Below are 56,003 nucleotides of genomic sequence, written 5' to 3'. Positions count from 1 at the left end.
ACGGCGCTCGAGCGCCGCGCGGAACGCCTCCGCCGCGGCGGCCACGGACACCGGCTCCTCCGGGGTGCCGAGGACCGGGTCGGTCGCGCCGGCGTCCTCGGGGTCGCCGCCGCGGATGCTCAGCACGCCCGCGATCGTGGCCTCGTGCCGCTCGCCCGCCACGGTCGCGTAGGCGTCCGTCACGAACGGGGCGAGCCGTCGGGTCAGGTGGTCGCGCGCCGCGACGATCTCGGAGCCGAACGCGACGAGCCGGTCGTCCCAGACGTCGAGCGTCGCGAGCGAGCCGGCGCGGGCACCGCTGGCCCGGGCCGACTTCAGCAGGGTGTTGCGCTGCCGGAGCGTCCGGTCGTAGTCGGCGAGCACGCCCTGCATCCGCGGGGCGATCTGGCCGAGGAGCTCGTCGAGCATGCGGCGGCGTCCGGACGGTTCGCCGCGGACGAGTGCCAGGTCCTCGGGCGCGAAGAGCACGCTCGTGCAGTACCGCGGGAGTTCCCGGGGCTTGATCGCGGCGCGGTTGACCTGCGCGCGGTTCGAGCCCGTCCGGTTGATCTGGACCTCGGCGAGGATGCTGCGGTCCTCGTGCGCCAGGCGCGCGCGGACGATCGCCGCGTCGCAGCCCTGGCGGACGAGGGCGGCGTCCGTCGGCACGCGGTGCGACCCGAGGGTGGAGAGGTAGCCGATGGCCTCGACCAGGTTGGTCTTGCCCTGCCCGTTCCGTCCGACGAACAGGTTCGGCCCGCGTGCGAGGTCGACCTCCGCCTCCCGGTAGTTCCGGAAGTCGGTGAGTTGCAGGTGGTCGACGTGCACGCGGGCCGAGACGAGCTCAGGTGGTTACCTGAGCTACGCCTTCTTGACGGCGTGGCCGCCGAACTGGTTGCGGAGCGCCGCGACGGCCTTCATCGTCGGGGACTGGCTGCCCTGACGCGAGACGAAGCGGGCGAACATGGCCGCGGAGAGCGCGGGCATCGGCACCGCGAGCTCGATCGCCTCTTCGAGGGTCCAACGGCCCTCGCCCGAGTCGTCCACGTAGCCCTCGAGCTCGTCGAGCTTCGGGTCCTCGTTGATGGCGAGCACGAGCAGGTCGAGCAGCCAGGAGCGCACGACGGTGCCGCGCTGCCAACCGGCGAAGACCGCGGGGACGTCGTGGACGATGTCCTTGGCCTCGAGGAGCTCGTAGCCCTCGCCGTACGCCTGCATGATGGCGTACTCGATGCCGTTGTGGACCATCTTCGCGTAGTGACCCGCGCCGACGCCGCCGGCGTGCGAGAAGCCCTCCTCGCGGGGACCCTCGGGACGCAGCGCGTCGAAGACCGGCATGGCGAACGCGACGTCCTCGGGGGCGCCGCCCACCATGAGGCCGTAGCCGTTGTCCTTGCCCCAGACGCCACCGGAGACGCCGGCGTCCATGTAGCGGATGCCCTTGGCGTCGAGCTGCTTCGCGTGCACCTCGTCGTCGAGCCACTTCGAGTTGCCACCGTCGATGACGAGGTCGCCCTCGCCGAGGACCTCGGCGAGGTCGGTGATCACGTCGTGGGTGATCTTGCCGTGCGGGACCATGACCCACACGAGCTTCTTGCCCTCGGGCAGTGCGGCGGCGAGGGCGCCGAGGTCGGCGACGTCCGACACCGCGGGGTTCGCGTCGTAGCCGGTGACCTCGATGCCTGCGTTGCGGAGACGGGCACGCATGTTGTTGCCCATGCGACCGAGGCCGACAAGACCGATGTGCATGATTTCCTCTTCTGTTCGTCGTCGCGCTGATGCTCGTCGCGAGTCAGCGCAGTGGTACGGCTGCCGCTATCGCAGCAGGAGATTGGGCTGCAGCAGGTACCGGTACCCGTCCGTCGCCGGAGCCTCCTGCGAGGTCTGGCCGGTGATGAGCACCGGGCCCGGCTTGTTGGGGTTCTCCGTCTTGGTGAAGGAGATCCTGACGAACTCGGAGTGCACCGCGTTCAGCCCGTCCAGGAGGAAGGCGGGCTTCAGCGAGACCACCGTCTCCTCCCCGGTCAGCAACGCACTGATCGACTCTGACGCCTGCGCTTGTTCGGAACCGATCGCCTCGAGCGTGAGCCCGTCGACCGAGAAGGAGAACCGGAGCGCCGCTTCGCGCTCCAGGACGAGGGAGACCCGTCGGACGGCCTCGACCAGCTCCGCGGTGTTGATCACCGCGTGGTCGTCGACCGTCTCCGGGAAGAGCCGGCGGACCGGCGGGTAGTTGCCCTTGATGAGCAGCGAGGTGACCGTCTTGTCGTCGGCGTGGAACGCGATGAGCTCGCGGTCCGAGGTGCCGCTGATCGAGACCGACACGGTCGAGGCGGAACCGAACGTGCGGCCGACCTCCTGCAGGGTGCGAGCCGGGACGAGGGCGTGCAGCGGGTCCGAGCCGACGCGGCCGGAGTCCCACGCGATGGTCCGGACGGCGACGCGGTAGCGGTCCGTCGCGATCAGGGACAGGTCGTTGTCGCCGACCTCGAGCTGCACGCCGGTGATGACGGGGGTGACGTCGTCACGGCTGGCGGCGACCGCGACCTGGGACACGGCCTCCGAGAACGAGTCCCCGGGGATGACGCCCGTCTGCTCGCCGACCTCGGGCAGCGTCGGGTACTCCTCGACGGGCATCGACAGCAGCGTGAAGTGCGCCGAACCGCAGGTGACCGAGATCCGGGACTCCTCGGTCGTGAAGGTGACCGGGGCGTTCGGCAGGCGGCTCGCGATGTCGTTCAGCAGCCGACCGGAGACCAGGACCGTGCCGGAGTCCTCGATGTGCGCCGTGATCGACGTCTGCGCCGAGACCTCGTAGTCGAACGACGACAGCGTGAGCCGGTCGCCCTCGGCGTGGATCAGGACACCGGACAGGATCGGGAGGGTCGTGCGCTGTGGGAGGAGCTTCACCGCGAAGGAGACGGCTTCGGAGAAGACGTCCCGGTTGACCTCGAACTTCACAGCTGGGACCCCTGTCGATCGGTGCGGACTGTCCGGCCGCCCCATTGTGGCACAGCGGAGCAGGGCCCGGATTTCTTGTCATCCCGCCGTCCACAAGGTTGGCCCGCGGAACTTCATCGTTAACCAGGATCAATGGTGTTAACGCCTGTGCACAGTGTGGATAACTCTGTGCATCCCGCTTCTCCACAGGGAACTACACACGTGTGAGTTGTGAGTGGCGTGTTGACGGCTTCGGGATGAAGAAAAGTCATCTATCCGCTTCCATCCCCAGTCTCCACAGGTGGGGGCAGGACTGTGAACAACGGGACCGCGTGTCCTCCACAGTTATCCACAGGCTTTCCACACTGGGGGAAACTCGGCGCATGGAACCGTCTCAGATGGTGGATGCGCGCCGCAGCGGGCCGATCGAGGTGGTCGCGGCGTTGCCGCACGGACGTCGACGCGATGGTGACGGAACGACGGACGGGAGGCGCGGTGCCGTCCGGCCCCGCGCCTCCCGTCCGTCGGGTGGTCCCGCTCGCGTCAGGTGGTCCCGCTCGCGTCAGCGGTAGCGGCGGTCCTGCTTGATGCGGCTCGTCAGCTCGGTGACCTGGTTGTAGATCGACCGGCGCTCCTTCATGAGCTCGGTGATCTTCTTGTTCGCGTACATCACGGTGGTGTGGTCGCGGTTGCCGAAGAGCTGGCCGATCTTCGGCAGCGACAGGCTCGTGAGCTCACGGCAGAGGTACATCGCGATCTGCCGTGCTGTCGCGATCGCCTGGGACCGCGAGGACCCGTACAGGTCGTCGACGGAGAGCTTGAAGTACTCCGCGGTGTGGTTGATGATGTCCGTCGGCGCGACCACGTTGTCGTCGTCGAGCGTGATGAGGTCCTTGAGGACGGTCTGCACCAGGGCCATGTCGACGGCCGTGCGGTTCAGGCTCGCGAAGGCCGTCACGCGGATGAGCGTGCCCTCGAGCTCCCGGATGTTGCTCGACACCTTCGACGCCATGAACTCGAGGATGTCGTCCGGCACCTGCAGGTGGTCGGACTGCGCCTTCTTGCGGAGGATCGCGATGCGCGTCTCGAGCTCCGGCGCCTGCACGTCGGTGATCAGACCCCACTCGAAGCGCGAGCGCATCCGGTCCTCGAACCCGGTGAGGTGCTTCGGCGCGACGTCCGACGTGATGACGACCTGCTTGTTGTGGTCGTGCAGCGTGTTGAACGTGTGGAAGAAGGCCTCCTGCGTGGAGTCCTTCCCCTGGAGGAACTGGATGTCGTCGATCAGCAGGATGTCGATGTCGCGGTACCGCTGCTGGAACTGGTTCGAGCGGTTGTTCGCGATCGAGTTGATGAAGTCGTTCGTGAACTCCTCGCTCGACACGTACCGCACCCGGATCCCCGGGTAGAGGCTCTCGGCGTAGTGGCCGATCGCGTGCAGCAGGTGGGTCTTGCCGAGACCGGAGTCGCCGTAGATGAAGAGCGGGTTGTACGCCTTGGCCGGTGCCTCGGCCACCGCGACCGCCGCGGCGTGGGCGAACCGGTTGGACGAGCCGATGACGAAGTTGTCGAAGTTGTACTTCGGGTTGAGCCGGGACTCCGGGCGACCGCTGGTGCCCGGTGCGTCGATCTGGCTCGGGACGAACGGCGCCTCGATGTACTGCCGGGGCGCGGCGCTCTGCTCGACGGGCTGCTGCACCGGTTCGGCGTACTCCGGCAGGTGGCTCGGCACGACCGGGTCGACGCGGGGCTCGGAGGCCATGTCCGGGTTGACCGTGATCGCGAAGTTCGCGACCGAGTCGTCACCGACGCGGGAGACGGCCTCGGTGATCGGGATGCGGATGCGCTGCTCGAGCATCCCGCGGGTCAGGTCGTTCGGGACCTCGAGGTAGAGGGTGCCGGCGAGGACGCCCTTCGGTTCGACCAGGTTGAGGAAGCCGTGCAGCTGCGGGGTGATGCGGTCGTCCTCGGAGAGGAGGCCCAGGACGGAGGACCAGAGGTCCTCGACGGGGTCGGCCGGCATCGTCATGTCGCGCTCGTCTCCTGGTCTGCTGTCGGTGGTCGGTTGCTGTCGGACGGCCCCGGACGTGGTCGTGCCCGGCGAACGGGCGGTCGTGTCCGGGCGGCACCGTCGTCGGTCCTGTTCACGGTCGCCCCGGGCGGTGATCCACAGGGTTGTCCACAGTCCTGTCCACGTCGACCTGGTCGCGGGCGGGGAGGTGACTCCCCCGTCGCTCCGCGGAACGGGCCGATCGATCACACCACTGTAAAGGGTCGGAGCGTGTCGTACCGAACGCACGTTTTCCCCAATGTGGATGATGATCGTGCGCAGGCCGATGGCGGAGCACCGGCCCGGCACCGTTTGACCTCCACGCCGCTGTCACGTACCGTTAACCAGTTGACTGCGGCCATTCGGTCGCGCCCATCGTGCTGTTCGGCCTCGTCGAGCGGCTGTAGACATACGTGACGGTTCGCGCCGGGCCCATCCTCGCGCGCAGCCGTGTGGAGATCATCATGAGCAAGCGCACCTTCCAGCCGAACAACCGTCGTCGCGCCAAGAAGCACGGCTTCCGCGCCCGCATGCGCACCCGTGCCGGCCGCGCGATCCTCGCCGCGCGCCGCAGCAAGGGCCGCACCGAGCTCAGCGCCTGATCGCGCTGCGCCGGTCCGCACTGCACCCCGCTCCGCTGGACGCGTCCACGGTGTCCGGGCCTGCGCGGTACGGATCCGGGCAGCGTTCGGTCCGGTCCCGGATCGGGACCCGGTAGCGATCGTGTTGGCACGCGCCAACCGCATCGTCCGCGGTGACGACTACCGGTCCGTCGTGCGTCGTGGTCGCAGGAGCGCCACGGCGCACGTCGTCGTATCCGTGGTCCGTCGCTCCGCCGGCGCCGAGGTCCCGCCCGACGGCCCCACGCGCTTCGGCTTCATCGTCGCGAAGACCGTGGGCAACGCCGTCACGCGCAACAGCGTGCGACGACGGCTCAAGGCGATCGCGCACGGCCTGCTGACCGAGGTCCCCACCGGCCACGACGTGGTGATCAGGGCCTTGCCAGCCGCAGCGCAGGCCACATGGCCTACCCTGCTCGGAGACGTCTCGCGCTCCCTCGCGCGCGGGCTCGAGAAGGCAGCATGAACCGCACCCTGTGGACCCGGCTGGCCTGGGTCGTCGCGTTGCTCCCGCGCAACGTGTGCGTGGTCGTGCTGCGCGCCTACCGTGCGGTGGTCTCGCCGCTGTACGGGAACGTCTGCCGCTACCACCCGTCGTGCTCCCGGTACGCGCTCGAGGCCATCCAGCAGTACGGCGTCGTCCGCGGCTCGGCGATGGGCGCCTGGCGGATCGCACGCTGCAACCCGTGGGCAGCCGGCGGGATCGACGACGTGCGCGAGCGCGACCGTCCCTTCCGGCTGAGCCGCTTCGGGTTCGTGCTCCCCCCGTCCTCGTCGTCCCCACAGCCGTCCGGCGATGCCCGTCGCCCGGTCCTGCTCCCCCAGCGCACTCGAAAGGCGTGACCGTCCTCATGGACTTCATCGGAACGATCCTCTGGCCACTGAAGTGGGTGGTCTCGGCGATCCTCGTGGCCTTCCACTGGATCTTCGAGTCGATCGGCATGGACCCGTCCGCCGGCCTGACCTGGGTGCTGTCGATCATCTTCCTGACCTTCGTGGTCCGCGCCGCGCTGATCCCGATCTTCGTGCGCCAGATCAAGTCGCAGCGCCGGATGCTCGAGGTCGCGCCGCAGCTCAAGAAGATCCAGGACAAGTACAAGGGCAAGAAGGACCAGTTCTCGCGTGAGGCCATGAGCCGCGAGACCATGGCGCTCTACAAGGAGACCGGGACGAACCCGCTGAGCTCCTGCCTGCCGCTGCTCATCCAGATGCCGATCTTCTTCTCGTTGTACTCGGTGCTGCACGAGGCGCAGATCAACAAGACCGGCATCGGTCTGCTCACGAACACCCTGGCCCAGGACTTCGGCAACGCCGCCCTGTTCGGAGCGCCCCTGCACGAGACCTTCACGAACGCCTCCGGGTGGGAGGTCCGCATCATCGCGGGCTTCATGATCGTGGTCATGACGGCGTCGCAGTTCGTCACCCAGCTGCAGCTCGTCGCGAAGAACATGTCGCCGGAGACCAAGGCGTCGCCGATGTACCGGCAGCAGAAGATGATGCTGTACATCCTCCCGCTCGTCTTCGTGATCTCGGGCCTGAGCTTCCCCCTCGGCGTCATGTTCTACTGGCTCGCCTCCAACATCTGGACCATGGCGCAGCAGTACTTCGTCATCCGCAGCATGCCGACGCCGGGTTCCGAGGCCGCCCTCGCCCGCGAGGCCCGCCTCGCCAAGAAGGCACAGCGACGCGGCACCCCGGTGCTCGCCGAGGCCGGCGCGGGTGTCGGCGCCGTCGAGGTCGAGCCCGTCCGTGTGACCACGCAGCGGCAGCAGCCGGTGGGCAAGAACCGCGCCAAGAAGAACGGGAAGAAGTAAGTGACCGAGCAGGACACCGCCGCCGCCGAGACGACCGAGACGGCCACGACCGGCACGGGCGCGACCGAGGAGGCCACGAGCGTCGAGGACGACACTCGTGACGAAGCCGACATCGCGGCCGACTACATCGAGGAACTGCTCGACATCTGCGACCTCGACGGCGACATCGAGATCGAGGAGCGCGCCGGTCGCGTCTACCTCTCGGTGACCGACGAGGGCGGCGCCCTGCGTGTGCTGTCGAAGCCGGACACGGTGTCGGCGCTGCAGGAGCTCACGCGCATCGCCGTGCAGGCGGAGACCGGCGAGTTCAGCCGCCTCATCCTGGACGTCGGTGGGTCGCGGGACGCCCGTGCGACCGAGCTCCAGCGGCTCGTCGACACCGCCGTCGAGCGCATCGAGGCCGGCTCGGCGACGGCAGCCCTCCCTCCGATGTCGTCGTACGAGCGCAAGCTCGTCCACGACCTGGTCGCCGAGAAGGGCTTCCACTCGGAGTCCGAGGGCGAGGGACGAGACCGCCACACGGTCGTCACGCGATGACGGACGACGCTGCGCCGGTCCTCGAGCAGGAGCCGGCGGCCGCGGTCACGCTCTTCGGCGACCGGATCGAGCTGGCCCGGTCCTTCACGGGTGAGCTCGCGCGCCGTGGCGAGGAGCTCGGGCTGATCGGACCGCTCGAGCTGCCGCGCCTGTGGACGCGACACATCCTCAACTCTGCCCTGCTGGCGCCGCTGCTCCAGGCGAACGGCCGCGTGGCGGACGTCGGCTCCGGCGCGGGCCTGCCCGGCCTGGTGCTGGCGATCGCACGACCGGACGTGTCCTTCATGCTCATCGAGCCGATGGAGCGACGCTGCGACTGGCTGAACGCCGAGGCTGGTCGCCTGGGGCTCGACAACGTCACGGTGCTCCGGGGCCGGGCGGAGGACGTCGCCGACTCCGTCGTCGTCGACCAGGTCACGGCGCGGGCAGTCAGCGCGCTCTCGAAGCTCATCCCGCTCACGGTGCCGCTGGTGCGGTCCGGCGGGCAGCTCATCCTGATGAAGGGCGCCCGGGTCGACGACGAGATCGAGAAGGCCCGCAAGGTCATCCTGCGGAAGCGACTCGCCGACGTCGAGGTCCTCGAGCTCGGGGACGGAGTGGTCGACGAGACCACCCGCGTCTTCCGGGCTACAGTTGACTGACGCTGCTGCTCGGCCCGGTTCGACGGGTTGCGAGGATGCCGATGTTCCACGTGGAACACCGAACCGGGGAAGAGGCCTTCGTTGAGTTCATCGACCAACTACGACTCGTCGACGCCCCTCGCACGCGAGGTCGCGGACCTGAACCGCAGGCGTAGGGCGATCGCCACGCAGCAGTTCCCGCTCCCCGATGCGACGCGTATCTTCACGGTCTCGAACCAGAAGGGCGGGGTCGGCAAGACCACCACCACGGTGAACCTGGCGGCAGCGCTGGCGCACGGTGGGGCTCGGGTGCTCGTCATCGACCTCGACCCGCAGGGCAACGCGTCGACGGCGCTCGGCGTCGATCACCAGGCCGAGGTCGCGAGCATCTACGACGTGATCGTCGACGAGGCACCGATCGCCGACACCGTGCAGCGCTCCCCCGAGTCGGAGACGCTGTGGTGTGTGCCCGCGACGATCCACCTGGCGGGCGCGGAGATCGAACTCGTCTCCCTCGTGGCGCGTGAACAGCGGCTCCGGACCGCACTCGACCAGTACCTCTCCTCGCTCGAGGAGCCGTACCACTACGTCTTCATCGACTGCCCGCCGTCGCTCGGCCTCCTGACGATCAACGCCTTCGTTGCCGCGCAGGAGGTGCTCATCCCGATCCAGACCGAGTACTACGCACTCGAGGGCCTCAGCCAGCTGCTCCGGAACATCGAGCTCATCGAGCGGCACCTCAACCCGAACCTGCGGGTCTCGACGATCCTCCTGACGATGTTCGACGGTCGGACCAACCTGTCGAACCAGGTCGCCGCGGACGTGCGTGAGCACTTCGGCGACCAGGTACTGGGCGCCGTCATCCCCCGATCAGTTCGGGTGAGCGAAGCGCCGAGCTACGGCCAGAGCGTCGTGTCGTACGACGTCAACTCGTCCGGGTCGTTGTCCTACCTGGAAGCAGCAGCCGAGATCGCAGCACGAGGAGCGAAGCACTGATGGCACCGAAGCGAACCGGACTCGGCCGAGGGATCGGCGCACTGATCCCGACGGTGTCGGACCAGCAGGACCGGCCCGTCGACGTCTTCTTCCCGACGGGTGGCTCGCCGGCATCGGCGCCGACTTCGGGCGGCACCGCCGAGGACCTCGTCGCCGTCCCGGGCGCTCGACTGGCGAACCTCAACCCGCTCGACGTCGTGCCGAATGCACAGCAGCCCCGGAAGGAGTTCCGCGAGGAGGAGCTCCAGGAGCTCGTGCACTCGATCCGCGAGATCGGTGTGCTACAGCCCATCGTCGTTCGCCCGATCCCCGGAGCCGGGGGTACCGAGCCGCAGTACGAGCTGATCATGGGTGAGCGACGGCTGCGTGCGACGAAGGAGCTCGGGCTCGCCACGATCCCGGCGATCGTCAAGGAGACGCCGGACGACGCGATGCTCCGGGACGCGCTGCTCGAGAACCTGCACCGCGCACAGCTCAACGCGCTCGAAGAGGCGTCGGCGTACCAGCAGCTTCTCGCGGACTTCGGGATCACGCAGGAGCAGCTCGCGCAGCGGATCGGTCGGTCACGCCCGCAGATCACCAACACCATCCGTCTCCTCCGCCTGCCCTCCCCCGTGCAGCGCCGCGTCGCCGCAGGCGTCCTGTCGGCTGGACACGCACGGGCGATCCTCGCGGCACCGGACGCCGAGGCGATGGAGTACCTCGCGGAGAAGATCGTCAACGAGGACCTGTCGGTCCGCGCTGCCGAGGCCATCGCGCAGCAGCTCGCCATGAAGGCGCCCGTGAAGGCCAAGCCGGAGCCGTCGAAGCGCCAGGCCCATTTCAACGACCTGGCGGAGCGGATCGGCGATCGGCTGAACACGCGCGTGAAGATCGCGGTCGGGGCTCGCAAGAGCTCGGTGACGATCGACTTCGCCAACGGTGACGACCTCGACCGCATCCTCGGGGAGTTGGGCATCCGTGACGTCACGGAGTGATCCGTCAGCGGCGCTGTACGCCCCGCTGCCGCCGTTTGATGCACCGGGCGTCCTCCGGGTCGCCTGCTGCCCGTAACGGCCCGCAGCGGGCCGACCAGCGACCGGCGATCAGACCCAGGCGGTGCGAGCAGGAGATGTCTGCTCATGTGCGTGGCGTCGCAACGAATGTTCCACGTGGAACCACCCAGGACCACGGCGGGCGGTGGAAGGCCTCGGGCTGCTCGGTGGAGAGCAGTTCCGCGGCCCTCCGGAGGTGGCGCTGTGGTGTCCCCTCGCCCTGGACCCGGTCGACCGCTAGCGTGGGAGCCACCGACGACGGAGGAGGGGCCGTGAGGGAACAGCATCGAGATCGACCGTGGGGCGACGACGCGTTCGAGTATCCGCGGCGCCGCGGTCTGGTCGCGACCGCCTGGAGCATCCTGGTGCGATCGGTGACGACGGTGCTCGCCGGCATCGACGGCCGTGCGCACCCACGGCAGCTTCCGCTCGATCCGCCGCAGGATCGGACCGACCACCGGCCGTGATGCAGCAGTGCTGCGACGTGCTCAGCCTTGCGTGTCGGTCCGGCGGAGCTGGCGCATCTTGATGCTGCCGACGACGGCGAACACGGGCTTGAGCAGAGTCATCTCGAGGAAGCGGTAGTCGTCCGCGAGCACCAGCCGGGTTCCGAGATCCGGGTCCTGGCGTCGGAGGTACATCCGGGCCTTCTCCGCGTGCAGACCGTTCGAGCAGATGCTGATCGCGTCGAGGTCGCCGACGAGTGCGCGAGCCGACGCGATGTTCTCCCACGTCGTCGTGCTCTCGCGTTCCAGGAGGATTCGGCTCCGCCAGCTACCCTCGCGCAACGCCTGGGCAAGGAGGTCAGCCTCGGGTGTTGCGCCGCGCACCGCTCCCCTGCCGGCCGCGACCGGGACCGCGAGATCGTCCTCGACGAGCCGTGCGGCGGTACGAGCGCCGACACGAGCCCCGAGGCGGTGAGCCGGGTGCGCGTGAGGAGCACGGTCCGCGAACCCGAGCGCCAGGACGGTGCGCCGCGCTCGATGCGGTGATCGCGATCAGGACGGTGCGCGCGATCGACGTTCCACGTGGAACATCGATCCGGGACACGATCAGCCGCGGTGGTCGCGGATGGCCTGCTCGGCCAGCTCGGCGTAGGTCCACCCGAGGTCGAAGCCGGAGGCACTGAGTGCCTGTGGGACGAGGGACGTCTCCGTCAGCCCCGGCAACACGTTCGCCTCGAGGAACCACGGGGTGCCCGCCCCGTCGATGATGAGGTCCACGCGGGACAGGTGACGCAGCCCGAGTGCGGCGTGCGCGGTCCTCGCCGCGTCCGCGGCGGCCTGGGCGAACTCGGGCGCCAGACGTGCGGGCGTGAAGAAGGTCGTCTCCCCCGCGTTGTACCGCGCCTCGAAGCCGTAGGGGCCGTTCTTCGGGACGATCTCGACGGCCGAGAGCGCCACGGGGCCGTCACCCGTGTCGATGATCCCCACCGCGACCTCGGTGCCCCGGATGAGCTGCTCGACGACCACGTCGTCGCAGTAGGTGTAGGCCGTGACCATCGCGCGCGGGAGGTCGTGCGGGTCCTCGACGAGTGTGACCCCCTGGGCGCTGCCGCCGCGAGCGGGCTTCACGGCGAGCGGGACCGGGTGCTCGACGGCGATGGCCTCGAGGACGCCGACCGCGCCGAGCTCCCGGAAGACGTCGTGCGACAGCGTGACGGACCGTGGCGTCCGCACGCCGGTACGAGCGACGAGCGCCGACGAGGTGGGCTTGTCCCAGGCGAGACGGGCCGAGGTCGAACGCGAGCCGACGAACGGGATGTCGAGTGCCTCCAGGATGCCCCGCAACGCGCCGTCCTCGCCCGAGGCGCCGTGCAGCGCCGGCCACACGACGTCGGGCCGGTCGTCGCGGAGTGCGGGCAGGAGCCCGGCGTCGGCGTCGCGCAGGTCGACCTTCCAGCCGTACCCCGTCAGCGAATCCGCGACGCGACGCCCGGACCGGAGGGAGACGTCCCGCTCGTGCGAGATCCCTCCCGCGACGACGACGACGTGACGACGGGTGAGCTCGGCCATGCGAGGGTCCTCCGGGTGGTACTACGACGGAAAGTGCTGGTCAGGAGACGTTCGGCGGCGGTGCGACGACCGAGGTGCGCGACTCGCGGACGTTCGATCGGGTGGCGTGGCCGAACGTCTCGAGCAGTTCGAGCTCGTCGTTGACCACGGTCGCGAGGCGCTTCACGCCGAGACGGATCTGTTCGGGCGTCGGGTAGCAGAACGACAGGCGGATGTTGCCGCCCCCGCGTCCGTCGGCGTAGAACGCGGTCCCGGGCGTGTAGGCGACGAGTTCCTTCACCGCGCGCGGCAGCATGCCCTTCGAGTCGAGGGCCTCGGGCAGGGTGAGCCAGACGAAGAACCCGCCGTTCGGCTTCGTCCACGACAGGTCGGGCAGGAACTCCCCCAGGGCGGACAGCATGGCGTCCCGGCGCTCCGCGTAGAGGCCGCGGAAGGTGTCGACCTGGCCCTTCCAGTCGGCGGCGTCCAGGTAGGCGTTCACGACGTACTGGCCGAAGGAGTTCGGGGCGAGGACGGCCGACTCGTTGGCGAGCACGAGCTTCTCGCGGATGGCGTGCGGCGCGAGGGCCCAGCCGACGCGGAAGCCCGGTGCGAGGGTCTTCGAGAATGACCCGAGGTACACGACGCCCTCGTCGTCGATGGACCGGATGGCCTGCGGAGCGGGCTCGTCGAACCAGAGGAGCCCGTACGGGTTGTCCTCGAGCACGAGGATGCCGTTCGAGCGGCAGATGTCGAGCACCTCGATCCGACGCTCCCGGCTCATCGTGACGCCGGCCGGGTTGTGGAAGTTCGGGATCGTGTACAGGAACTTGATCCGCTTGCCCTGGGTCCGGAGGTTCGCGATGGCCTCGCGGAGCGCCTCGGGCACGAGGCCGTGCTCGTCGGTCGTGACGTGCACCGTCTCCGCCTGGTACGACCGGAAGACCCCGATGGCACCGACGTACGAGGGCGACTCGGCCAGGACGACGTCGCCCGGATCGATGAAGAGGCGCGTGACGAGGTCGAGCGCGTGCTGCGACCCCGTGGTGACGACGACGTCCTCGGCGCTGGCGCGGATGCCCTCGAGGCTCATCACGTCGACGATGTGCTCGCGGAGGGACCGCAGGCCCTGTCCCCCGCCGTACTGCAGCGCCATCGCGGCGTCCTCGGCCATCACGCGGTCGATCGACCCGGTGACGAGCTCACGCGGCAGCGCGGAGACGTAGGGCATGCCGCCGGCGAGCGACACCACCTCGGGCCGCGAGGCGACGGCGAACAGGGCTCGGACCTCGGAGGCGCTCAGCCCGGCGGTGCGCTGGGCGTAGGAGTCGTACCAGGGGTCGAGACTGTTGCCGTTCGTCATCGTGAACTCCGTTCAGTGGGACATTCCCGCCACACTACGACATCCGTTGCCGGATCCGCGGTGGGAGGCGGGGGCCGATCCTGAAGCTGTGGCCCTGCCACGCGCAGCCCGCGCCCGGGAACTCCGCGCAGGCCGCACCCGGGCACCACAGGCGAACGACGTCCCGGAACGGCCGACGGCCCCGCTCTCCGGGGAGAACGGGGCCGTCCGGCGGTACTGGGGTGGACTACGCCAGGAACTCGGCGAGGTCGGCCTCGAGCGCCGGCTTCGGCTTCGCACCGATGACGGTCTTGACGACCTCGCCGCCCTTGAACACCTTCATCGCCGGGATCGACGTGATCTGGTAGTTCATGGCCGACTGCGGGTTGTCGTCGACGTTGAGCTTGACGATCTCGATCTTGTCGGCGTGCTCCGCGGCGATCTGGTCGAGGATCGGCGAGACGGCGCGACACGGGCCGCACCACTCGGCCCAGAAGTCGACGAGGATGGTCTTGTCGGACTTGAGGACCTCGTCCGAGAAGGTGGCGTCGGTGACGGCCTTTGCGTTGGACATGTGTGCTCCTTCGAGAAGTTCGGTGGGTACAACGGCGGCGCCGCTGCGGTATTCCGAGGGGGTCAGACCCGTGCGGCCTCGACATCGATCGTCGCGGGCGACTCCGGGGTGACGCCCTCGGCCTGGTCGGTCAGGGCGTCGTCGAGCTCCGCGAGGTACTTCTCGGCGTCGAGCGCCGCGACGGTACCGGAACCCGCGGCCGTGATGGCCTGGCGGTAGGTCGGGTCGATGACGTCACCGGCGGCGAACACGCCCGGCAGGTTCGTCTTCGAGGAGCGACCCTGGACCGCGATCGTGCCCTCGGGCGCGATGTCGATCTGGCCGTGGATCAGGTGCGTGCGCGGGTCGTTGCCGATCGCGATGAAGAGGCCGTCGAGCGCCAGCTCGGACTCCTCGCCGGTGACCGTGTCCTTGAGCGTCACGCCGGTGACCGCGGAGTCACCCTGGATGGCGGTGACCTCCTTGTTCCACGCGAACTCGATCTTCGGGTCGTTCGTCGCGCGGTCCTGCATGATCTTCGACGCCCGCAGGGAGTCCTTGCGGTGGATGACCGTCACCTTGTCCGCGAAGCGGGTGAGGAACGTGGCCTCCTCCATCGCGGAGTCACCGCCGCCGACGACGGCGATGTTCTTCTGGCGGAAGAAGAAGCCGTCGCACGTGGCGCACCAGCTCACCCCGTGGCCGGAGAGCCGCTCCTCGTCGGCGAGGCCGAGGTGACGGTACGCCGAGCCCGTGGCGTAGATGACCGCGAGGGCCTCGTACGTCTCACCGGAGCCGACGGTGACCTTCTTGACGTCACCGGTCAGGTCGACCGAGACGGCGTCGTCGTACAGGACCTCGGCACCGAACTTCTCGGCCTGTTCCTGCATCTTGATCATGAGGTCCGGGCCCTGGATCCCCTCGGGGAAGCCCGGGAAGTTCTCGACCTCGGTCGTCTTGGTGAGCTCGCCGCCGGTCTCGACGCTCGAGGCGACGATGAGGGGCTTGAGCTCCGCGCGCGCGGCGTAGATGCCGGCGGTGAACCCGGCGGGACCGGAACCGATGATGATGAGCTGGCGCATGCCTGGTGCCCTTCCGTTGCGTACTGACCGGGTCAACCCATGGTAGCGGCGGGACATTCCGCCGATCCGGTGTGCGCGCAGGCGGTGGTCAGCGACCGAGACGCTTGCGGAGCATGGACACCGCGCCGGAGACCTCGCCGTTGCGGGCGACGACGAGTGCGCCGAAGTACACGCCCGCCATGACGGCACCCGCGAGCACGATCGTGACGAAGGCCCCGGTGCGGTCGGACATCGCGAACCCGTCCGCCGAGAAGGCGCCGAGCGCGGTCACGACGCCGGCACCGGCGACACCGGCGACGAGCGCGGCCACGACGAACTGCAGGTGCGAGCGGGTGACGACCGGACCCTCGATGCCGTCCAGGCGACGACGGACCAGGACGAGCGCGACGATCGTCTGGGCCGTGCCGGCGAGGGTGGTGCACGCGGCGATCGACACACCGACGACGGACTGCGGGAAGGTGGCGACGGCCAGCGCGCCGACGACGAACAGCACCGACTGCACGCACTGCATGAGGAACGGGGTCCGGTGGTCGTGCATCGCCCAGAACACCCGCTGGATGATGAAGAGCATGCTGAACAGCACGAGTCCGGGCATGTAGGCGAGGAGCACCGCGCCGATGGAGAGTGCCTGGTCGAAGGTGCCGGCGAACATCCGTCCGAACGGCACGGACACGACGATCAGCGCCACGGACGCGAACACCGTGAAGAGCCCGACGATCCGGAGCGAGAGCGACAGGTTGCGGCGGACGGCGTCCAGGTCCCCGCGCTCGGCGTCGTGGCTCATCCGCGTGAAGTACGCCGTCGCGATCGACACCGCGAAGATCGAGTGCGGCAGCATGAACAGGAGCCAGGCGTTCTGCAGCACCGCGTTGCCCGCGGCACCGGTGCCGAGCGAGGCGACGCGCGACTGCACGATCCCGGCCAGCTGCGTCACGAGGATCATCGCGAAGAGCCACCCTGCCGCCGTGCCGGTCGCCTTCAGGCCGACGCCGCGCCAGCGGAAGTCCGGCCGGAACGACAGGCCGGCGCGCTTCCAGAAGAACGGCAGGAACGCGGCCTGTGCCAGCACCCCGAGCGAGGCGCTGCCCGCCAGCACGGCGATCTTCAGCGGGGTCCAGGCACCCACCGAGGAGTTCAGTTCCTGGCCGCCGAACATGGCGATGAACACGACGAGACCGGCGATCGCGATGACGTTGTTCAGCAGCGGTGCCCACGTGAAGGGGCCGAAGACCTGCTTCGCGTTGAGGACCTCGCCGAGGAGCGAGTACAGCGCGTAGAAGAGGATCTGCGGCAGGCACCAGAAGGCGAACGCCACCGCGAGGTCCGTCTGGGCCGGCGTGAAGCCCTTGCCGTCGCCGCTGGCCTGCTGGCTGTACAGCCAGACGAGGAACGGCGCGACGAGCGTGGCGACGACCGCGATGACCACGAAGACGGTGGCGCCGAGCGTCACGATCTTGTTGACGTAGGCCGTCCCGCCGTCGCGGCTCTGCTGCATCGACCGGACGATCTGCGGGATGAGCACCGCGGAGAGCAGGCCGCCGGCGATGAGCGCGTAGATGTTGTTCGGCAGCTGGTTCGCGAGTGCGAAGGCGTCGGCACCCGGCGAGTGGGCCTGGCCGATCGCGAACGCGAGGACGAACGTCTTGCCGAAGCCGAGGACGCGCGACAGCATCGTGCCCGCCGCGAGCATCGCACTCGCCCGTCCGAGGTTCCGCTCGGCCGCGGGCTCCGCGTCGACGGCGGGCTGCTGCTGCGTGCTGATGGTCGGCTCCTCGGGTCCACGGTCGGGATCGACGACGGGTTCGTCGCGCGCTCCGGCCTGGAGGCGCGGCGCACCCCCGTCGTGCACGGTCGCGTCCGCAGGACGCGGACCCGCCTGCTGCGGTGCGGCTCGTGTGGGAGCCGTCACGGTGGTGGTACCGGCCGCAGCGGCGGCGGGAGCCGCCTGCGCGACGGTGGGCGTGCCTCCCGTCCGGCGGGGCGCACCGGGGGCGTCGGGCTGGACCTCGAGCGGCCGGTTCGGGTCGTCGTCGTCCTCGTCGTCGAGCTCGCCGTTGCGGCGGCGGATGCGCTTCCGGACGCTGCGGAAGATGCCGAAGCCGAACAGGGCGACGAGGCCGATCGCCGCGACGGCGGTGATGACGGTCTCCCACTGCGCCTGCACGTTGAGCACGACGGTGGACGGCTCCGAGATCGTGACGCCGGTCGGCGTCGTCAGCGACATCGTCAGCGTGACCTTGCCGTTGGCGACCGACCGGACCGGGACCGTCGTGCGGGTGGACGACTGCGGCTGGAGCTCGACCACGATGTCGTTGCGGACGATGCGCAGGGCGGAACTCGACGGCTGCACCGTGAGGCGCACCGTGACCGGGTACTCGGACCGGTTCCGGATCGACACCGGCAGCGAGGAGCGGTCCCCGAGCAGCGTCAGGGAGCTCGAGTCCGGGATGCTCACCTCGTTCGTGGTGCGCGTCCAGTCCCGGGCCTGTGCGTCCACGGCCGTCGAGAGCGCGTCCGGTTCCGCCCGCCAGGCCTCGGAGGCGAGGGCGAGCAGGTCCAGGCGTGCGGGTGCGGTGACCTCGAGCGGGTCGTCGACGGCGGACGCGAAGCCGGTCAGGTCGCGCTCGGCGTCGACGAGGCGACGGAGCTGCGCGAGACGCTGCTCGCCGTCGTCGGCCGGGGCGAGGGTGAGCGAGCCCGCGGTCGCCTTCGCCGCCGTCGACAGGTCGGCCGGCGCGACCCACGGCGTCCCCTCGATCGCGTCGAGCGCCTGGCCCAGCCGCGCGGAGTCGTTCGGCCAGTCGCGCCCGAGGGTCAGCAGGACGGGGCTCGTGGCGGAGCCGGCCCGTGCGGCGGTCGCCATGGTGGCGGTGAGCTCCGCCATCGCCGTGTCCCAGCGCTGCTGGTCGGTGGCCCCGGCTGCGTCACGCAGCAGGGCGGACATGCCCTGGTCGGAGACGAGCACGCGCTGGTCGCCGATGCGCTCCGACGCGGCGACGGTCGTGTCCGGACCGGCGGAGGTGTTGCCGCTCGAGACGATCGTGGTCGCCGCGCCGGCCTTCGCCAGGGCGGGCAGGTCGTCAGTGGCGACGGTGCCCTCGACCGGCCAGGAGACGTCGTCGAGCGACCAGGGGAAGTCGAGCAGCTCCCTGGTGGTGGGGAGGGTCGGTGCCGGGTCGGTGCCGGTGCTGCCGGCGGTGGCGTCGTCGGACGGGGCGGGCGCGTCGGACGGCGACGCCGTGTCGCCCGGGACGGCGGAGGCCGTGGGATCCGTCGGGGTCGGCGTCGGGGTGCTCGCGCCGGGGAAGTGGTCCTCGTCGACCTGCTGGTCGAGGGAGATGACGCCCGGGATGCCGTCCGCGCCCGCCTGCCGGAGCCCGGTGACGTCGGCGTCGGCCCACGGCAGCGCGAAGGTCTCGTTGCGGAGCCCCTCGAGCCGGTCGAGCCAGGCCGTCGCCGTCGACGGGGCGTCCTGCCCGAGGAGTCGGATCGACGCGATGATCCGCGGGTCGACCGCCACCGCGACGTTGTGGTCCTCCGCTGCGTCGAGCTGCTGCTGGAGCGTGCCGTCGACGGACGTCGCGGCGGCCAGGGCGTTCGCCCCGATGACCCCGTCGGGGGTGGCGGGGAGCGTGACGGGCATCGCGACCGAGACGCCGAGCGGGGCCTGCTGGAAGTCCGGGTACCAGGTGACGGCGGACCGCGCGACGGCGGTGGTGTCGCCCGCGGTGTACTCGGCGGCGATGCGTCGGGCCCCGAAGGACGAGTACCCGCCGAGTGCGACGTTGCCGGGCACGATGGTCACCGTCTGCGTCACCGTCCGGTGCGCCGGGACCGCCGCGACGTCCACCGTGTCCATCGGAGCGCCGAGGTAACCGGACGTGCTGGTGTCGTCGAGCCAGTCGGCGAGGACGTCGCGCGTGCTCTCGGACCGGAAGATGTCGAGCTCGGCCCGCCCGGCGGGGACGTCCCGGTCCGTGTCGTTCGTGACGGTGAGGGTGAGCTCGAGGTCCTCGTCGCGACGGACGATCCCGCGGTCCGCCGGCGCGATCGAGACGGTGGTCCGACCCTGGTCGGCGGCCGTCGGCTCGGCCGTGCGGGTGGTCGTGCCGGAGGCCGCGGTGTGCGTCGTCGAGGTCCCCGCCGCCAGCACGACGTCGGTGGCCGCGGGCGTGCTGACGAGACCGATGGCGACGAGGGCCGTCGCCGCGGCGGCGAGCGTGGAGCGGAGGATCTGCATACGAGGGAGGCCCGAGGGTCGGTTCCGGCCGAGCACGAGTGTACGAGGGGCAGACGGGGACGATCCCGTGGGCGCTCGGTCCGTGCAGAACTCGTGGACGGTCTTCTGGGAGGATGAGGTCCGTCATGCAGTCCGTTGCCCAGGCCGTCGAACGACTCGACGCACTCGCCGCCACCGAGCCCGTCGCCCTCCTCGCTCGGTCCTTCGCCGACGCCGGACACGAGCTGGCCCTGGTCGGTGGACCGGTGCGCGACGCCTTCCTCGGCCGCCCGGTGACCGACCTCGACTTCACCACGGACGCCACCCCCGAGCAGACGCTCGCGATCGTCGAGCCGATCGCGAGCGCGACCTGGGACGTCGGTCGGCAGTTCGGCACGATCGCCGCACGCATCCGCGGCGAGCAGGTCGAGATCACGACCTACCGCAGCGACGTCTACGACGGCGAGACGCGCAAGCCCGAGGTCGCGTTCGGCGACACCATCGAGGACGACCTGCTCCGACGGGACTTCACGGTGAACGCGATGGCGCTCCGACTCCCCCAGCGCGAGCTCGTCGACGTGCACGGCGGCGTCGAGGACCTGCTGGCGCAGCGCCTGCACACGCCCCAGGCCGCACCGGTGTCGTTCCGCGACGACCCGCTGCGGATGATGCGGGCCGCGCGCTTCACCGCACAGCTCGGCTTCACGGTGTCCGACGAGGTCCGGGACGCCATGACCGCGCTCGCCGACTCGATCGACATCGTCTCCGCCGAGCGCGTGCGGGACGAGCTGGTCAAGCTGCTGGACACGTCGGACCCGGTCCCCGGGATCCGGCTCCTCGTCGACACCGGCCTGGCCGAGCGGTTCCTGCCGGAGCTGCCGGCGATGCGGCTCGAGATCGACGAGCACCACCACCACAAGGACGTCTACGAGCACTCGCTCACCGTGCTCGAGCAGGCCATCGGGTACGAGGCCGAGCGGCACCCGGGCGAGGCGCCCGACACGGTGCTGCGGCTCGCGGCGCTCCTGCACGACATCGGCAAGCCGGCCACCCGGAAGCTCGAGCCCGGCGGAGCGGTGAGCTTCCACCACCACGACCTGGTCGGGTCGAAGCTCGCGAAGAAGCGACTCCGGGCGCTGCGCTTCGACAACGACACCATCGCCGCGGTCGCCCGCCTGATCGAGCTGCACCTGCGGTTCTTCGGCTACACCGAGGGCGCCTGGACCGACTCGGCCGTGCGCCGGTACGTGCGGGACGCGGGTCCCCTGCTCGAACGGCTCCACGAGCTCACCCGCTCCGACGTGACCACCCGGAACCGGCGGAAGGCCGACCGGCTGGGCTTCGCGTACGACGACCTCGAGGCGCGCATCACGACCCTGGCCGACCAGGAGGAGCTCGACGCGATCCGGCCGGACCTGACGGGCGACGACATCATGCGGATCCTCGACATCTCGCCGGGACGCGCCGTGGGCGAGGCGTACCGCTACCTGCTCGAGGTCCGGATGGACGAGGGCCCCCTCGGTGCGGACGAGGCCGAGGCGCGCCTGCGCGCCTGGTGGGCCGAACGCGACGCGACCGCCTGACAGGCCGCGACCGCCCGCGACCGCCGGATCGGACACGACCGCCTGGCGGGCCGGAGCCGCTCTGCACAGCCGGTGGCGCGCCTCCAGGCCGTGAGCTAGGCTAGTGGGGTTGTTCACGCGCTCCTGCGTGTCCGGACACATGCATCAACCCTCCTGCTCCGGGAACCGCCCGGAGCCGCCGAGACCAAAGGAGGTGGGTTCCGCATGCACCAGTACGAACTGATGGCGATCCTCGACCCCGAGATCGACGAGCGCACCGTCGCTCCCAGCCTGGACAAGTTCCTCGCGGTCATCCGCAACGACGGTGGCACCGTCGACAACGTGGACGTCTGGGGCCGTCGTCGCCTGGCCTACGAGATCGCGAAGAAGTCCGAGGGCATCTACGCCGTCGTCGACTTCACCTCGAGCCCCGAGGCCGCCAAGGAGCTCGACCGTCAGCTCGGTCTCTCCGAGGCCGTGCTCCGCACGAAGGTCCTCCGCGCAGAGGAGGCGATCGCCCAGGTCGCCGCCCAGAAGCAGCGCGACGAGGCCCGTGCGGCCCGCAAGGCCGCCAACGCGACCGCGACCGCCGAGTAGCTCATGGCCGGCGAAACCGTCATCACGGTGGTGGGCAACCTCACCGCGGACCCCGAGCTGCGCTACACGCAGAACGGGCTCGCGGTGGCGAACTTCACCATCGCATCCACCCCTCGCACGTTCGACCGTCAGGCGAACGAGTGGAAGGACGGCGATGCGCTGTTCCTCCGGGCGAGCGTGTGGCGCGAGTTCGCCGAGCACGTGGCGGGCTCGCTGACGAAGGGCATGCGCGTCATGGCGCAGGGCCGTCTGCGTCAGCGCTCCTACCAGGACCGTGAGGGCCAGCAGCGCACGAGCATCGAGCTCGAGGTCGACGAGATCGGCCCGTCGCTCCGCTACGCGACCGCACAGGTCACCCGTGCCGCGGGTGGCTCCGGTGGCGGTCGTGGCCAGGTCGGTGGCGGCAACGCCTCCGGTGGCCAGGGCGCGGGCGGCGGCGGCTGGAACGGCAACAACAACGGCGGCGGTCAGTCGGACGCACCGTGGTCGCCCCAGGGCGGCCAGCAGGGTGGCAACGCACAGTCGAACGACGTGTGGAGCCAGCCCGGTGGCTCGTACGACGACGAGACCCCGTTCTGATCCTCAGCGGTCTGACGGACACACAACTTCTTCTTCTCTAAGGAATCACAATGGCTGGAAAGAGCACCGGCGACCGCCGGAAGCCTCGCGGCAAGGGCGGCAAGAACGCCGCTCCCGCGAAGTCGATCAAGGTCGGCGTCATCGACTACAAGGACGTCGCGACCCTGCGCAAGTTCATCTCGGAGCGTGGCAAGATCCGCGCCCGTCGCATCACCGGCGTCTCCGTCCAGGAGCAGCGCCTCATCGCCCGTGCCGTGAAGAACGCCCGTGAGATGGCGCTCCTCCCCTACGCCGGCTCCGGCCGCTGATCGGAGGACTTCCCATGTCGAAGCTCATCCTCACCCACGAGGTCTCCGGCCTCGGTTCCGCCGGTGACGTCGTCGACGTCAAGAACGGCTACGCCCGCAACTACCTCATCCCCCAGGGCTTCGCCGTCGCGTGGTCCAAGGGCGGCGAGAAGCAGGTCGAGTCGATCCGTGCGGCCCGTGCCGCTCGCGAGCTTGCCACCATCGAAGAGGCCCAGGACCTCAAGATGAAGCTCGAGAACGCGACCATCAAGCTGACCGTCAAGGCCGGCAAGGACGGTCGTCTGTTCGGGTCCGTCCGTCCGGGCGACGTCGCCGACGCCGTCCAGGCGCAGGGCGTCGGCTCGCTCGACAAGCGCAAGGTCGAGGTCCCCGCGACCATCAAGACCGTCGGTGACCACGAGGCCACCGTCCGCCTGCGCGAGGACATCACCGCCGTGATCTCCCTCCAGGTCGTCGCCGCCAAGTAGGGCAGCGCCACCACCGTCGAAGGGCGGGTCTCCTCCGGGAGGCCCGCCCTTCGTCGTGCCCGCGGGTCGCGTCCGTCGGACGGCCGGGTGTGCACGTCGATTTCATCGCCGACGCGTACTGCGGAACTCCAGGTGAACAACCCTCGAACACCCCCGTTCGGGGGCATCCTCGCCGGTACCGTCGTCTCGGCTTCCGGTTCCGGAGGCGAACGACATCGAGACCAGGAGCACGACATGCCCAACTTGAACGTCACCTACGGCGAGATGCAGGACGCCGCGACCCGCCTCGTGAACGGTGAGCAGGACATCACCTCGAAGCTCCGTGAGCTGAAGGCCCTCGTCGACTCGCTGATCAGCGGCGGCTACGTCACGGACCAGTCGTCCGTCGCGTTCGGCAGCTCCTACCAGGAGTTCAACGACGGTGCGACGAAGACCATCGAGGGTCTCGAGGGCATGTCGATGTACCTCAACAAGGCGGCCGAGGCGCTGCAGCAGACCGACCAGGAACTCGCGAACGCCATCAAGTAGCGCGGGACACCGGGCGGTCGGTCCCCGACCGCTCCGGACGACGGGCGGCCCCCTCGCGGGCCGCCCGTCCCACCTTCCACCGGACCACCGGACGGGCAGCGATCGGGAGCACCCATGGCAGACCTCATCATCACCAAGGCCGTCCTCGAGGACTCGGCCACCAAGTTGCAGCACATCTCGGACGAGCTCGAGCACCAGAAGTCGGACGACCGCGCCCTGACCGAGGTCTACGGGCAGCACGACGTGCAGAAGGCGATGCACGACTTCTCCGGCGACTGGAAGATCCACCGCAACAAGATGAAGGGCGCCGTGAAGGACCTGCACGACAAGATGCAGAAGTCCGTCGAGCACTGGTCGGCCCTCGAGCAGGACCTGTACGACAAGCTCACGACCGAGTCGCACCCGACCGACGGGGCGGCCGCCTGATGCCCGCCCGCGGAGGGAACTGGGCGCTCGTCGGCGAGGCCTCGGACCCGATCGTCGCCGACACGCAGGTCGTGCACGAGCTCGTCGACTACTACCGGTCGATCGCGGACGAGATCCGGAGCGAGGCCGACGTGCTGAAGCGCATCGGCGAGGGCGACCAGTCGCAGTTCAAGGGCGAGTCCGCCGACGCGGTCCGGAAGAAGAGCGGCGAGGTCGCGTCCTCGCTGCAGAAGATGTCCGGCCGCTACGACGCCGTCCGAGACGCCCTGACCGGGTACCTGCCGTCGCTCGAGACCGCACTCGACGAGTCGGCGGCGGCGCTGCGCGAGGCGGAGGACGCATCGGCAGCGGGATCGCGCGCCGCGAGCATGGCGGACCCGTCGCAGGGTCGGGCGCAGGACGCCCCGCCGTTGACCGCCGATGAGCAGGGGGCCGTCGACGCGAAGCACCGCGCGACGGACGACGCCCGCGCGGGAGCCGACGCCGCGACCGCGAAGCTCCGACGGGCCGTCGACACCCTGAACGGTGCCGGGCGCCAGGCGGCGTCGACCATCCGTGCGGCCTGGGACGACGGCCTGCACGACACCCTCGGCGACAAGATCAAGGCGTTCTTCTCGAAGCTGCTGAAGATCCTCGTCAAGATCTTCACGTACATCGGCATCGCTCTCGCGGCGCTCGCGATCCTCATCCCCGGGGTCGGGATCCTGACCTTCATGGCGGCCGTCGCGGCGTCGGTGACCCTCGTCGCGAACATCACGCTCGCGGCGATGGGCGAGGGCTCGTGGCTCGACGTCATCACCTCGGCGGTGGGGCTCGTGCTGGTCGGGGTCGGCGGGGCCCTGACGAAGGCGGTGTCGACGCTCAAGACGGCCGGCCTGGCGAAGGGCACGGTCGGCCTGCAGAAGGACACCCTGTCCAAGCTCCAGGGGCTGCAGCGTGCTCGCGACCTGAAGATCGACGAGGCGCTCGGCGCGAAGGACTTCTCCGCCTTCAAGAACGCGCGCGAGAGCCTGGCGACGATCAAGAAGGACATCACGGCGGCCGAGGGCAGGCTCGACCTGGCCAGGACGAAGAACGTGGTCGACGGCTTCAAGGAAAAGCCGAACTGGTGGCACCCGGGCAAGGCCCTGTGGAACGAGGACAAGGCGAAGATCGCCGACGTCTTCGGCAAGGGCGGCAAGGGCTGGCAGTGGGAACGGCTGCTCAGCGTCGACCGGCAGATCGAGATGACGAAGATGCAGAAGGAGATGTGGTCGAAGTACGGCGTCGCGATCGCCGCGTCGCCGACGTGGCACTCCTGGGCGTCCGGCGGGCGCGTCATTGCCAGCTGGGCGAACACCTTCGCCTACGGGCAGGGCATCAAGCCGACCGGGTGGGGCACGGACCAGGAGCGCGTGCCGGGCTACAAGGACGCGACGGGAGCGCTCACCACGCCGTGAGCGCCGTGTGCGTCCGGGAACCGGTCCGTCTTCCGGGGGACACCGGGCCGGTTCCCGCACCACGACACGCCGATACCCGTCGGTCTCCCCGGCGCAGTGTCATGTGAATACCGCTCGGCATCGGCCGCACTGCGCCGCCGATGTTCTGGAATGTGCACATCAGTGTGCAGACCTCTGACTGGACCGCGTCGAGAAATGTACCCCCCGAGATCGTTCCGCTCTGGAATAACGTTCCGGGTGTCCCTCGACCGGGGGGCGCGACGAACGACAGGAGCAGGCCATGCCCAACTTGAACGTGACCTACGGCGAGATGCAGGACGCCGCGACCCGACTCGTGAACGGTGAGCAGGACATCACCTCGAAGCTGCGTGAGCTGAAGGCCCTGGTGGACTCGCTCATCTCCGGTGGCTACGTGACCGACCAGTCGTCGGTGGCGTTCGGGAGCTCGTACCAGGAGTTCAACGACGGTGCGACGAAGACCATCGAGGGGCTCGAGGGCATGTCGATGTACCTGAACAAGGCGGCCGAGGCGCTGCAGCAGACCGACCAGGAACTCGCGAACGCCATCAAGTAGCGCGTCCTGCGCCCCGGTCGACGCTCCCGTCAGCGACGTCGACCGGGGCGTTCCCGTTCCCGATCCCCGTCTCCCCCGGAGGTACCCGTGCCTGACCTCGTGATCAGCCAGGAGCTCAGCGACAGCGCTGCGAAGGTGCACGCCATCAACGACGAGCTCGAACACCAGAAGTCCGACGACGGCCAGTACCACGGCGTCTTCGGCGAGTCCCACCTGCAGGACGCCTTCTCGGACTTCAGCGGCGACTGGAAGCTCCACCGCGAGAAGATCCGCAAGAACGTCGACAAGCTCGACAAGAACCTGCAGAACTCGATCGAGACCTGGACCGACCTGCAGCAGCAGCTGAAGGACGGCCTGCAGTCGCACGAGGAGACGGCCTGATGGCGGGCCGCGCAGGCGACTGGGCCGCGCTCGACGAGGCCGGCGACCCGATCACGACGCAGCCCGCGAAGGTGCTCGAGCTCGCGGCCTTCTACCGCGACATGGCGGAGCAGATGGAGACCACGGCCGCCACGCTCGACAAGGTCGGCAGCGGCGACGAGGGCGTCGGCAAGGGCGAGTCCGTCGACGGCATCCGCAAGCGGGCGAAGGACGTGTCGGGCTCCCTGAAGCAGATGACCGGACGCTACCGGGCCGCCGGCGAGGCGCTGCAGGGGTTCGCGAACGCGGTCGGTGACGAGGCCGACCGGTCGGCGGGCACCGTGATGGGCACCTCGTGGCAGGCACTGCAGGACGCGATCGCCGCGAAGGGCGACCTCGGTTCGGCGCAGGGGCTGGCCGACCCGGTCGCCGCGGCGGAGCAGGCCGGCACGGAGCCGACCCCCGAGGACACCTCGGACAGCCAGAAGCGCGCCGAGCGGATCTCCGGTGCCGAGGGTGCGGTCGCGGCGGCGAAGCGGAAGCTGCAGGACGCCCGCGACCAGCTGACCTCGGCGGGTCAGCGGGCCGCGAGCACCATGCGCGGTGCCTGGGGTGACGGGCTGCACGACTCCGGTTGGTACAAGTTCATCCACATGCTCATCAAGATCCTGACGATCATCGGGATCGTCCTGGCGGTGTTCGCGTTCCTCATCCCGGGCCTCGGCATCGGGGCGATCCTCGGGGCGATCTCCGCGGGGATGACCCTGATCGCGCAGGCGGCCACGTTCGCCATGGGCGAGGGCAACGTCTTCGACCTCGTGATGGCCGTCGTCGGCGTCCTGACGCTCGGGCTCGGGACCGCGATCACGAAGGTCACCTCGACCGCGGTGAGCAACGGGATCAAGGCCACCAAGGGTGCGATGACCTCGAAGTTCGCCGGGGCGAGCAAGAAGGCGCACGAGGCCGTCGGCGTCCGGAAGGACCAGCTGCAGGCGCTGAAGCGGGACCGCGCGAGCCTCGACCGGCGGCTGCACCAGCCGATGTCGTCGGCGCAGACGCAGACGATCACGAAGCAGCTCGACGGGCTGCAGGCACAGATCAGCAAGGCGACGAGGGCACTCGAACGGGCCCGAGGTCGTCGTGACGCCGTCGACGTGGAGTGGATCGGGACCGAGGCGTCGTTCGCGGCGAAGTTCGCCGACAACCCGAACTGGTGGAACGTCACGAAGATCCACAAGGTGATCGCCAACGACGCGAAGCTCGTGAAGAAGCAGTTCTGGACCGAGGTCGGTACCCGTGGTGGTCTCAAGGACTGGGGCGAGCGTTTGGGTGGTGTCGACTTCCAGTTCACCCGCGACCGCTTGCATGACTTCGAGAAGCTGAACCGGCTCCGGTCGGGTGTCACCGCGGCGCCGTGGTACCACGCCGGCGCGAACGGCTTCATGAGCGCCTGGGGCAAGGGCAACGCGATCGCCGGCCTGGTGATCGGTCCGATCGGCATCGGTGCGGACCAGTCCCGCCCGTGGTCGGACTGGGTGGCCGAGCACAAGCACCCGGTCACCGACCTGCCGACCGTGCCCGCCGCGCAGCGCTGAACCGACCGGAGGACCACCATGACGACCGCCACCGTCTCGTCGAGCATCACCACCGACGGCGCCACCTGGCTCCTCGTCCCGCACCCGGACGAGGCCGACCCGGCCTGGCGGGCCGAGACGCTCGACCTCTTCGACGCCGTGGCACGGCTGGACCGCGAGGACGGACGGCCGTCCGGCGCGGAGCTCGACGGGCCGGGTGCCCTCGCGACGCTGCTGGAGCACCGTGCGGCGCTCGGCCCGGGGCAGCGCCTGGTCGCCTCGCTCGTGGTGCCCGGCAACTGGCCGCTGCCGGTCGTCGTGACCGTCGGACCGTCCGAGGGCGGCACCGCCGAGCTCCTCGACCTGGCCGGGGCGACCGGCGGCCTGCCGGTCGAGCCCCCGTCGGTGGACGAGCTGCCGGAGCACGTCGGCGGCGAGGGGCCCGTCGTGATCCGCTACGACCTCGACGACGCCGGGGCGATCTGGTCCACGGTCACCGCCGTGCGTCGCGCGGACGGGGTCGACACCCACGTGCGGTGGCGGACGACCGACCTGGCGCTCGTCCCGGTGTTCGCACCGGTCGTCGTCGAACTCCTGGCAGCCGTCGAGAACGAGGTGCACGCATGACCGGACCCACCGCATCGTTCCTGGTCGTCGTCCCGCCGGGGTGGGCACGCCTGCCCGCCGGCGAGGACCAGCGCGCCGAGCTCGGCGAGACCGTCCGGGCCGTGATCGCCCGCGCCCTGCCGGACGACCTGCCGCGCGACCGGGCCGAGCCGCTCCGGCAGGAGATGCGCAAGCGCCTGACGTCCGCGGTCGTCGAGGCCGGCGACAGCGGCGCGACCGCCGTCTACATGCCGGTCCAGCCGGTCGACGGGTACACCCCGCCGGTGTCGATCATCGAGTCCGAGGTCGACGACGAGAGCGAGGAGGCGCCCGAGCAGGTCATCGCCCAGCTGCTCGCCGACGCCCTGCCGACCCGGCGCGACCCCGACGACACGGGCCTGCGCGAGGTCGACGGCGGGATCGCGGCCCGCACCGAGCAGACCGTCCGCCGCGCCGACGTCGCGACCGAGATGCCCGGCATCGGTGACGACCTGCCCGTCGTCGACGACCGCCAGGTGACCTACACGATCCCGGTCCCCCACCGTCCCGGACGCTGGGTGCTCATGTCCTTCTCGGCGATCAGCCGGACGGACCCGGAGGACCCGGAGGCAGCCGACCGGCTCACCGACGCCCTGGTGATGCTGTTCGACGCCGTGATGACCACCTTCCGCTGGACGGACGTCCCCGGTGCCGAGCCGACCCCGCTCGAGCGCCGGATCACCGAGATCGCCGAGGCGCGCGCATGACCTGGTCCTTCCTGACGCCGGAGTCGCACCTGCTGGTGACCATGTCGGTCGTGGTGCTCCTCGCCACCCTGGCCCTCGTGGTCCCGACGATCGTCGCGCTCCGCCGCCGGACCTCGACGGACGCCCTGGCCTGGGCCGACCAGGTGCGTCGCGACCCCGCGGCCGCGTGGGCGGTCGACCGGGTCCTGCGCGCGGTGGACGCATCGTGCGCCGCCGCGAACGTGCTGTTCCCGGGCGCGGTGCGCATCACGATCGGGACCACCGTCCGCATCGACGTCGCCTCGCCGACGATCGCCCCGCCCGCGCCGTGGACGGCGACGCCCGACGGGCGCACGTGGTCCGCCCCGACGTGGGCGCTCCAGGCGGTGCCGCTCGCGGGCGGCGCGCCGGTCGAGTTCGCGACGGTCGTGTCGTTCGGCACGGACCGGGACGACACCGTGCTGGTCGACCTGCGCCGCGTGGGTGGGATCCTCGCCCTCCGTGGTGAACCGGCCGCCCGCGAGGCCCTGCTGGTCCGCCTGGTCGAGCAGCTGCAGACCGCCCCCTGGGCGGTCGGCACCACCGTGCTCGGCGTCGGAACGGGCACCCGGACGGGCACGGCGGTGTCGGTGCGCGATGCGATCGCGGCGGTCACGGCGGACGCGACCCCGGGCCTCCTGGTCGTGTCGCGGGTGCCCTCCGGCGAGGACGGCCGGGAACTCGCCCGACTGCTCGAACGGCCGGGCGGCCGGTGGGCCTGCATCGCGGTGGCCCCGCACCCGCTCGCCCGCTGGACGATCGAGGCGCGACGCGACGGCACGCACGTCTCCGACGTCCTCGGCACGCTGCAGTGGGCCGGCCTCGGCCGGTCGGTCCCGGTCGACCCGGCCGCGGGAGCCGACACGACGCAGCGCGACGACGTGCCGGCGGAGGCCTGATGCGGGTCGTCGTCACCGTCGTCGACGACGGCACGGGTGACACCTCGGACGTCCTCGTCGACGCCGCGGGGCGGACGCCCATGCGGAGCGTGGTCGACGCGCTCGTCCGCCGGACCGGCGGTGCGCCGATGCCCGCCGACGCGCCGGACGGGGACGTCCCGTTCGAGCGCAGCGGACTGGTCGACGGCGCGGTCCTGCACGTGGGCGGCGCGGTGCGCCCGGAGCCCGAGCACGGTGTCGTGCACCTGCTCGTGGTGGGCGGGGTCGACGCCGGCCGCGTGCGCCGGCTGTCGCCGGGCACGGTCCGGATCGCGCTGGCCGACGACGGTGCGGCCGCGGTCGGAGCCGACGCCGACGGACGACCCGGCCTGGAGGCACGCACCGCGTTCGACGGGTCGGTGACGGTCCGCCTCGCCCCGGCCGAGGACGACGGTGCGCGCCCGGCGGACGAGCCGGTGCCGGCGCTCGAGGACGAGCCCGTCACCGACGCGTGGACCGCCTGGCCGCCCGGGGCCCTGGTGCGGTTCGGCGACACGGTGCTCAGCGTGCGCCCGGTCGAGGTGGTCGACCGGATGCTGCTCCGGCCGCCGGACTCCGGGCAGCTCGACTTCAACCGGCCGCCACGGCTGCTCCCGCCGTTCCTGAAGACGGACTTCCGGATCCCGAAGCCGCCGGTCGCCCCGCAGCGCTCGGCCATCCCGTGGATCATGGTGTTCGTGCCGGCGATGTTCGGCATCGTGATGGCGACGGTCTTCCACTCGCCGTTCTACCTGCTCTTCGCGGCGATGACGCCGATGATGGTCATCGGCCAGACCATCAGCTCGCGGCGCACCGGCAAGAAGAGCCACCGCAAGCAGCTCGCCGAGCACCGGGAACGGGTCGCGGCGCTCGAGGCGGCGATCGAGCAGGCCGTGCTCGACGAGCGGGACCAGCGGCGGACCTCGTCGCTCGACGCCGCGTCGCTGCGGGTCGTCGCGACGACCCCCGGGCGGCGGCTGTGGGAGCGTCGGCCCTCGGACGGCGACCACCTGCACGTGCGGATCGGCACCGGCGACCTGCCGTCGAGCGTGACGGTCGTCGACGACCGCGACCTGGACGGACTGGCGCACGAACCGCGCACGACCCGCGGGGTGCCCGTCACGGTGCCCCTCGCGGAGATCGGTGTGCTCGGCATCGCCGGGGCCGGGGAGTCCCCGCGGGAGCTCGGGCGGTGGGTGCTCGGGCAGCTCGCGGTGACGCAGAGCCCGCGCGAGGTGCAGTTCGTCGTGCTCACGGCGCAGCAGCACGTGCCGGCGTGGGCGTGGACGCTCTGGCTCCCACACCTCCGGCCGACCGGTGGGCAGGAGGCGCTCGCGCTCATCGGAGCCGACGGCGAGACGATCGGTCGCCGCCTGGCCGAGCTGACCCAGGTGCTCGCCGAACGTCGGGCCGAGCGACAGAAGAACGGCTTGAACCGGTCGCGGTTCTCCCCCGAGATCGTCGTCGTGCTCGACGGCGCACGTCGGCTCCGCGCGATGCCCGGCGTGGTCGGGCTGCTCCGCGACGGGCCCGCGTGCGGCATCCGCCTCGTGTGCATCGACGAGGAGGAGTGGCAGCTCCCGGAGGAGTGCGTCGCGACCGTGGCGCACCGGAGCCCGACGCAGCTCGTGCTCCGTCGGCAGCTCGCCGCCCCGGTCGAGCTCGTGCTCGCGGACCGTGTCGGGGACGACTGGTTCGACGACGTGGCGCGCGGGACCTCGCCGCTGCGCGACACCAGCGGGTCGGACGGCGACGGGCTGGTGCCCGACGCAGCGCGGCTGCTCGACGTCGTGGACCTGCCGCAGCCGGACGGCGCGACCGTCGCCGAGCGGTGGGCCGGGTCCGGCACGAGCACGGCCGCGGTCGTGGGCGTCGGCATCGACGGCGCGTTCGAGCTCGACCTGGTGAAGGACGGTCCGCACGGGCTCGTCGCCGGCACCACGGGCTCGGGCAAGTCCGAGTTCCTGCAGACCCTCGTGGCGTCGCTCGCGCTCCGGAACCGACCGGACCGGATGACGTTCGTTCTCGTCGACTACAAGGGCGGTGCGGCCTTCAGCGTCGCGTCGGACCTGCCGCACACCGTCGGGCTCGTCACCGACCTCGACCAGCACCTGGTCGAGCGGGCGCTGCGGTCGCTCCGCGCGGAGCTCACCCGCCGCGAGCACATCCTGGCGGCGTCCGGCGCGAAGGACATCGAGGACCACGAGGCGCACCTCGCCCGTGGCGGTGCCGGCGAGCAGATGCCGCGGCTCGTGCTCGTCATCGACGAGTTCGCGGCGATGGTCACCGAGCTGCCGGACTTCGTCACGGGCCTCATCGGCATCGCCCAGCGGGGCCGGTCGCTCGGCGTGCACCTGATCCTGGCGACCCAGCGGCCCGGCGGCGTCGTCGGCCCGGACATCCGCGCGAACACGAACCTGCGCGTCGCGCTGCGCATGACCGACTCGGGCGAGAGCACCGACGTCATCGACGTCGCGGACGCCGCGCGCATCCCGAAGAGCGTGCCGGGGCGTGCGTACGCGCGCCTGGGGCACTCGTCGGTCGTGCCGTTCCAGTCGGCGCGCGTCGGCGGTCGGTGGGCCGGTGAGGAGGACCCGGCCACGGGCCTCCCGTTCGTCCGCGTGCTCGACTGGCGCGACTTCGCCACCGCACCGCCCACCCGCCCGTCGCGCAGCGACAGTGCGACCGCCGCAACCGACCTGTCGGTGCTGGTGCAGGCGATGGGCGACGCCCGCGACCGCCTCGGCATCGGGCGGGTGCACAGTCCGTGGCTGCCGCCGCTGCCCGAGCTGCTGCCGCTCGCCGAGGTGGCGTCGGCCGCCGTCGGGACGCGTCGTGCGGCGGCGTCCTCCGAGGAGGGGCTGCGCTTCGCGGTCGGTCTCGAGGACCTGCCGGACACGCAGGAGCAGCGCGCCGCGGAGGTCGACCTCACCCGCTTCACCCACCAGTTCGTCGTCGGCGCCCCCGGTTCCGGGCGGTCGTCGGCCCTCCGCAGCCTGGCGGCGTCGGCGGCGCGGGCCGTCCCGTCGTCCGACCTGCACCTCTACGCGATCGACTGCGGGAACGGGGCGCTCGCGTCGCTGCAGCAACTCCCCCACTGCGGCGCCGTCGTCCAGCGCACGCAGGTCGAGCGCGCCACGCGGCTGATCGACCGCCTGACACGCGAGACCGCGCGTCGGCACGACCTCATCGCGGCGGCGTCGGCCGCGGACATCACCGAGCAGCGGCTGCTCGCGCCCGAGGGCGAACGCCTGCCGCACGTGCTCGTGCTCATCGACCGGTGGGAGAACTTCACGACCTCGCTCGGCGAGGTCGACGGCGGCGCCCTGACCGACGCGGTGCAGTCGATGCTCCGCGACGGCGCGGCCGCCGGCATCCACGTCGTGGTGTCCGGCGACCGGTCACTGCTGGCGTCGCGGATGTCGACGCTGACCGACGACAAGGTCGTGCTCCGTCTGACCGACCGGCTCGACTACTCGCTGGCCGGCATCAACCACCGGAAGCTGCCCGCGTCGATCCCGCCCGGTCGCGGGTTCCGGGCCGAGTCCGGCAACGAGGTGCACTTCGCGACCCTCGGCACCGACGTCTCCGGGCAGGGACAGACGACCGCGGTGCGGAACCTGGCGGAGGAGCTGCGCGCGGCGTCACCGGTCCCGCCGTCGCCACGCCCCTTCCGGGTCGACGCGATGCCGAAGGACCTGGACCTGGACGCCGCACTCGCGCTGTCGTCCGCGCCGGAGCCGCAGCCGATGGTCGCCGTGACCGGAGTGGGCGGCGACGACATGGAGCTGCAGACCGTCGACCTGTCCACCGGTGGCGGCACGTTCGTCGTCGCGGGCCCCTCGCGCTCCGGACGGTCGACGATGCTCGCCGCCATGGCGCGGTCGCTGCTCGTGGGTGGGACGTCGCTCGTCGTGCTCGCGCCGCGGCCGGGGCCGGTGCGGGACCTCGAGGGGCTGCCGGGCGTCCGAGCGGTGTTCAGCGGGGACGACGTGACGCAGGAGCAGCTCGAGCCGGTCCTGGCGGCGGACGGGACGCCCCTGGTGCTCGTCGTCGACGACGGTGAGCTCCTGATCGACTGCTCGGCGGCGCGGTGGCTGCGGGACTGGGGTCGGGCGGCCGTGGACAACCGGCAGGGGATGCTGCTCGGCGGCAACACGACCGGATTGGCGGCCGGGTTCGGCGGGTGGCAGGTCGACGCGAAGAAGAACCGCCGCGGTGCCCTGCTCTCGCCGCAGGACACCCTGGCCGGTGACCTGATCGGCGTGCGGATCGCGCGGTCGTCGATCTCGTCGCGGATCGTGCCGGGAGCGGCGTTCGTGCACCTCGGTACGGGGCTGGCGTCGACCCTGCAGGTGCCGATGGTGCCGGCCGGGACGCGGGCGGGGTCCGAGTCGGTCGCGCTCGTCTGAGCTTGTGGATTCGCTCGTCTGGCCTGACGGGTTACCGGTCGCGGCGGTCCGCCGATCCTGGGAGCAGCCCGAGAACGCCCAGGACAACCATCGCTGTTGTCAAGCGGTTCTGCACAGTTCTCGGGGCCGATCCCACAAGGTTCAAGGTGCACTTGAAGCCCGGTTTTCCACACATCGTGTGGAACAGGAAACCCCAGGTCAAGCGGTCGAACATGTGTTCCCACGGGTGGTTGTCCACACGTTCGTCCACAGTTGTCCACACGCCGGTCCGGCGTGTTCCGCAGACAGTCCACAGAGTTGTCCACAGGTGCGTTTGCTGGGGATAACTCTGTCCCCGTAGCTTGGCCCAGCGACTCGGCGACAGCAGGGGTGTCGGTCGTCCGGGGTAGAACAGCCGGTGCGGACCGCGGTCCGTGCCAGTACCGACAAGAGGGAGTCCGTGTGTCGATCGCGCATCTCGATCCGTCCCCGCAGGACCTGGCCGACCGCGGGGTGGACCGGACCCCGCCGCACGACCTGCTGGCGGAGCAGTCGACGATCGGCGGGATGCTGCTGTCGAAGGACGCCGTCGCCGACGTGATCGAGACCGCGCGCGGTGTGGACTTCTACATCCCCAAGCACGAGGTCATCTTCGACGCGATCCTGTCGCTCTACTCGCACGGCGAGCCGACCGACGTCATCGCCGTCACCGACGAGCTCACCAAGACCGGCCTGCTGTCCCGCGCCGGCGGCGCCGAGTACCTGCACAGCGTCACGAGCATGGTGCCGACCGCCGCGAACGCGGGGTACTACGCGGCCATCGTCGCCGAGAAGGCGGTGCTCCGCCGCCTGGTCGACGCCGGCACCCGCATCGTGCAGATGGGCTACGCGTCGGAGGGTGAGGTCACCGACCTCGTCAACAGCGCCCAGGCAGAGGTCTACAACGTCGCCGGCGGCGTGCAGACCGAGGACTACGTCCCCCTGACCGACGCCATCGGCGCCGCCATCGACGAGATCGAGGCCGCGAAGGGCCGCGACGGGCAGATGACCGGCGTGCCGACCGGGTTCAGCGGCCTCGACGCCCTGACGAACGGCTTCCACCCCGGGCAGCTCATCATCGTCGCCGCCCGACCCGCACTCGGCAAGTCGACGCTCGCGCTCGACCTGTGCCGCGCCGCCGCGCTCAAGCACGACCAGACCGCCGCGTTCTTCTCGCTCGAGATGGGGCGCGCCGAGATCGCCATGCGCCTGCTGTCCGCCGAGTCGAGCGTGCCGCTGCAGAACATGCGCAAGGGCACCGTCGACTCCCGCGACTGGACCACGATCGCGCAGACCCGCGGGCGGATCAACGACGCACCCTTCTTCATCGACGACTCCCCCAACATGACGCTCGTCGAGATCCGGGCGAAGTGCCGCCGGCTCAAGCAGCAGCACAACCTGAAGCTCGTCGTCATCGACTACTTGCAGCTGATGACCTCGGGCAAGAAGGTCGAGAGCCGCCAGCAGGAGGTCTCGGAGTTCTCGCGTGCCCTCAAGCTCATGGCGAAGGAGCTCGGCGTGCCGGTCATCGCGCTGTCGCAGCTGAACCGTGGTCCCGAGCAGCGTGCGGACAAGAAGCCGATGATCTCCGACCTGCGCGAGTCGGGGTCGATCGAGCAGGACGCCGACATGGTCATCCTGCTGCACCGTGAGTCGGCGTACGAGAAGGACAACCCGCGGCAGGGTGAGGCGGACCTGATCGTGGCGAAGCACCGCAACGGGCCGACGGACACGATCACGGTGGCGTTCCACGGGATGTTCTCGAGGTTCGTGGACATGCCGCAGTAGGCGACTGGTCGCCGCGCATGTGACCTGTCTCCTTCGCACGCAACCCTTCGCCGTACGAGGTGGGGCGAAGCATTGTTGCTCACCCCCAAGACCTGAGAGCGTCCGCAAAGCGTCCGCATGAGGCACCCTCAATGAGAACGATCGCGGACTACCTATCTGAGACAAGAGCTCTCAACGGCCAGCGACAGCAGATGCCGCAGCGACGCAGCGATCTTGCGTTCTGCAAGTGGGTCCACGTTGTCGGCGACGCCGAGGTCGGTCAGCCACCGGCTATCGAGGCAGCACGTGACGGCCCTGCTGGTCCTGGCCAGGCGGAACGTTGGCAACGTCCGTCGAGGTTGTCGGTCGCCTTCCTTAAGATTGAACGACCCGAGCGAAGGGCACGCATGAGCAGCACACTCGAGATTCTTGACGACTTCTTCGCCCTTCGGAACGACGAAGACTTCAGCCGCGTGCCCGGTCGCACCATACGAGAGTTCGGCTCGCAGGTCCTGACTGGCTCTCAAGCGGATCCGGCGCACCTCTCACCAGACCGGCAACCGGTCTACATCGGTGGCTGGCCTTCCGCGAACTTTGGCCTGGTTCACGGCGATCTACTGCTGACCAGTCTGCTGTACAACGAACAGCTCCTGATTCGCGACCCGATCGTCGACTGGTTTGCACCTGAGCAGCACCTCGTCGAACACGCACTCGCTGCGAGGCCCGGCTACTGGGATCCAGAGGCAAATCAGCCACACATGCGCGAGACACGGCAGTTCTTGAACGTAGCCGTGACCCAGTTGCGGGCTCTGCGTCCACTCATCGACGCCGGTATCGTCGTGCCAGTCCCCACCGCCCGGCGAGTCTACGAGCAGCGAGTGCCGATTCGACGTCTCGTCGACCGCCTCGTCAAAAACCCCGATCTTGCACCGGGCGCGTACACGGCTGCTTATTCACCGGCCGATATACCTGTTGAGGACAACGTGCGCGGTATGTTTATCTTCGCGTCCGGACCGAACCCGGAGCCTCGCATCGCAGAGTCGCTACGCCGGGGGCTAACGTACTTCGCGCGCGAGTTCCTTATTGCCGCCTCCTACGGGGCGACTTACACCGCTGCGTTCGACCATGAGTTGTTCCTGTGTAGAACAGGGGTTCGCGATTTTGTCAGACCGGCAACGCGGACTAGCGAGGCTATACTTCAATCAGATCTGCCCATTTTCTCTGGTCTGACGCCGCAGCTGATCGCCGAGGTCCACGACGACGACATGTTTGGACAGTTCCGTGCCGACCTCCACGAGCTCTTTCAAAACGCGCCGGTCGACGGGACGCAAAGTGACCTGGCGGCGTACGTGTCAGATCAGGAGCGCATTCTGCTGCAGCCCAAGCTGGACGATGCTCGGAAGGCGGCTGAGCGCGGCATCTTGCAGCGAATTGGCGCCGGGCTCAACGCTGGAAAGTTCGGGATTGCTGCCGGGCTGGCGATCGACCTGGCCCTGCAGTCACCAGGGCTTGCTACCGGGCTAAACGTTGCCCGCGAAATGGCTAACGGCTTCCTCGATGCCCCGAGGGAGCAAGGTTCGCAGCGAATCTGGTCATCGCTGATCCGGCATCATCGGTCCGTCGGCGCTGAGATGCGGGACGTGCGGCCAAAGCCAGGCTCCACAACTGGATGGGCAGTGCCGCCCGAACCATCGATGAATCTGACGATCACACCCGGCACAATCATCCACGACTTCGTTCCGCGGCCAGATTTGGAACCGTACGCGACACCGTCCGGCTACACGGGCGGTGATTACCGCCCGTGCCCTTGCGGCAGCGGACTGCGGTACCGATTTTGCTGCAAGGAGGCCGACCGGCGCGGCCCCGTCGTGGTGTCCGCTTGACCTGCGCTTGACTCTCTTTCTGCGTGCCACCGGGGGGTTCACTGTGCGCCTGGCAGTGGGTCACCCAATGCGTCTGCCCGCCAGCCGATCCTCTACCGGTCGCTGGAACGACGCTCGGCTCGAGCTCGACGTCGCTCGTCACGCCTCGCCCGCCACTCGGCGTCCTGCTGATCCTGCAGCGGGCTTCGGCCCATGCTCCCGCGGGCCGCGAGGAAGATGAGCACGGCGACGACAACCAGTACCACCGGTACGAGGAACTGCAGAAACAGCATCGCTACCCCCATCGATCGGTCGTGCCACTTCAGGTGGGTGGAGCTTAGCGATCCGTCGGCGGCAGAGGTGCCGTCCGGTCTCCGATCGGCTGATGGACAGCGGGAAGCAGGCAGATACGCCTCACTGTCATCACGTCGACCTGATTGGGTAGGCCCATGTGGATCCCCGGACTCGTCGCTGGGCCGGCAATGGTTGCAGTAGCGGTCACCGCGATCGTTCGGCCGGAGCCGATCGCGCGGTACTTCATCGACGCTCAACAGGGCAGCCGCGGTCCGCGAAGTGCGATGACCCCGGGACTCATCCGTGTGCTCGCTGTAGGTCTGGCAGTGATAGGCCTCGTCTGGACACTTCTGTCCGTCTTCGGTCACCCCGTGTGACCGGCGATTGGGGAGCGCGACCGATCGGAGTCCCATCGTCGCGGGAACGTCCTTGCTTCCAGTACGACTGCTGACTCAGCCAGGCATGCGCCCGCGCTCGATCCACGTGCGCCGTACGGGCAGAGGCGCCGTACCGCTCGAACCGTGGTCGTCGGGAGCACAGTGGGGATGGTCGTGGTCTCGGGCTAGCCATCTCGGCAGGACTCGGCCTGTTCGGTTCCTGATCGAACTACCTCACAGAGCGATGAGTCAGCGGGACGCGTGGACGGCATCACGACCTGGTCAGCGGCGGCGTGGCTCCGGGTAGTAGTAGACGGTCATCGCCAGGTCGTCCTCTCCTTCAGTCACGCTGCTCGTGAACGTCACGTCCTCGATCGACACGTCGCCGAGGTCATCGATGGTCTGCGCAACCCGTCGCAGCAAGGCAGCAACATCGCCTTGCCCGTCGCCTGCTGGGTTGCTCTGCGAGAAGTGCTTGATCGTCCCGTCCGTACGCTCCACACCACCGACCGTAGCGACGTCCGCGAGGGCGACGACGTTGAACAGCAGCCGTCCCACCGGGTCGTCCGGATCGTGGACAGGAACACCGATGTTGATCTTCACGTTCTTCGCGGTGAGTTCGTTCACGATGTCCTTCGCGTCGCGGAGGCTCCTGGCCGACTGATCCAGCTTCGCGATCCCCAGCGTGTCGCGGCACGGCATGAAGCGAGCGTGACGCGGTGAGCGGTGAGGACTCGTTCGGAGGTCGAGACGCGGGCGTACCCGATGTGGGGAGCCCTCGTGCCGCGAGGACCGGCGCACGGCACCTGGTCGGGACCAGAGCCGATGCCGACGGCCCCGCCACGTCCGGGAGGGACGTGACGGGGCCGCGGGAGGAGCCTCCCGTCCGACCCGCGAGTACGAGGCGAACGGGAGGCGAGGGATCAGCGCTGCGCGCGCCGGCGACGCACCGTACGGGCGCCGATCAGGCCGGCGCCGGCGACGAGCAGACCGAGGGCCCACGCGAGCGGCGAGGTCTCGTCGGCACCCGTGTACGCGAGCCGACCCTTCGCCTGCGCGGGTGCCTTGGTGCCGTGCTGGACGGTGCCGATCGGGGTCGACGCCTTCGGGACGGTGACCGCAGCGGTCGGGGTGACCTGGACGTCGAACGCGGTGCTGAAGTCCGCGGCGCTGACGGTCAGGCGGTGGACCGAGGCGTGCGGGAAGGTGACGCCGACGAAGCCCGAATCACCGAGCACCGAGTCGGGGGCGATGACGTCGGAGGCCACGTTCGAGCGGACGCTGACCTCGGCAGTGGGGTCTCCGGTCTCCTCGTCGACGACGGCGTTGCCGTACTGGTCGACCAGGTTGCCGGAGAGGAGCAGCGTGCCGCCCTGCGGGACGGTCGGCTCACCGCCGTCCGTCTCGGTCCACGATTCGAAGCCACCCGTGCTGTCCGACTCGTAGTCGTGGTCCTGGGTCAGGATCGAGCCGTCTGCCTTGATGATCCAGGTCCGGAAGCTGCCGGAGTGCTCGTCGTGCTCGCCGTCGAACCAGCTGACCGGGAACCCGCTCTTCACGTAGTCGATGAAGGCCGCACGGTCGACGGCGATGGCCTCGAGGCCGACCGGGGCAGCTGCCACGACCTCGAGCTCGACGGTCTGGGTGACGGTCTGGGTGCCGCTCGTGGCCGTGACGGCGAAGTCGTAGTACGCCGCCTCCTCGGTCGAGCCGCTCAGCACCCCGGTGGCCGGATCGAACGAGACGCCCTCCGGCAGTTGGTCGGCCGGGGTCTCGTCCCCGTGGTCGTCCTCGTCCCCGGTGTAGTAGTAGTCGAGGCTCAGCACGGGCTTCGGGGAGCCGGTCGCACGGAACGTGTACGAGAACCGCTCACCCGCGGTGGCGGAGACGGTGAGGTCGTCCTCCTCGGTGGTGCCCGCGGTGATCGGGGTGCCGGCCTCGTCGACGAAGACGGGCGCCTGCGTGACGGGGGCGGTCTGCGCCGACTCGGACTCGACCGGGACGCCGTTCTGCGTGTTCGTCACCGTGACGGTGAGGACCTTGCCCGCATCGGCCGCCTTGACGACGTACGTCTGGGCCTGGCTCACGGGGGTGCCGTCCGCGGTCCAGGCGTAGCTCAGGGTGGTCGGGGCGGTGAAGCCGGACGGTTCGGCGGTGAGCTTCGAGCCGACCGAGGCGTCGCCGTCGATCGTGACCGTGCCGGCGGCTGCGGCGATGCGCGGGGTCGACTCCGGAGCGGTGCGCGGGGCGTCGGTGGTCGGGACGGTCGGCTGCGGGGCGGCGGGAGCCTCGGTCGCGGGTGCTGCAGGCTCCGTGGGGGAGTCGGCGGGCGGGGTGGCGGTCGCGGACGGGTCGGTCGCCGGGGCATCGGCCGACGGTGCCTCGGCGGACGGGCTCGGCGTGGTGTCGACAGCGGTGGTCCCGCTGTCCGCGACGGTGGTGCTGGACGTCGGTTCGACGGCGGAGGCCGACGTCGCGGTCATGATGCCGAGACCGGTCGACAGGCCGACGAGGGCGATGGTCGTGCCGACGGCGCAGGCGCGTCGGACAGTGGAGTTGCTACGGCGCACGGGTTCCCCCTGGGTCAGGCGACAGTCCGGGAAACTGTCGGTCCGCGCAGGTTAAGAGGACGCTGGGAACCGCGCTGCTCCCTCGGTCGGGGGGCATCGGGGAAACCCCAGGTCAGGACCGGTGGTTCCACTGTGGGCTGAACGATCATTCAACCAACGTCAGTCGGCAGGATGACGGCGGTGGCCGGTCGGCTGTCGGTCCCACGAGGTCGGAGGTGACGGAACCGCGAGGGCGGTGGCTCCTGCACGGCAATCGGCCGCGTCGTGGAGAACCCCGAAGATGACACCGGTTGTCAACGGTGGATCGACGCGCGTCTGCGCCTGCGAGAGCATGTCCCCGTGCGGAACACCATGATCCTCGGACTCGTCGCCGGCGCCTTCGGGCTCGTCGCGATCGGGAGCGGTTACGCCTGGGGTGTCGGGCGCGATGGCATGCTGCTCGCGGGGCCATCGTCGTCGGACTGGTCTTCGCGGTGTTCGCCGTGAGTGCGGCGCAAGCCCAGCGCTGAGAAACATGACCGACTCCGCCATCACCGCACAACTGAGGGAGCTGATCGCCCGCGCCCTCCCCGAGCTGGACGACGACGATCCTGGTCTCGGTCCGGAGGCATTCCGCGAGCAGTCGCTGAGAGCGGTTGAACTGTGCCTGACGATGCGCTCGCTGCTCCGTGAGGTCACCCAGGCGGCCGTCGACGGGGCACGGCGGAACGGGGCTTCCTGGGCAGCCATCGGGGAGATCCTCGGTTCGTCTCGGCAAGCCGCGCAGCAGATGTACGGATCTCCGCTGACCGGTGTTGCGCCGCCCGCGGTCGACGCGGTGCCGGCAGTTCGGACGCTCTACCCGGTGACCGCGTTCGACGAGATGGGCAAGCTCGCGAAGCTCGGCGCCGAAGGCTGGCACGCGATCCGTGTCGGGCTGCAGTCCCACGAGCTCGTGCAGGACACCCGCCCGTGGGAGCACGTGCGGGTGCTCCAGGGGAGCCGGAAGTCCACTCGCCTGCTGAAGGAGGGGTGGACGGATGTTCCGGGCGGGACGTTCCCGTGGGTTTACTTCACGCGGCCCGTTCCGATCGAACCGGAGGATCCGACACGCCGGTGCGGTCCGCGCGAGTGCGGGGCCCGTGTGCGGGACGGAGCGTCGCGCCGCGGGACCTGGCCCGACGGCAGATCGCTAGGTTGCAGCGTCCTTCCGGGGCAGGATCAACAGCACCGCCGGGAGGGCAGCTGCGCAGATGATCGCCGCACCGGTGATGTTCGAGTTCACGCTCTGACCGGTCGAGATGTCGATGAGTTCGCCGACACAACCGATGGCGACGATGAGTCCGAGGGGGATGAGCGCAGCAAGCCCTCTCGAGCCGCGCCATGCTCGGACGCTGCCGGTCATCAGCAGAGCAGCTCCGGCGGCACACGCCACGATGGAGTACGCGACACCGCGGTACGCAGCGAGGCTGTGCAGGTGGCCGACGTTCCCCCGGTGGAGAGCCCAGTCCGTGGCGAGCACGACTGCCAGGGCGACGAGTGCGAAGCCGTACCCGGCGGCGAGCACCGCTGCAATCCGTACAGCCGGGGTCAAGCGGAGCGGTGCGTCGCCGTGCCCGATGTTCATGAGCAGAAGGTAACAGCGGCCTTGCGGCCTGACGACCTCCTGTGCTGACGAGAAGCATCCGACGTGCGGGCTACTGGCGACGGTACGGGGTCGGGGAGTCGTCGATCGTGCGGGTCGGGGAGAAGAAGGACGTGAGCTCGGTGGCGACCGAACGCGGGGCGCCCGTGTTCCAGGGGCCGTCGTGACCCAGGCCAGCGAGCTCGACGCGCTTCGCGTCCGGCAGGATCCGGCCGAGACGGGCGACCGCGTCGCGCAGGAACCGGGGGCTCTTCGTGCCGCTGAGGAGCAGGGTCGGCTGCGTCACGGTGCCGTACTGGTCGATCCGGTGCTCGACCTGAGCGACGTCGTGGAAGTCGTACCGAACGCCGGGGAGGAGCTGGCGGAGCGACGAGGCGGGGCCGGGCGCCCATGCCTGGGAGGTGAGTACGGCCAGGCCGAGGACGCGAGCGAGCCGACGGGGAAGGTGTGCGATCGCTCCGGGGGCTGTGCCGGCCGTGAGGAGCGCGCCGATGAGTGCGGCGCCGGAGCGGCGGTGGTCGATGTCGGCGAAGAGCTGCTCGAGACGGGCGCGGTCGATGCCGTTCTCGTAGAAGGGTGGTTCGAAGATCGCGATCCGCTCGACGCGTGGCAGCGTCCGTGCTGCTTCGAGCACGATCACGCCCCCCGAGCTCAGACCGAACAGCGTCGTCGCGCCGGTGGCGGCCATGATCGCGTCGAGGTCCTCGACGTCCCGAGCGATGTCATGGTCTGGGGTGTACCCGCGAGGGCTGAGTCCGCGACCGCGACGCTCGGCACTGATGACGGTGAAGGACGCAGCCAGTTCGCTGGCGAGGCTCCGGTAGGCGTGCACATCGGCCATGGCGCCCTGGACGAGCACGACCGCCGGCCCGACCCCCTGTCGCAGGTAGCCGATCGTCGTGCCGTCGCGGGACACGACGCTTCGCCTGCTGATGTCCGACGGCCGCATGGCACCCTCACTACTCACATTATGAAGTGGTTACGCCATGAAGCTACTCCGCCATTGCTATCTTTGCGCCCATGGACGATCGAGGTGGCAGTGGGGCGGCGACGGACGAGCAGCGCGCGGCACTGGTCGACGCAGTGCGCTCGTTCGGCGCTCGGGACTCAGAGCTCGGGCGGATGTTCGCGCGCAGCCACGGCATGCACCCGACCGATGCCGCCGCGGTCGTCGAGATCCTGACCGCTGAACGGCACGGTGGAACGCTGACGCCCGCGCGGCTCGCAGCGCGAGTCGGGCTCACGACCGGTGCGACCTCGACACTGCTCCGGCGCCTGGAGACCGCGGGTCACGTGGTGCGGAGCCACGACCACGATGATCGCCGTGTCGTGCGTCTCCGATCCACCGAGTCGGTCCACCAGGCCGCCGCGGCGTTCTACGCGCCGTTGTCCGATGCCCTCCGCCGAGCACTCGGCGACTTCTCACCGGCTGACCTCGCCATCGCGACGGAGGTCGTCCTCGCGCTGGATGCGGCCGCCTCCGACGCAGCCGCGCACCAGGTCTCAGCCGAGCACCAGGGCCCAGCCGCGACGAGTGATGGTCGGAAGCGGTAGCTGGCCGCTGCGGTGTCCCGACAGCCGATCGTCCATCGGGACGAGCAGCCTCGCGGTGCGACCTGTTCTCCGGGTTCAGGGCGTCAGCACCAGGACGGACAGTCCCCGGATCTGCTCGGCCTGGGCGAGCGCTGCGGCCGGGTCCTCGATGCCGACGGTGGTCACCTCGAGGGCGCCGAGGTCGATGACGCCCGCCTGCACCTGACGCCAGACCCGGTACGCGGTCTCCTCGGAGCACATCCACGAGCCACGCAGGGTGATCCGTCGGCGCATGAGCTGGTCGTAGGGGATCGGGAGCGCCTGGCGGACGCCGCCGAGGAGGACCATCGTGCCGTCGGTCCGGACGCTGTCGAACCCGGCCATGGTGAGGTCCGGGGTCGGGGTCGGTCCGAGGGCGTCGATCACGACGTCGGCGTCGCCGCCGGCTGCCGCGCCGATCGCTGCCGCGTCGGCGTCGCGCGCGCCCACGGAGCGGACGGCTCGGACGCGTCCGTCGAGTGCCTGGAGGCGGTCGAGGCTCCCGGCGTCCCGTCCCACCGCGACGACCTGCGCCGCGCCCCGGGCGAGCGCCAGGAGGACGGCTGCGCCGCCCATCTGTCCACTGGCACCGAGGACGACGACGCGGTCCCCGGCCGTCATCCCGCTGCGCTCGACCGCCCCGTCCGCGACGCTCAACCAGGGCAGGAACGCGAGCTTTGTCGGGTCGCCGTACGTCTCGGCGCCGGGGAGCGCGAGCACGGCCGATCCGGGCATCACGGTGCGCTCCGCGAAGGTGCCGGTCCGCCAGACTCGGCGCATCCGGTCCGTGGTCGCCGTCGTCGCCCCGCGGCCGCCGATCCCCGTCCACCCGAGGAGGACCTCCTCCGGCTCGGCGACCCGACCGCTCCGCAGGAACCCGGTGCACAGCGCCGTCTCGCCGGGCCGGACGGTCGTGACGTCGTCAGCGACCTCCTCGACGATCCCGATGCCGCCGATGCCGAGCACGGTCGGGGTCGCGATGCCGCCGCGGCCCCCCTCGACGAGCACCCGCGTGTAGGCGGGGACCTGCACCGCGAGCATGCGCAGCACCACGCCGCCGCTGCGGACGCGCGGGTCCGGCACCTCCTCGACGCTGAGTGTCGAACCGGATCCGTCGAGTGTCCATGCCTGCATGCCCCCGAGTCTCCGCAGGCAGCGAGCGACCATCCAGAGCCGCCGCATACTGGTACCCGGACCACCAGGGAGGGACGGCGTGAGCGACGTCACCGAGCAGCAGCGTCGGGAACTCGGGGCGTTCCTGCGGGCGCGAAGGGAACGGGTGAGCCCGGTCGACGTCGGGCTGCCGGGATCGTCCCGCCGTCGCACCCCGGGCCTCCGCCGCGAGGAGCTCGCGATGCTCGCCGGGATCAGCGCCACCTGGTACACCTTCCTCGAGCAGGGCCGGGACGTCCGCCCCTCCCGTCAGGTCCTCGACGCGATCGCGCGCGCCCTCGGACTCGCCGGAGCGGAGCGGACACACCTCTTCGCCATCGCCGTCGACGAGCCCGTACCGACGAGCCCCGACGAAGTCCTCGATCCGGAGGTCGCCCGGGTCGTCGACCTCCTCGACCCCGCCCCGACCTACGTGACCGGGGGAACCTTCGACCTGCTGGCGTGGAACACGGCGGCGGCCGAGCTGTTCCGCGGCGCACTCGACCACGGCGAGCACCCCAACCTGGTCCGGTGGGTGTTCCTGGCTCCCGGTGCACGCGACGTCCTGCCGGACTGGACCGACGTGGCCCAGGGGCTCCTCGCACGGCTCCGGGCCCGAGCCGGGCGGCATCCGGGCGTCGCGGTCTGGCGGGAACTCGAGGCCGATCTCCGCGGGGCCAGCCCGGAGGCCGACCGGTGGTGGCCGCGGTACGACGTCGGCACACCGGGGGCCGGCATCAAGCGCGTCAGGCAGGCCGACGGGCAGGTGCAACGCCTCGCGTACACCTCGTTCGACGTCGCTGACCGGCCGGACCAGACCATGACGACCTACCGTCGGCTCTGAGCCCCACTGGAGGCGCGTGGCGGGGCCGCGGCAGGAGCCTCCCGTCCGTCTCCTGCCCGCGTCCACGGCGCGACCCACATGGTCATCGGTCCGTCCCTCACGACGTCTGCTCGCGGCGGAGGAGCCACCCGGTCCCGACGAGCGTCGCGAGCAGCGTCCCGCCACCGCCCAGGAGGGCGACCGCCGGACCGCCGACCGCAGTGCCGGCCATCGTCGCGGCGTTGTTGGTGCCGATCATCGCTGCGAAGGCCCGGCCCTGCACGGCCCGCGGGGCTCGTCGGTGCACGATCGACCGAACGTACCGGCGTCGACGAGGAGGGTCGCGTGCGTGCCGACGGCCGCGACCAGGAACCCGGCGACGGCCGGTCCGACGAGCGTTCCGATCGTGCGACAGGTGTCGGATCGGGCGTACCCGACGGCGACCGCACGTCCTGTGGGGACCGCGGTCGGGACCAGGAGTGCCATCGCGGGGGAGTCGACCGCCGAGACCGCCGCCGCTGCAGCGACCAGCAGGAGCAGTCCTCCCTCCGACGGGACGAAGGCGATCCCGATGGCGATGAGTGCTCGCAGCGAGTGCTGCCGAGACGATCCGTGAGACGTCCATCCGGTCCAGCAGTGGAGCGAGGACGGGCCCCAGGACGACCGAGGGCAGCAACTCGGCGAGGACGAGCGCCGAGACGACGAACGCCGATGCGCCCCGCTCCTGGAGGGCCAACAGCAGCGTGACGGTCGTGATCGCGTCCCCCGCGGAGGAGACCCCCTGCGCAGCGGTGAGGGCGCGCAGCTTCACCAGGACCCCTCAGATTCGTCAACCAGTACTGAAGTTTCAGTATGGAGGGTGTACGCCGAGGATGACCACACTGCGGGTACCGGGAGCGTCGCAGCCGGGAGGCACGTGGCGAGCCGCCGGAAGGGCCTCCCGACCGCCGCAGACCGACTACCCCCGCCGCCGCAGCGTCTCGCTCGGCAGCTCCCCGAACCGCTCCGCGTACGCCGCCGAGAAGCGCCCGGCGTGCGCGAAGCCCCAGCGCTGGGCGACCTCGGAGACGGTGGCCTCGCCGACCGCGTGGTACCGGAGCTCGGCGCGCACCCGGTCGAAGCGGATCCCGCGGAGCACCGAGTTCGGCGACGCCTGCACCTGCCGCTGGAACCCCTGCTGCAGGCCGCGGATGCTGAGCCCCACGTGCTGCGCGACGTCGGTGGTGGTGATCGGCGACTCCGCGTTCGCGTGCATGTACTCGATGGCCTCCTGCACCCGGCCGCGCGCGCCGGGGACGTCCGGCACGGCCGGGACGACCGTGACGTGCGGGAACGTGCGGAGCATCACCGTCGCGGTCTGCCGGGTCGCCTCGGCCATGGCGAGCGGTGTCAGCGGCACCGGACCGAGCACGACCTGCGCGGTCGCCCGGAGCTCGGCGTTCCACGCCCGGACCGCAGCCGGCCGCGGGACGGCGGCGTGGTCGAAGAGGAGCGGCGCCGGTTCGGTCCCGTACATCTCCGCCGCCACCCGCTCGAGCAGCCGGCGGTCGAACTGCACCACGTTCTGCCGGACGTCGGCCAGGTCGAAGCCGAACGGGCGGGCGCTCGGGAACACCACCGGGCGACCGGGGACGAGGGCGACCTCGTCACGTCCGGTGTCCATGACCCCGCCACCGTCGCTCACCCAGCTGACGAAGTAGTGGCTGGTCGCGTCGACCTCGCCGACCATGCGCGCGTCGAACCGCTTGGCGTCGAGCGTCAGCGAAGCGTCGCCGACCGAGCGGAACCGGTAGCCGAACGCCCGGTCGGAGCGTTCGGGCAGGAACCCGGAGGCGTCGTAGGCGGACTCGAACAGTGCGCGCGCCGCGTCGAGGTCGTTCCCGGACGACTCGACGACCTGGCGGACGTCGGTCTGGACGGGACTCACGTGACCGATGCTCCCACGTCCTGCTCCGGACGGACCTGCGAGTGCGCTCGCCGGCACGCCGTTCCCGGGGGTAGCGTGCCGCCATGACCGTTCGGAGGGTCTGCCGATCGAGCTCTGGGAGGCGCCGTCCTGACGGCGTCCCGTTCCTGGTCACCACACGACGGACGAGAGGCGCGGTGCCAGCTGGCACCGCGCCTCCCGTCCGTCGTGCTGTCGCGTCAGGCGCGGCTGCCGCGACGACCGGTGATGAAGCCCCAGATGACGAGGACGACGAGCGCGCCGAGGATCGCGATGATCCAGGACTGGATGCTGAAGAAGCCGTCGTAGCCGACGTTGAAGACCGCGCCGCCGATCCAGCCGCCGATGAGGGCGCCGATCACGCCGAGCACGAGGGTGGCGAGCCAGCCGCCGCCCTGACGGCCGGGGAGGATCAGCTTGGCGATGGCGCCGGCGATGAGGCCGAGGAGGATGAAGCCGAGGAAGCTCATGGGAAGTCCTTTGCAGTGTTGGTCGTTGTGGACGGTCGGGCACCGGAGTGCCGTGTGGGGGACGCAGCCCGCCGGTGTTGCCCGGGAGCCGCAGTCGGGAGTGACGCCGGATCGGCGTCCTCGTCTCGACCGCTGACTAGTTCGACTAACTACTTGTACCACTCGGGCCGTGCGCATGTTCGGGGTCGGGGGACAAGATCGGTCCATGGGTGACGGTGGCTTCCTGCACGGATGGCGCGTGGTGCGCTCGCGGCGTGCGGACTTCGTCGACGCGGGGAGGCTGCGAAGGCGGACGGTGGTGTGCGGCGCGACGGCCGTGGTCGTCGGTGCGTTCCTCGTGGTCGTGGACGTGGTCTGGGGGTCGCTGTCGACCGGGTCCGGCATCCGTGACCTGATCGCCGTGGTCCTCCTCGCCGGCGCCGCGGGGTGCCTCGTCGCGCCGTTCGTGCGGGTGGCCGCGATGGGTCCCGTGCCGCCCGAGGGGCTGACGGGGGACTGGCGCCGGCAGGAGCGCATCGACCGGCAGTTCGCGGCTCGGCCGCCGGCGATGGCGCTCGAGGACCGGGACGAGGTCCTCGCCCGCGCGGAGCGGTCGATCGGTCCGTCGACGGTCCTCGCCGAGCGGTTCGTCTGGCTGCCCGTCGCGTGGGTGCTCGGGTGGCTGGGACTCCTCGTCGCCGGAGCCGCGACCACCGACCGGTTGACGCTGCTGCTGGTCCCGCCCGTGTTCGCCGTGCTGCAGTCGGCGACGTTCATCGCGGCGGTGTCGGGTGCCGGACGGGCGGAGGCCGCTCGTCGCCGTGCCCTCGCGATGCCGGAGGTACCCCGGCCGTCGGCTCCGCCGCAGCGTCGGCGTGCGGTGGGCGGCTCCGCCGTGGAGCTGCCGGGGGACCGGCCCGCACCGCCGGCCTGATCTGCCGGCCCGATCCGCCGGCCCGATCCACCCGCCTGGTCCGCCGTCGTGGTCGGCACGGGCGTGCGTGACGACCTACCCTGGGCGGATGCTCTCCCGACGTGACGCCGCCGTACGGCTCGACATCCCCCTCGAGATGGCGGCCCGCCACGGGATCCCGTCGCACGTCAGCGAGGCCGAGCTCGAGCGGATCGAGCAGGACCCGCCCGCGTGGCTCGTGCAGTCGCGGGCGAACCGCACGGGCGCGAAGCGGGTGTGGGCCGACCTCGAGTGCGCGGTGTGCGGGTTCTCCGAGGCCGAGCGGCCGAAGAAGTGGTGGCCGGACTGGACGGTCCTGGTCTGCGACCACCACGACCTCGACGAGGCACCCCGCCCGGCCGCGGGCACCGAGCGCCGTGCGGTCTACGGCGTCGGCAGCCGGTTCGTCGCCCTGGTCGACGAGCCCCGCTGACCGGACACCGACCGTCCTCCGCTCCTAGGCTCGGCGCATGACGAGGAACGGACGGACCGGGGCGCCCGGTGCGGTGTGGATCTCCTTCTGGCTGTACCTGCTGACGGCGCTCTGGCCGCTCATCGGCGTGGGCATCGCCTGGATCGGCGCACTCGAGCCGACCGTCGGCGGTGACCGTCAGGCGGGGTACGAGACGGCGGTGGTCGCCACCGTGAACGCCGTGATCGCGATCGTGCAGATCGTGATCGTGTTCCTGATGCGGCGAGGGCGCCGCTGGGCGCGGATCGTGCTCGTCGTGCTGACGGTGGTCTCGGTCTTCGGGGTGTCGATCGGCGGCGTGTACGTCGGCTTCGTCGGGTTCTTCGGCATCGGGGTCGGCATCGTCACGATCGTGGCGGCGGTCCTGATGTTCACCCCCGCAGCGAACCGGTACTTCCGCGGGGAGCGGTAGACGGGGGAGCCCCCCGTCCACCGCCCCGCGGCTCACCGGCCCCGCCGGTAGGCACTCCCGTCGCACGAGTGCACCGCGCCGTCGTCGAACAGCAGCCGCAGGTTGTACGCCGCGCAGTCGACGAACGTCCCGATGCTGATCCACGTCGCCGACCGCCGGAGCACGCCCTTCGAGGGCCCGTCGGACCCGATGCCCGCGCGGTGCGCCACCCACGCGAGGTCACGGGCCTCGGTGTCGAGGTACCGCATCACGGCCTCGTTGTCCCGGTGCTGCCCGTCGAAGGACCGCGCGATCGTCGAGCGGACGAGACGGAGCACCGGCATGAGCCGCTTGCCCGGCGCGGCGCTCAGGCCACCGGCCTGGTAGAGCAGCCGGCGCGTGCCGGAACGGCGCATGGCGGGGACGAGTCGGCGGACGAACTCGGTGTTCACGAGCCGCTCCTGCTGCGCCACCCGGTCGCCGATCATGAGCACGACGCCGTCGACGCCTTCGAGCAGTGCGTCGAGGTCGAGGTCCGCGTCGATGCTCCCCTGGACGACCTCGAGGGCGTCGTGCCGGGCCGTGAGCTTGGCGGGCGTCCGGGCGACGGCGCGCACGCGGTGGCCGGCCTCGAGCGCGAGTCGGGTGAAGTGCTGGCCGGTCTGGCCGGTCGCGCCGAACACCAGCAGGGTCTGTGTCGTGGTCATGCGTTCAATCTAGGCACTGACAAGAAAGTAGTCAATGACTAGATGTCGGTAGGATGACCGCATGGCCGAGCGACCGTTCCACCACGGGAACCTCCGCACGGTGCTGCTCGACGAGGCGACGGCGGTGCTGCGCGAGTCCGGCGTCGACGGACTCTCCCTGCGCGACCTCGCGCGGCGGGCCGGGGTCAGCCACGGCGCACCCCGGAGCCACTTCGTCGATCGGCAGGCCCTGCTCGACGCCCTGGCCGAGGCCGGCTTCCAGCGGCTCACGGCCGACGTGCGCGCGGCGCTCGGGGAGCCGGGCGGCGACGTGCGCGCACGCTTCCTCCGCGTGGCCGGGGCCTACGTCGCCTTCGCCATCGACGACGCCGCGCTGATGGACCTGATGTTCCAGGCCAAGGCGCAGGCGGGTGGCGGTCCACCCCGGATCGCCGAGGCGGCAGCGGAGCTGTTCACGGTGCTCGACAGCGCGATGGGTCCACGCTCTGACGACCTCGATGAAGGTGCCCGGAATGCCTTCGGGATGCTGTTCGCGGCCACCGTGCAGGGGATCGCGTCGCTGGTGTCCTCGCGGCGCATCGCCCGCGGCGACGGCGACCGCCTGGTCGGCGAGGCGATGGAGATGATGCTCGGCTCCGCGCTCGCCGTCCGCGCGATCAGCGCCGGCTGAGCTCCCCGTCGCGCCGCATCCGCACCAGGCTGGCCCCGGTCGCACCCGCCATGGCGACGAGGATCACCACGAGGGACACCCACGTCGGGATCTCCGGTGCCCAGGCGAAGCCCTCGCCGCCGTTCAGGAACGGCAGCTCGTTCTCGTGCAGGGCGTGCAGCACGAGCTTCACGCCGATGAACGCCAGGATGAGCGCGATCCCGTACTTGAGGTAGACCAGGCGCTCGAGCAGCCCGCCGAGCAGGAAGTACAGCTGCCGGAGCCCCATGAGCGCGAAGACGTTCGCGGTGAAGACGATGAACGCGCTCTCGGTGATGCCGAAGATCGCCGGGATCGAGTCGAGGGCGAACAGCAGGTCGGTCGTGCCGATTGCGATGAGCACGATGAGCAGCGGCGTGAAGTGCTTCGCCCCGTCGTGCGTCACCCGGAACTTCATGCCGTCGAAGTCGTCCGTGATCCGGACCCGCCGGCGGAGCAGTCGCACGAGCGCACTGTCCTGCTGCTCCGCGTCGTCGTCCTCGCGCAGCTGCTGGATCGCGGTCCAGATGAGCCAGGCGCCGAACAGGTAGAAGATCCACGAGAAGTCCTCGATGAGCTGAGCGCCCACCAGGATGAAGATGCCCCGCAGGACCAGCGCGATGATGATGCCGAGCATCAGCACCTCCTGCTGGATCTGCTTCGGCACCGAGAATCGCGCCATGATGATGACGAAGACGAACAGGTTGTCGATGCTCAGGCTGTACTCGGTCAGCCAGCCGGCGACGAACTGCCCGGCGGCGTCCCCGCCCGCGAACACGAGCATGAGGACGGCGAACACGAGCGCCAGTCCGACGTAGACGCCGACCCACGCCCCGGACTCCCGCAGCGACGGCACGTGCGGCCGCCGGGCGACGATGAGCAGGTCGACGAGCAGGATCGCGACCAGCGCGATGATGGAGCCGACCTCGAAGACGACGGGGAGCTGGGGCATCGTTCCAGTCTGGGGCATGCGGGGGTCCAGCGGTGCACCGCTGGACCCCGTCGGCCACGACGCGCGGTCAGACCGTCACGACGACCTTCCCCGAGATGCGTCCCGCCTCGGCCTCGGCGTGCAGTGCCGGCAGCTCGTCGAGCGTGATGCGCCGCGTGACCTCGACCCGCAGCGCGCCGGAGTCGACCAGGGACACGAGCTCCGTGAGGCGTTCGCGGTCCGGTCGCACGAAGACGGTGGCAGCACGGACGGCACGGTCCTCGTCGCCGGGCGTCGCCATGAAGGCCGTCGTGCTGACGACCGCGCCGCCGTCGCGGACGAGCGACACGAGGGCACGGAACGCCTCGGGGTCGATCGGCGCGAGGTTGAGGAGCACGTCGACCCGCTCGTCGACGGCGTCGTGCAGGTCGGTGGTGGTGTGGTCGACGACCTGGTCCGCCCCGGCCGCCTGCACCGCCTCGGCGCTGCGCGGGCTCGCGGTCGCGACGACGTGCGCGCCGAGCCGCTTCGCGAGCTGGACCGCGTACTTCCCGACGACGCCGCCGGCGCCGACCACGAGCAGGCGCTGTCCGGCGGTCAGGTGGCCGTCGTCGACCAGGGCCTGCCACGCCGTGAGGGCCACCGAGGGCAGCGCAGCGGCGTCGACGAGCGGGATGCTCGTCGGGGCGGCGACGAGTGCGCCGGACGGGGCGACGACGTACTCGGCCGCGCCACCGTCGTGCTCCATCGGCAGGAACCCGACCACCGGGTCGCCCACCGCGAGGTCCGTGACGCCCTCGCCGACCGCGTCGACCGTGCCGGAGACGTCGTAGCCGGGAACGTGGGGGAGGACGACGGGGATCGGCAGGAAGCCGCCGCGCATGCCGCCGTCGGCCGCGTTGTACGCCGATGCGGCGACCCGCACCCGGACCTCGCCCGCGCCGGGCTCGGGACGCTCGACGTCCTCGGTGCGCAGGACCTCGGGTCCGCCGACCTCGTGGAACCGGACTGCCTTCATGATGTGCTCCTCCGTCGTGTGCTTCGAGTTCGAAGCATCTGGGGGAGACGCTACACCTGCTTCGAGTTCGAAGCAACAAGGAGGTGCAGGACGGCCTGGAGGCGCGTGGCGGACTCCGCCACGCGCCTCCAGGCCGTCCTGCTGGTCGCCGTCTACCCGCGCTCGCCGAGCGCGTCGGCCGCCTGTTCGTAGAGGCTCGTCGCCAGCGCGTTGAGGACCTCGTGCAACGCACCGTCGTGCGAGCCGTCGACGGCGCGGAGCATGGTGCCGTACCGGGTCCGGTAGTCCTCGACCACGGCCTCGCCCGCGGGCAGGAGGCGCAGCAGGGAGCCGCGGCGATCGTCGGGGTTGGGTGCCCGTTCGACCAGGCCGGCGGTGCTGATGCGGTCGACCATGTTCGTCACCGCGCCTGACGTGAGCCCGAGGTACCCCGCGACCTCGGTGGGGGTCGAGTACCCCGTGTCGCTGATCAGCACGAGGGCGCGGAGGGCGTTCTCGTGGATGCCGGCACGCGCGCTCAACTGCCCGACCAGGCTCGCGTTCGCCCGCACCACGGCGGCGAACGCGGTCATCAGGTCGGCGTCGTCGATCTGGGTCACTGGTCTGCTTCCGTCGGAGGGGGGACACGGGGCGTCCCCCGCTCTGGGGTGAGTATACGAGTGGTCAACTTGGTGAACGAGTAACTATCTTGATCATTGAAGCAAGTCGGCCCGAACGACTTGCTCCCCACGCTTCCGACAAACCACCGAACGATGAGGTACACCGTGTCCACCAAGCTCCGCACCTCCGCGCTGAAGCGGATCCGTTTCGCCCCCGTGGCGCTCCTCGCCGGCATCTTCGCGGCCGTCCTGCTCTCGCTCTCCCTCACCGGCACGCTGTCGGGGTTCGCCGCGAGCATCACGAACAACGCCAACTCGGCCGCCACCGGCACCCTCGTCATGCAGGAGCAGAACGCCGGCGCGACCGTCACCTGCCTCAGCACCGACGGCGGCTCGGTCTCGACCAACGCCGCGACCTGCTCGACGATCAACAAGTTCGGTGGCAGCACGACGATGACGCCGGGCAACACCGTCAACACCGCGATCTCGATCAAGAACACGGGCACCGCGAACGCCGCGACCTTCACGCTGACCCCGGGCGCCACCTGCACGCAGTCGAACAACGGCGCCCAGAACGGCACCGCGACCGACCTCTGCGCCAAGATGAACCTCGTCATCACCTCGGGCTCGACCACCGTCTTCAGCGGCACCCTCGCCAGCTTCAAGGGCGCGGCGGCCACGGCCTTCACGATGCCCGCGGCTCCGGCCGCCGGTGCGAGCGTCCCGTTCAACTTCGCGGTGACCCTCGACCCGTCCGCCGGCAACACCTACCAGGGCCTCGCGGCCTCGGTCCCGATGACCTGGACCTTCACGGCCTGATCACCGGACGGCGCACCGGCGGGTCGCCCCTGATCCCGATCCGCCGGTGCGCGAGCACCACCCCCGCACCACCCCCGCCT

General features: G+C 70.5%; 56 protein-coding genes (1 of these 56 running past the window's edge). 35 read left to right on the top strand and 21 right to left on the bottom strand.

Features of this window, described 5'->3' with window-relative positions; genetic code table 11:
* The 4 genes from recF to dnaA all read right to left on the bottom strand — a co-directional run.
* Positions 1 to 807: the 5' portion of a DNA replication/repair protein RecF gene (gene recF / locus Cus16_RS10660; RefSeq protein ID WP_069712645.1), read on the bottom strand. The gene continues 372 nt to the left of window position 1, outside the view; the window shows 807 of its 1,179 coding nt (coding positions 1-807); it begins with the start codon at positions 805 to 807; its stop codon lies beyond the left edge, outside the window.
* A gap of 33 nt (positions 808 to 840) precedes the next feature.
* Positions 841 to 1,728 carry a phosphogluconate dehydrogenase (NAD(+)-dependent, decarboxylating) gene (gene gnd, locus Cus16_RS10655; protein WP_141718939.1) on the bottom strand — a complete coding sequence of 296 codons (888 nt, stop codon included), beginning with the start codon at positions 1,726 to 1,728 and terminating at the stop codon, positions 841 to 843.
* Between the two features lie 66 nt (positions 1,729 to 1,794).
* Complete coding sequence (gene dnaN, locus Cus16_RS10650) at positions 1,795 to 2,940, bottom strand: DNA polymerase III subunit beta (RefSeq protein WP_069712643.1); 1,146 nt, start codon at positions 2,938 to 2,940, stop codon at positions 1,795 to 1,797.
* A 541-nt stretch (positions 2,941 to 3,481) separates the two neighbouring features.
* Positions 3,482 to 4,948 carry a chromosomal replication initiator protein DnaA gene (gene dnaA, locus Cus16_RS10645; protein ID WP_069712642.1) on the bottom strand — a complete coding sequence of 489 codons (1,467 nt, stop codon included), beginning with the start codon at positions 4,946 to 4,948 and terminating at the stop codon, positions 3,482 to 3,484.
* A gap of 485 nt (positions 4,949 to 5,433) precedes the next feature.
* Here dnaA and rpmH point away from each other — a divergent pair, with 485 nt between their 5' ends.
* From rpmH to Cus16_RS16360, 9 genes are all read left to right on the top strand, one after another.
* Positions 5,434 to 5,571, top strand: coding sequence for a 50S ribosomal protein L34 (rpmH, locus tag Cus16_RS10640; RefSeq protein ID WP_019181680.1), 138 nt, complete (start codon positions 5,434 to 5,436; stop codon positions 5,569 to 5,571).
* Positions 5,572 to 5,692: 121 nt separating this feature from the next.
* Positions 5,693 to 6,055 carry a ribonuclease P protein component gene (rnpA, locus tag Cus16_RS10635; RefSeq protein WP_069712641.1) on the top strand — a complete coding sequence of 121 codons (363 nt, stop codon included), beginning with the start codon at positions 5,693 to 5,695 and terminating at the stop codon, positions 6,053 to 6,055.
* Positions 6,052 to 6,432 carry a membrane protein insertion efficiency factor YidD gene (gene yidD, locus Cus16_RS10630; protein WP_069712640.1) on the top strand — a complete coding sequence of 127 codons (381 nt, stop codon included), beginning with the start codon at positions 6,052 to 6,054 and terminating at the stop codon, positions 6,430 to 6,432. Before rnpA ends, yidD begins: the two co-directional genes overlap by 4 nt.
* Positions 6,433 to 6,440: 8 nt before the next feature.
* A complete protein-coding gene (yidC, locus tag Cus16_RS10625; protein ID WP_069712735.1) occupies positions 6,441 to 7,403 on the top strand; it encodes a membrane protein insertase YidC in 963 nt (320 codons plus the stop codon).
* The gene (locus Cus16_RS10620; protein WP_069712639.1) at positions 7,404 to 7,940 is read left to right on the top strand and encodes a protein jag; all 537 of its coding nucleotides are present in this window, start codon (positions 7,404 to 7,406) and stop codon (positions 7,938 to 7,940) included.
* A complete protein-coding gene (gene rsmG, locus Cus16_RS10615; RefSeq protein ID WP_069712638.1) occupies positions 7,937 to 8,581 on the top strand; it encodes a 16S rRNA (guanine(527)-N(7))-methyltransferase RsmG in 645 nt (214 codons plus the stop codon). Before Cus16_RS10620 ends, rsmG begins: the two co-directional genes overlap by 4 nt.
* 81 nt (positions 8,582 to 8,662) lie before the next feature.
* Complete coding sequence (locus Cus16_RS10610; protein WP_069712637.1) at positions 8,663 to 9,556, top strand: ParA family protein; 894 nt, start codon at positions 8,663 to 8,665, stop codon at positions 9,554 to 9,556.
* Entirely contained in the window at positions 9,556 to 10,533 is a 978-nt protein-coding gene (locus Cus16_RS10605; protein ID WP_069712636.1) for a ParB/RepB/Spo0J family partition protein, read from the top strand. The genes Cus16_RS10610 and Cus16_RS10605 overlap by 1 nt, the downstream gene beginning before the upstream one ends.
* A gap of 329 nt (positions 10,534 to 10,862) precedes the next feature.
* Entirely contained in the window at positions 10,863 to 11,057 is a 195-nt protein-coding gene (locus Cus16_RS16360; RefSeq protein WP_141718938.1) for a hypothetical protein, read from the top strand.
* 21 nt (positions 11,058 to 11,078) lie between these two features.
* On the opposite strand, the gene Cus16_RS10600 is transcribed toward Cus16_RS16360, so the two are convergent.
* The 6 genes from Cus16_RS10600 to Cus16_RS16900 form a co-directional block, all read right to left on the bottom strand.
* Positions 11,079 to 11,555 (bottom strand): ElyC/SanA/YdcF family protein, encoded by a 477-nt coding sequence (locus Cus16_RS10600; protein ID WP_069712635.1) that lies wholly within the window; start codon positions 11,553 to 11,555, stop codon positions 11,079 to 11,081.
* An 87-nt stretch (positions 11,556 to 11,642) separates the two neighbouring features.
* Positions 11,643 to 12,605 (bottom strand): D-alanine--D-alanine ligase, encoded by a 963-nt coding sequence (locus Cus16_RS10595; protein WP_069712634.1) that lies wholly within the window; start codon positions 12,603 to 12,605, stop codon positions 11,643 to 11,645.
* A gap of 40 nt (positions 12,606 to 12,645) precedes the next feature.
* Positions 12,646 to 13,947, bottom strand: coding sequence for a PLP-dependent aminotransferase family protein (locus tag Cus16_RS10590; protein ID WP_069712633.1), 1,302 nt, complete (start codon positions 13,945 to 13,947; stop codon positions 12,646 to 12,648).
* Between the two features lie 226 nt (positions 13,948 to 14,173).
* Entirely contained in the window at positions 14,174 to 14,500 is a 327-nt protein-coding gene (gene trxA / locus Cus16_RS10585) for a thioredoxin (protein WP_022832611.1), read from the bottom strand.
* Between the two features lie 62 nt (positions 14,501 to 14,562).
* Positions 14,563 to 15,561: a thioredoxin-disulfide reductase gene (gene trxB / locus Cus16_RS10580; protein ID WP_069712632.1), complete on the bottom strand. Its 999-nt coding sequence runs from the start codon at positions 15,559 to 15,561 to the stop codon at positions 14,563 to 14,565.
* Positions 15,562 to 15,649: 88 nt separating this feature from the next.
* Positions 15,650 to 19,801: a DUF6049 family protein gene (locus Cus16_RS16900; RefSeq protein ID WP_223246587.1), complete on the bottom strand. Its 4,152-nt coding sequence runs from the start codon at positions 19,799 to 19,801 to the stop codon at positions 15,650 to 15,652.
* A 125-nt stretch (positions 19,802 to 19,926) separates the two neighbouring features.
* On the opposite strand from Cus16_RS16900, the gene Cus16_RS10570 reads away from it, so the two are divergent.
* The 17 genes from Cus16_RS10570 to Cus16_RS10490 all read left to right on the top strand — a co-directional run bounded on the left by Cus16_RS10570 (position 19,927) and on the right by Cus16_RS10490 (position 38,561).
* Entirely contained in the window at positions 19,927 to 21,363 is a 1,437-nt protein-coding gene (locus Cus16_RS10570; RefSeq protein ID WP_069712733.1) for a CCA tRNA nucleotidyltransferase, read from the top strand.
* A gap of 204 nt (positions 21,364 to 21,567) precedes the next feature.
* A complete protein-coding gene (gene rpsF / locus Cus16_RS10565) occupies positions 21,568 to 21,939 on the top strand; it encodes a 30S ribosomal protein S6 (protein ID WP_069712631.1) in 372 nt (123 codons plus the stop codon).
* 3 nt (positions 21,940 to 21,942) lie between these two features.
* Positions 21,943 to 22,518, top strand: a complete 576-nt coding sequence (locus tag Cus16_RS10560) for a single-stranded DNA-binding protein (protein WP_069712630.1) — start codon at positions 21,943 to 21,945, stop codon at positions 22,516 to 22,518.
* Positions 22,519 to 22,568: 50 nt separating this feature from the next.
* Complete coding sequence (rpsR, locus tag Cus16_RS10555) at positions 22,569 to 22,826, top strand: 30S ribosomal protein S18 (protein WP_017887834.1); 258 nt, start codon at positions 22,569 to 22,571, stop codon at positions 22,824 to 22,826.
* A 14-nt stretch (positions 22,827 to 22,840) separates the two neighbouring features.
* A complete protein-coding gene (gene rplI / locus Cus16_RS10550; protein ID WP_069712629.1) occupies positions 22,841 to 23,293 on the top strand; it encodes a 50S ribosomal protein L9 in 453 nt (150 codons plus the stop codon).
* Positions 23,294 to 23,527: 234 nt separating this feature from the next.
* Positions 23,528 to 23,821 carry a WXG100 family type VII secretion target gene (locus Cus16_RS10545; protein WP_058748771.1) on the top strand — a complete coding sequence of 98 codons (294 nt, stop codon included), beginning with the start codon at positions 23,528 to 23,530 and terminating at the stop codon, positions 23,819 to 23,821.
* A gap of 114 nt (positions 23,822 to 23,935) precedes the next feature.
* A complete protein-coding gene (locus Cus16_RS10540; protein ID WP_069712628.1) occupies positions 23,936 to 24,247 on the top strand; it encodes a hypothetical protein in 312 nt (103 codons plus the stop codon).
* Positions 24,247 to 25,686: a WXG100 family type VII secretion target gene (locus tag Cus16_RS10535; protein WP_069712627.1), complete on the top strand. Its 1,440-nt coding sequence runs from the start codon at positions 24,247 to 24,249 to the stop codon at positions 25,684 to 25,686. The genes Cus16_RS10540 and Cus16_RS10535 overlap by 1 nt, the downstream gene beginning before the upstream one ends.
* A gap of 280 nt (positions 25,687 to 25,966) precedes the next feature.
* Positions 25,967 to 26,260 carry a WXG100 family type VII secretion target gene (locus Cus16_RS10530; protein ID WP_058748771.1) on the top strand — a complete coding sequence of 98 codons (294 nt, stop codon included), beginning with the start codon at positions 25,967 to 25,969 and terminating at the stop codon, positions 26,258 to 26,260.
* 87 nt (positions 26,261 to 26,347) lie between these two features.
* Positions 26,348 to 26,641: a hypothetical protein gene (locus tag Cus16_RS10525; RefSeq protein ID WP_069712626.1), complete on the top strand. Its 294-nt coding sequence runs from the start codon at positions 26,348 to 26,350 to the stop codon at positions 26,639 to 26,641.
* Positions 26,641 to 28,215 (top strand): hypothetical protein, encoded by a 1,575-nt coding sequence (locus tag Cus16_RS10520; protein WP_069712625.1) that lies wholly within the window; start codon positions 26,641 to 26,643, stop codon positions 28,213 to 28,215. The genes Cus16_RS10525 and Cus16_RS10520 overlap by 1 nt, the downstream gene beginning before the upstream one ends.
* A gap of 18 nt (positions 28,216 to 28,233) precedes the next feature.
* Positions 28,234 to 28,821, top strand: a complete 588-nt coding sequence (locus Cus16_RS10515) for a hypothetical protein (protein ID WP_069712624.1) — start codon at positions 28,234 to 28,236, stop codon at positions 28,819 to 28,821.
* Positions 28,818 to 29,546, top strand: coding sequence for a hypothetical protein (locus Cus16_RS10510; RefSeq protein ID WP_069712623.1), 729 nt, complete (start codon positions 28,818 to 28,820; stop codon positions 29,544 to 29,546). The genes Cus16_RS10515 and Cus16_RS10510 overlap by 4 nt, the downstream gene beginning before the upstream one ends.
* The gene (locus Cus16_RS10505) at positions 29,543 to 30,463 is read left to right on the top strand and encodes a hypothetical protein (RefSeq protein WP_069712622.1); all 921 of its coding nucleotides are present in this window, start codon (positions 29,543 to 29,545) and stop codon (positions 30,461 to 30,463) included. Before Cus16_RS10510 ends, Cus16_RS10505 begins: the two co-directional genes overlap by 4 nt.
* A complete protein-coding gene (locus Cus16_RS10500) occupies positions 30,463 to 34,893 on the top strand; it encodes an FtsK/SpoIIIE domain-containing protein (RefSeq protein ID WP_069712621.1) in 4,431 nt (1,476 codons plus the stop codon). The genes Cus16_RS10505 and Cus16_RS10500 overlap by 1 nt, the downstream gene beginning before the upstream one ends.
* A gap of 441 nt (positions 34,894 to 35,334) precedes the next feature.
* Positions 35,335 to 36,699 (top strand): replicative DNA helicase, encoded by a 1,365-nt coding sequence (gene dnaB, locus Cus16_RS10495; RefSeq protein WP_069712620.1) that lies wholly within the window; start codon positions 35,335 to 35,337, stop codon positions 36,697 to 36,699.
* Between the two features lie 386 nt (positions 36,700 to 37,085).
* Positions 37,086 to 38,561: a YecA family protein gene (locus tag Cus16_RS10490; protein WP_069712619.1), complete on the top strand. Its 1,476-nt coding sequence runs from the start codon at positions 37,086 to 37,088 to the stop codon at positions 38,559 to 38,561.
* A gap of 932 nt (positions 38,562 to 39,493) precedes the next feature.
* Here Cus16_RS10490 and Cus16_RS17055 read toward each other — a convergent pair.
* Both Cus16_RS17055 and Cus16_RS10470 read right to left on the bottom strand, forming a co-directional pair.
* The gene (locus Cus16_RS17055; RefSeq protein WP_317614862.1) at positions 39,494 to 39,913 is read right to left on the bottom strand and encodes a hypothetical protein; all 420 of its coding nucleotides are present in this window, start codon (positions 39,911 to 39,913) and stop codon (positions 39,494 to 39,496) included.
* 221 nt (positions 39,914 to 40,134) lie between these two features.
* Positions 40,135 to 41,781 carry a putative Ig domain-containing protein gene (locus Cus16_RS10470; RefSeq protein ID WP_069712617.1) on the bottom strand — a complete coding sequence of 549 codons (1,647 nt, stop codon included), beginning with the start codon at positions 41,779 to 41,781 and terminating at the stop codon, positions 40,135 to 40,137.
* A gap of 339 nt (positions 41,782 to 42,120) precedes the next feature.
* Between Cus16_RS10470 and Cus16_RS16690 the strand changes: the two genes are divergently transcribed.
* Together Cus16_RS16690 and Cus16_RS10465 are read left to right on the top strand one after the other, a co-directional pair.
* Positions 42,121 to 42,267, top strand: a complete 147-nt coding sequence (locus tag Cus16_RS16690; protein ID WP_189319576.1) for a hypothetical protein — start codon at positions 42,121 to 42,123, stop codon at positions 42,265 to 42,267.
* Positions 42,268 to 42,295: 28 nt separating this feature from the next.
* Positions 42,296 to 43,435: a hypothetical protein gene (locus Cus16_RS10465; RefSeq protein WP_069712616.1), complete on the top strand. Its 1,140-nt coding sequence runs from the start codon at positions 42,296 to 42,298 to the stop codon at positions 43,433 to 43,435.
* Positions 43,436 to 43,457: 22 nt separating this feature from the next.
* On the opposite strand, the gene Cus16_RS10460 is transcribed toward Cus16_RS10465, so the two are convergent.
* Positions 43,458 to 44,321, bottom strand: coding sequence for an alpha/beta fold hydrolase (locus Cus16_RS10460; RefSeq protein ID WP_069712615.1), 864 nt, complete (start codon positions 44,319 to 44,321; stop codon positions 43,458 to 43,460).
* A gap of 104 nt (positions 44,322 to 44,425) precedes the next feature.
* Here Cus16_RS10460 and Cus16_RS10455 point away from each other — a divergent pair, with 104 nt between their 5' ends.
* Entirely contained in the window at positions 44,426 to 44,959 is a 534-nt protein-coding gene (locus Cus16_RS10455; protein WP_083263883.1) for a MarR family winged helix-turn-helix transcriptional regulator, read from the top strand.
* A 75-nt stretch (positions 44,960 to 45,034) separates the two neighbouring features.
* On the opposite strand, the gene Cus16_RS10450 is transcribed toward Cus16_RS10455, so the two are convergent.
* The gene (locus tag Cus16_RS10450) at positions 45,035 to 46,111 is read right to left on the bottom strand and encodes a zinc-binding dehydrogenase (RefSeq protein WP_069712613.1); all 1,077 of its coding nucleotides are present in this window, start codon (positions 46,109 to 46,111) and stop codon (positions 45,035 to 45,037) included.
* Between the two features lie 79 nt (positions 46,112 to 46,190).
* Between Cus16_RS10450 and Cus16_RS10445 the strand changes: the two genes are divergently transcribed.
* Positions 46,191 to 46,973 (top strand): helix-turn-helix transcriptional regulator, encoded by a 783-nt coding sequence (locus Cus16_RS10445; protein WP_069712612.1) that lies wholly within the window; start codon positions 46,191 to 46,193, stop codon positions 46,971 to 46,973.
* Between the two features lie 97 nt (positions 46,974 to 47,070).
* Here the strand turns inward: Cus16_RS10445 and Cus16_RS16350 are convergent, their stop codons facing one another.
* The 3 genes from Cus16_RS16350 to Cus16_RS10430 all read right to left on the bottom strand — a co-directional run bounded on the left by Cus16_RS16350 (position 47,071) and on the right by Cus16_RS10430 (position 49,367).
* A complete protein-coding gene (locus Cus16_RS16350; RefSeq protein ID WP_141718937.1) occupies positions 47,071 to 47,259 on the bottom strand; it encodes a hypothetical protein in 189 nt (62 codons plus the stop codon).
* Between the two features lie 651 nt (positions 47,260 to 47,910).
* A complete protein-coding gene (locus Cus16_RS10435) occupies positions 47,911 to 48,879 on the bottom strand; it encodes an AraC family transcriptional regulator (RefSeq protein WP_069712610.1) in 969 nt (322 codons plus the stop codon).
* 218 nt (positions 48,880 to 49,097) lie between these two features.
* Positions 49,098 to 49,367, bottom strand: coding sequence for a GlsB/YeaQ/YmgE family stress response membrane protein (locus tag Cus16_RS10430; RefSeq protein WP_069712609.1), 270 nt, complete (start codon positions 49,365 to 49,367; stop codon positions 49,098 to 49,100).
* A gap of 205 nt (positions 49,368 to 49,572) precedes the next feature.
* Between Cus16_RS10430 and Cus16_RS10425 the strand changes: the two genes are divergently transcribed.
* The 3 genes from Cus16_RS10425 to Cus16_RS10415 all read left to right on the top strand — a co-directional run bounded on the left by Cus16_RS10425 (position 49,573) and on the right by Cus16_RS10415 (position 51,182).
* Positions 49,573 to 50,280 (top strand): hypothetical protein, encoded by a 708-nt coding sequence (locus tag Cus16_RS10425; RefSeq protein ID WP_141718936.1) that lies wholly within the window; start codon positions 49,573 to 49,575, stop codon positions 50,278 to 50,280.
* 88 nt (positions 50,281 to 50,368) lie between these two features.
* Entirely contained in the window at positions 50,369 to 50,731 is a 363-nt protein-coding gene (locus Cus16_RS10420) for a hypothetical protein (RefSeq protein WP_069712607.1), read from the top strand.
* A gap of 37 nt (positions 50,732 to 50,768) precedes the next feature.
* Entirely contained in the window at positions 50,769 to 51,182 is a 414-nt protein-coding gene (locus Cus16_RS10415; RefSeq protein WP_069712606.1) for a hypothetical protein, read from the top strand.
* Between the two features lie 32 nt (positions 51,183 to 51,214).
* Here Cus16_RS10415 and Cus16_RS10410 read toward each other — a convergent pair whose 3' ends face one another.
* Positions 51,215 to 51,868, bottom strand: coding sequence for an NAD(P)-dependent oxidoreductase (locus Cus16_RS10410; protein ID WP_069712605.1), 654 nt, complete (start codon positions 51,866 to 51,868; stop codon positions 51,215 to 51,217).
* A gap of 61 nt (positions 51,869 to 51,929) precedes the next feature.
* Here Cus16_RS10410 and Cus16_RS10405 point away from each other — a divergent pair, with 61 nt between their 5' ends.
* A complete protein-coding gene (locus Cus16_RS10405) occupies positions 51,930 to 52,538 on the top strand; it encodes a TetR/AcrR family transcriptional regulator (protein ID WP_069712604.1) in 609 nt (202 codons plus the stop codon).
* On the opposite strand, the gene Cus16_RS10400 is transcribed toward Cus16_RS10405, so the two are convergent.
* The 3 genes from Cus16_RS10400 to Cus16_RS17025 form a co-directional block, all read right to left on the bottom strand.
* Positions 52,525 to 53,508, bottom strand: coding sequence for a TerC family protein (locus Cus16_RS10400; protein ID WP_069712603.1), 984 nt, complete (start codon positions 53,506 to 53,508; stop codon positions 52,525 to 52,527). The genes Cus16_RS10405 and Cus16_RS10400 overlap by 14 nt on opposite strands.
* A gap of 67 nt (positions 53,509 to 53,575) precedes the next feature.
* Positions 53,576 to 54,505, bottom strand: coding sequence for an NADP-dependent oxidoreductase (locus Cus16_RS10395; RefSeq protein WP_069712602.1), 930 nt, complete (start codon positions 54,503 to 54,505; stop codon positions 53,576 to 53,578).
* Positions 54,506 to 54,657: 152 nt separating this feature from the next.
* Positions 54,658 to 55,104 (bottom strand): MarR family winged helix-turn-helix transcriptional regulator, encoded by a 447-nt coding sequence (locus Cus16_RS17025; protein ID WP_069712601.1) that lies wholly within the window; start codon positions 55,102 to 55,104, stop codon positions 54,658 to 54,660.
* Positions 55,105 to 55,269: 165 nt separating this feature from the next.
* Here Cus16_RS17025 and Cus16_RS10385 point away from each other — a divergent pair, with 165 nt between their 5' ends.
* Positions 55,270 to 55,923: a hypothetical protein gene (locus tag Cus16_RS10385; protein ID WP_069712731.1), complete on the top strand. Its 654-nt coding sequence runs from the start codon at positions 55,270 to 55,272 to the stop codon at positions 55,921 to 55,923.
* Positions 55,924 to 56,003: the final 80 nt, after the last annotated feature.

Origin of the sequence: Curtobacterium sp. ER1/6 (assembly GCF_001742745.1) — a bacterium.
GTDB lineage: Bacteria > Actinomycetota > Actinomycetes > Actinomycetales > Microbacteriaceae > Curtobacterium > Curtobacterium citri.
This window is presented reverse-complemented; position numbering and strand designations above follow the sequence as displayed.

What these genes read in the sequence shown, in the direction of transcription:
- gnd (WP_141718939.1), bottom strand. Translation starts at nt 1,728, where the DNA reads ATGCACATCGGTCTTGTCGGCCTCGGTCGCATGGGCAACAACATGCGT.
- dnaA (WP_069712642.1), bottom strand. Translation starts at nt 4,948, where the DNA reads ATGACGATGCCGGCCGACCCCGTCGAGGACCTCTGGTCCTCCGTCCTG.
- rpmH (WP_019181680.1), top strand. Translation starts at nt 5,434, where the DNA reads ATGAGCAAGCGCACCTTCCAGCCGAACAACCGTCGTCGCGCCAAGAAG.
- yidD (WP_069712640.1), top strand. Translation starts at nt 6,052, where the DNA reads ATGAACCGCACCCTGTGGACCCGGCTGGCCTGGGTCGTCGCGTTGCTC.
- yidC (WP_069712735.1), top strand. Translation starts at nt 6,441, where the DNA reads ATGGACTTCATCGGAACGATCCTCTGGCCACTGAAGTGGGTGGTCTCG.
- rsmG (WP_069712638.1), top strand. Translation starts at nt 7,937, where the DNA reads ATGACGGACGACGCTGCGCCGGTCCTCGAGCAGGAGCCGGCGGCCGCG.
- Cus16_RS10605 (WP_069712636.1), top strand. Translation starts at nt 9,556, where the DNA reads ATGGCACCGAAGCGAACCGGACTCGGCCGAGGGATCGGCGCACTGATC.
- Cus16_RS10595 (WP_069712634.1), bottom strand. Translation starts at nt 12,605, where the DNA reads ATGGCCGAGCTCACCCGTCGTCACGTCGTCGTCGTCGCGGGAGGGATC.
- Cus16_RS10590 (WP_069712633.1), bottom strand. Translation starts at nt 13,947, where the DNA reads ATGACGAACGGCAACAGTCTCGACCCCTGGTACGACTCCTACGCCCAG.
- trxA (WP_022832611.1), bottom strand. Translation starts at nt 14,500, where the DNA reads ATGTCCAACGCAAAGGCCGTCACCGACGCCACCTTCTCGGACGAGGTC.
- trxB (WP_069712632.1), bottom strand. Translation starts at nt 15,561, where the DNA reads ATGCGCCAGCTCATCATCATCGGTTCCGGTCCCGCCGGGTTCACCGCC.
- Cus16_RS16900 (WP_223246587.1), bottom strand. Translation starts at nt 19,801, where the DNA reads ATGCAGATCCTCCGCTCCACGCTCGCCGCCGCGGCGACGGCCCTCGTC.
- Cus16_RS10570 (WP_069712733.1), top strand. Translation starts at nt 19,927, where the DNA reads ATGCAGTCCGTTGCCCAGGCCGTCGAACGACTCGACGCACTCGCCGCC.
- rpsF (WP_069712631.1), top strand. Translation starts at nt 21,568, where the DNA reads ATGCACCAGTACGAACTGATGGCGATCCTCGACCCCGAGATCGACGAG.
- Cus16_RS10560 (WP_069712630.1), top strand. Translation starts at nt 21,943, where the DNA reads ATGGCCGGCGAAACCGTCATCACGGTGGTGGGCAACCTCACCGCGGAC.
- rpsR (WP_017887834.1), top strand. Translation starts at nt 22,569, where the DNA reads ATGGCTGGAAAGAGCACCGGCGACCGCCGGAAGCCTCGCGGCAAGGGC.
- rplI (WP_069712629.1), top strand. Translation starts at nt 22,841, where the DNA reads ATGTCGAAGCTCATCCTCACCCACGAGGTCTCCGGCCTCGGTTCCGCC.
- Cus16_RS10545 (WP_058748771.1), top strand. Translation starts at nt 23,528, where the DNA reads ATGCCCAACTTGAACGTCACCTACGGCGAGATGCAGGACGCCGCGACC.
- Cus16_RS10540 (WP_069712628.1), top strand. Translation starts at nt 23,936, where the DNA reads ATGGCAGACCTCATCATCACCAAGGCCGTCCTCGAGGACTCGGCCACC.
- Cus16_RS10535 (WP_069712627.1), top strand. Translation starts at nt 24,247, where the DNA reads ATGCCCGCCCGCGGAGGGAACTGGGCGCTCGTCGGCGAGGCCTCGGAC.
- Cus16_RS10530 (WP_058748771.1), top strand. Translation starts at nt 25,967, where the DNA reads ATGCCCAACTTGAACGTGACCTACGGCGAGATGCAGGACGCCGCGACC.
- Cus16_RS10520 (WP_069712625.1), top strand. Translation starts at nt 26,641, where the DNA reads ATGGCGGGCCGCGCAGGCGACTGGGCCGCGCTCGACGAGGCCGGCGAC.
- Cus16_RS10515 (WP_069712624.1), top strand. Translation starts at nt 28,234, where the DNA reads ATGACGACCGCCACCGTCTCGTCGAGCATCACCACCGACGGCGCCACC.
- Cus16_RS10510 (WP_069712623.1), top strand. Translation starts at nt 28,818, where the DNA reads ATGACCGGACCCACCGCATCGTTCCTGGTCGTCGTCCCGCCGGGGTGG.
- Cus16_RS10505 (WP_069712622.1), top strand. Translation starts at nt 29,543, where the DNA reads ATGACCTGGTCCTTCCTGACGCCGGAGTCGCACCTGCTGGTGACCATG.
- Cus16_RS10500 (WP_069712621.1), top strand. Translation starts at nt 30,463, where the DNA reads ATGCGGGTCGTCGTCACCGTCGTCGACGACGGCACGGGTGACACCTCG.
- Cus16_RS10490 (WP_069712619.1), top strand. Translation starts at nt 37,086, where the DNA reads ATGAGCAGCACACTCGAGATTCTTGACGACTTCTTCGCCCTTCGGAAC.
- Cus16_RS17055 (WP_317614862.1), bottom strand. Translation starts at nt 39,913, where the DNA reads ATGCCGTGCCGCGACACGCTGGGGATCGCGAAGCTGGATCAGTCGGCC.
- Cus16_RS10465 (WP_069712616.1), top strand. Translation starts at nt 42,296, where the DNA reads ATGACCGACTCCGCCATCACCGCACAACTGAGGGAGCTGATCGCCCGC.
- Cus16_RS10455 (WP_083263883.1), top strand. Translation starts at nt 44,426, where the DNA reads ATGGACGATCGAGGTGGCAGTGGGGCGGCGACGGACGAGCAGCGCGCG.
- Cus16_RS10450 (WP_069712613.1), bottom strand. Translation starts at nt 46,111, where the DNA reads ATGCAGGCATGGACACTCGACGGATCCGGTTCGACACTCAGCGTCGAG.
- Cus16_RS10430 (WP_069712609.1), bottom strand. Translation starts at nt 49,367, where the DNA reads ATGAGCTTCCTCGGCTTCATCCTCCTCGGCCTCATCGCCGGCGCCATC.
- Cus16_RS10425 (WP_141718936.1), top strand. Translation starts at nt 49,573, where the DNA reads ATGGGTGACGGTGGCTTCCTGCACGGATGGCGCGTGGTGCGCTCGCGG.
- Cus16_RS10420 (WP_069712607.1), top strand. Translation starts at nt 50,369, where the DNA reads ATGCTCTCCCGACGTGACGCCGCCGTACGGCTCGACATCCCCCTCGAG.
- Cus16_RS10415 (WP_069712606.1), top strand. Translation starts at nt 50,769, where the DNA reads ATGACGAGGAACGGACGGACCGGGGCGCCCGGTGCGGTGTGGATCTCC.
- Cus16_RS10410 (WP_069712605.1), bottom strand. Translation starts at nt 51,868, where the DNA reads ATGACCACGACACAGACCCTGCTGGTGTTCGGCGCGACCGGCCAGACC.
- Cus16_RS10405 (WP_069712604.1), top strand. Translation starts at nt 51,930, where the DNA reads ATGGCCGAGCGACCGTTCCACCACGGGAACCTCCGCACGGTGCTGCTC.
- Cus16_RS10400 (WP_069712603.1), bottom strand. Translation starts at nt 53,508, where the DNA reads ATGCCCCAGCTCCCCGTCGTCTTCGAGGTCGGCTCCATCATCGCGCTG.
- Cus16_RS10395 (WP_069712602.1), bottom strand. Translation starts at nt 54,505, where the DNA reads ATGAAGGCAGTCCGGTTCCACGAGGTCGGCGGACCCGAGGTCCTGCGC.